Raw genomic sequence first — 43,828 nt, forward strand, 5'->3', positions numbered from 1 at the left:
TGTAATGTTGATGATGTCTATGTAATTCAAAACTACCCAATTCCTGTTATTGATTTCAGCAAGCCGTAGCCCGGAGAAAACCTTCAGTCCTGTCGTAGGGTGTGTGCGGTACGCACGCACGCGGTTTCTATTTTTCAGACGACCTCACTATTTTCTTTGAGGTTGTCTGAAACATTTGTTCTTTAACAATCTCATTAGCAATGGCATTCTATCTAGAGGTCGTTTTTCCTGATGGTTGAGAAGCTAATTGACATAGACAAATACAGGAAAGGATATATATTATGTTGAAAATATTGAATAATTCTTTGGATGGAATTGTATTGGGTCAAAAAAAGGCTGACTTTGATGATGTTATTTTAAATAATCCTAATTATTCATTAGAGTTTGATAGAAAACACAAGATACAATCTGATTCAGAATTGATTACTGTATCTTCCTTGAGGAATTGTGATGAATTTTGCTTAAATGGAAAAGTTATTAACTTTTCAAATTTTGAAAAATTTTTAGAAGAGGAGGATCCTCTAATAGAAGTTTCGGATGAAGAAAATTATTTTTATATTTTTCCAAAATATAATTTAGTTTTATATGTTGATTATAAGGATAATTTGTTTCTGCAGATATTAATTTACGATGAGAGTATAAGAGCTTTATATGATAGTAAAGGTAAAAAGTACTCAGACTTTCAAAAAAGTAAACTTAAAAACCCAACTTTAAATCATGATAAATTAATATTTATTCCTTATAAGAGCATAGGCGATTTTGAATTAAATTGTTCTCTATCAGATGTTATAAGAAAATATGACATATCAAATAATGTTATCCCGAAGGTAAAAAATATTATAGAGATAAACAATTTTGTACTAAGGTTTGATAATGAAAAGTTAACTGAGGTTACAATTTTCAATGATAAGAAAGTAGAGTTTGCAATATACTATAATGAAATGGATATATCATCAAAAAAAGGGCTTACTGAGCTATTAAGTCAATATGATGTTATTGAGAGAACGAAATCTAAATATCTTTTTAAAGAATTAGGTCTAGTTGTAGAAAAAGATCTGTCCGAATTTCGTTTTTTTGAACAATCATTATTAAAATTTTGGGTAAATTTGCATAGACCTATTACTAGCTGGTAATCACAAGTAAGCCATAGCAAACCGTAGCCCACACAAAATCTTTAGTCCTGACGTAGGGTGTGTACAGTACGTACGTGGTTTCGCCTATCAAAACCACATCAACGAAGACGGCGAAAGCGGCCAACAAACCCACTACTTCCACTGCGACCAAATCGACATCCCACGCGAGATTGTCGATAAGGACGGCAATCTGGTTTGGTTTGGGGATTATTATAATTGGGGCAAACTGAAGAGCGAAACCAACGTAACGGGTGTCCAAGAATACCTTTGAAAGATATACAACCAGACCCTATAGATTGGTGGTAATAAAAATGATATCAAATGACATTCAAGAATTACTTAAAAATATTACAAAGTCTCTAATTAAAATCGAAACAAAAGAGTTAGATGCTTTAATTTCTAGACAGTTAACCCATATAGATAATATTGATTTTCACAGATACGAAATATCCCATAGGAAAATTGAAAGTCTCAAATTTTCTTTCTGTTCATTTCGTGGTGCTTTCATAAGCTATAGTTCCTTTACTAATTGTAATTTTATTAATTGTTCTTTTATTACGGCAATAGTTTGTAATACAAAATTTACTAATTGTACATTTATTAATTGTGTATTCAGAACAATGCATATGCAAGATAATTTAATATCTAACTGCTCTTTTCAAAACTGTCATATAGAAGATAATATATTTTCTACAAATAAAACATAATTTATGACAATGTTGAATAAGGCATTCGGGCCGCCTTTTAGGTTGATCCTCTTGGTTTAAGTAAATGCTCAAGCTAAAGGTCGTTATTTATTTGAAACACTCCCTGCTACCAGAAGTAGCCTCGCAGTCAAACCAAAATGGAACCTCATGACTAATATTGCTCAATTTAAAAGCAAAACCAGAAACAACTATTATTGAAGATAAAGCTGCACCTCATGGTTTGGGGGTGCCTGGTGGACAAACAAAAAATATATTAATGTCTTAGAAAGGTTAATAAGACAATGAATCAGGAGCAATTTATAAAAAAGATCAATATAGTTTTAGTCGAAATTGATAAAATGATTAATAATTGTGATGAATATAGTTATACAAATAAACAGCAGTTGATTTCTATAAAAAATGAACTATATGACATGATTAACTATCTAAATTCAGAAAGTATTTTTCAACAAAAAAAAGGAAAAGAATTTTTATTGTCTCGGATAGTAATTGATTCTTGGCCATTTAATAATGAAGTTGGTAAACTCCTTGTAGAATTAGAAGAAGATTTCAATTCTTTGACAAGAAAAAATATAAAAATGTCTAAGTTAAAAATATTGAATGAAACTCCTTTAGACTTTCAAGAAAAAAATTTTTTTGACGAATGGGAAGTCAGTTACCTTGATTTGATGGAAGTAAATCAAGGTTCTCCCTTAGTTGGAAGTCTATCCATTAACGGTCAAGTTATTATTAAAAAACAGGGGTTTGGAGGGCCTTTGTTGTATTTCAATAGAAAAATATATATTCCTATTTTCATTAGACGATTTTGCGTTGTTGGATTTAGACTTGCAACATTAAATTTAGATGATTTATCAATTGAGTATATTGGGGGTATCGAAGACTTGGTTTATCTGAAAGAGATAAAAGATAATAGAATTTATTTCTATACAGATATATATAAAAGCACAGAAAAGAATTTAACTTTATATGAATAAATATAACTCAAGGCTATGCTGTAAACATCATAGCCAAAGGACTTCCTCATTTGGTTATGGATGGCTTATTATAGGGATTAACAACACCCTTTTGGGTAAAAATATTAGTTATTAAAAAAATAGGAAATTAAGTATAACAAAGCTCAAACAGATAGATACATGAGTAAGTAATTAACTAGAATTGGTGGTAAGGTTTTTGGAAAATACGGATCACGTAGTAAATGTGCATAGAAACTGATTGATAATAAAAATTTATAAAAGGAACATTAAAATGAGTGTTTTAAGTAATTATATAATTCAAGATTTAATCCAGAATGTATCTAAAGGAGTTACAGAGACATTTAAATTTGTATTAGAAAAATATAATTCTAATGAAGTTTTTGCCTATACATTATTTATTGATGACTATTGCTCATATCTGGGTTGGGCTGCTAACACTATTTCTCACTACGAAATAGAAAAAGTAAACTACCCAAAAGAAGAACATCCTTTTATTAAATGGTATTACCCTCAATTTGCAATAGGACTTGGAGAGGTTCCTGAGAAAATAGATAGTATATTCAATAATGAGATTCAAAATATTCTTAATGATGGAAATACATTAATATCTGAAGATAATTTTGAGCAATATCAGGCGGAAGTATATGATTCAATTATAGAAGGATTTAAAAAAGCGATAGAAAATATTGATAAGAAAAAAACAAAGAATGTCATATTTTTTGTTTCTATTGTAGATAGTGATAATACTGAAATTATGGAAAATTATTCTGCTGAACAACTAAATTCATATGATAAATTTCTTACGTTCAAAAATAGATTTCAAAGCAAGCCGTAGCCCGTATGAAACCTCCAATCCCGACGTAAAGTGTGCACGGTACGCACGCACGCGGTTCCTGTTTTTCAGACGACCTCACTATCCTCTTTAAGGTCGTCTGACATATTGGTTCTTTAAGAATCTCATTACCAGTCAGTTACAAAATGTAGTTTCTCGGGGTTGTATTACAACTTCTTCATGTATTATGAGCCTGATGCCGGGCGGTTTGTGAATCAGGATCCGATTGGGTTGTTTGGTGATGAGACTACTGCCTGAAGACATACATAACTCTGTGAAACATACAGGCAGTGCGTCCCAACATCAAACACGGAAGAGAAAAAGAAGAGGGAAGTGTTAAATAAATTAACCAAGTTAGTAATAGGAGTGATTTAAAGTGAATATTAAATTTAAAAAATTTGGTTTGAGCCCAGATGACATACAACAGATGAAAAATTATGGAATTTTGCCAGATAAGAGGACTTTACAAAGTCTAAGTAGAGCATATAATTCAATCAACCCTAGTATCGAAGATATTATTGAATTTCAAGATAAATTAGGTTTTAAAGTTGATACAGATTATGTTGATTTTTTACTTAAAAATAATGGAGGGGTTCCATCAAAGGTTAGAATAAAAGGTAATAAGATAGTTATTGATCATTTTTTGTCTTTTAAATCTGATTATAAACTTAACTCGATTATTGATATATATTCCGATTTCCAGCAATATGGATTACCAATTGCAAAAACTCCTTCTGGAGATAGTATTATTTTGTCCTCAGATGGGAAAGTTCGTTTTTTTAATCATAATATTGATTCTATTGATGAAGAAGTTGGTGTGGTTGCAAATAATTTTTTGGAATTGCTTGAGAAATTATATTAGTAAACTTTGGCTTGCTGAAACATTCAATCCTTACATAGAGTGTGTACAGTATGCATGCAGTTTCTGTTTTTCAGACGAGCTCTACCAAATCACCTCCCACTGAAGGCGACATATGGCTGCTGTTTGCCGAGGCTGATTTTGGCTACGGCGATTTGACTGCCGTTTACGGACACGACGGTAAAAAACTGCGCGGTTTTGTCTACCGCGACCAAATCGATATCCCTCGAGAGATGACCGATAAAGATGGATCGACCCTAAAGGCTTGGCAGTTTTTTCAATACCCATTATTGCCCCTGAATTGATTGCATTAAGTAAAGCTGCTCTTGTAACTTTAGGTATAGGTATTATTTATGAAAAAGGGAAAAAGCTCTTGATACAGTAATGATGGCAGCAAATGGTAATCAAGTAGATACTGGGGTTGCTAATCAAGTTTATGAAAAAATAAATGAGTATTTTCAAAGCACGGAAAAAATAATATGGTAAATGATAGAATTTCAAGTTTTGACGCTTTTTTAGAATGTAAAGATCTATCAATCAATGACTTATTAGAAAAACTACTACATTCTAATACTATTATTCAATATGAAGCAGCAAAAAGACTACAATTTTTTCAGTATAAAGAGATTATTGATATAATCAGAAATATTCTCTTAACAAGTCGATATAGTAAACATAGAGAAATTGCAAATTTTATTTTGGGACAAATGCAAGAAAAACTTAGCACTACGGAATTGGAAGAAATTTTCTCTATATTAATTTACTCTATTCAAAATGACAAAAGTATTAAAGTGAAATCATCTGCAATATCTTCTTTAGGACATCTATTCAAAAAATATAATCTAGGAGAAGAAGAGTTTCGCACTATAGAAAATAATATTAGTTTTATTTGGAATATAAATAGATATTCTATAATTATTTCTATTGCATTTAGTTCTGCATATTTCCCAAAAAGAAATTATATAAAAGAATATCTTATAAAAAATTTAAACAGCAAGCATCATAAAATTATCTCATGGGTATTGTATGGATTAAAAGGAAAACATTATAAATCAGAATCAATTGAAAATTTACTAATACATAAACTAAGCCAATTTAATGAAAAATCTTATATTTACAATGAAATTATTGCATTTTTAATTTCAATTAGTTCTAAAAAAGTTATCCCTTATATTGAAAAGACACTATTCACTCAAAGTAAAATCGATGATGAAATTTATACTGAACTTAAAAATAATTTATCGGATGAATTTGCGGAATTAAGAAAAAAATTATTGGAAGAATTTAAATAGTTTCTTGACGTACGCCTCAACCGCAAACCTGCTTCCGCCTGCAAAACCAGTACGCTGACCGTGAGACGGGGTTGCATTACAACCCGATGCGCTATTATGAGCCTGAAGTGGGTCAGTTTGTGAATCAGAATCCGATTGGGTTGGAAGGTGGAGAGAATTGATAAAGCAACAGGACGTCCTAAAGGATATGCTGATCCACAAGGAACAGGACATGGAAAGTACCCGCATATAAATATTAGACGTCCGGATGGGAAACAAATGCGTATTGATATTATAGGAAGATAGATATGTTAAATTTAACTAATTTACAAACAAAAGGATATGATGAACTTATTGAAATTGATGGAGAGATTGTTTATCAAGTATTTGCTATTAAGAAAAATAATGGAACTTATACCACATATTACTATACAGTACCAAAAAATAAATTGGATCAGGCTGAAGATTATGAGATAGAAGAATTTAATGAATTTAATGAACTTGAATTAGCTATAAAACATATTCAATCAAAAGGAGCTAATCTATCAAGATTTAATATATTTAAAGGTAACAAGCCTCTTTAAGACCTTTTTAGACCATAGGTTGGGTCGAGCCCCAACAATACATCAAGGTCGTCTAAAATCAATTCTCAGATGACCTTCCCTATGATTTTTATCCAAAAAATACTGACAAAGGTATGCCTGGGAAAATAGTCGGTCAGCCATCACCAATGAAAATGGTGCGCGCTACCGCTTTGCCTACGAAGGCCTCGACCGATTGATTACCGAAAATGGAGATAAATATGCCCTTCCTGAAAATTCCCTATAGAGATTATCCTAAAGAAGGATTGTTCAAAAAACTTTATCGAGAAAATATCTATAAAATAGAGGAATTTAAAGATGAATTTAAGTATTACGAATATACCCCAATAGAGAAAATTATTATTGATGAACATAATTTAGTACCATTCATCTTTTTTTCACCAGAAGGAATAAATTATTTAATGCCTAAAATTATTGATAGCATCAGCAATGGCATTAGAAATGATGATATTCCAGTAAATATAGAAGAATTTATTATAAATATACCTGCCGCAGAAAACATCACTCACGCTTTAAATCTCTTAAAAAAAGATGAGCTTATAATTCTAAAAAAGTATTTAGAAAAAATATTATTTGGGAACTCATCAAATTTGATACAGCAAATAGGTGAACATTCTTTATTCAGAAGTATTGAATATCTCGAAAAGTTAATAAATAATTCCTAAATCTACTTATTATTTTGTTAATCGAATACATAAGCTAAGGTTTCTAGAAAAACAAGGATTATTTAAACTTAATGGAAAAGGTAACGGAATTATGTTACGTCAGGAAGTATGTCTTTATATAAACCAACAACAAAACAAGATTGGATTAGTTACTTAACATAATAAGGAATAACATTATGAATATAATATTAGAATTTATAAAAAATAATTTATTAGAAGTATCAGGTAATTTTCAAAACAGCCGATGGAAAATTATTCAAGATATTTCAGTAGCACAAAGATATGCATATCAGCAGTATGATTTAGAGACTGTTTGGGCGGATTCGCGTGAATCAAACTCACTAATTTTAAAGCTATCTACAGATGAAGATGACAATTTTTGGGATGAATATGCTGTTCCTGCAATTGAAAAAAAATTAAATTCCTTTCACTTAGAGGAGGGATTAAAAGATAGTTTATTTAGTGATATAGATGCCGATTTATTTAATTGTTATTTAAATAACAAATATAAGAAAAATCATCCTTTTTGGAATATGATAGAAGATGCTTATTTTAAAGGGGGTTGGCCTTGTGGATGGGAAGGTAAATATCCTGAGGGGAAGCTTGTCGTTTTTAAATTAAACTAGCTTAAATAAAAAACATGATAATCGCTATCTAGATAAAGCATTGAATCCAACGCAAGATTTTCAGACGGTCTTTAATAATCAGATTAACAGCAAGCCGTAGCCTACACAAAACCTCCAGTTCTGACTAGGGGGAGCGGAACGCACGCGGTTTTTGCTTTTCAGACAGTTTCAGTCGACCTCGAAAACCATACTCGCTTCGTTTGGGGCGACAGCCATATACAGCAAGAAGCCAGATCGGACGGCAGATATACCTATATCTACACCGATTCCGGCAGCTACGACCCCTTGGCACAGGTATGCAACTGGACCAACGAAGATAGCGAAAGACGCAACAAACCCACTACTTCCACTGCGACCAAATCGGCATCCCAAGAGAAATGACCGATAAGGACAGCAATCTGTTGTGGTACGGCGAATACACCGCCTGAGGGCGTCTGAAAGAGGAAACCAAGGTAACAGATAGCGCATACCAGCCCTTCCGTCTGCAAATCCTCAGGATTTATTGGAAGTTGTGTTGATAAGGATACAGGCGATGAGACTCTGACAGAATGGGGAATAATTCATTAATCTAAAAAAGGAGCCTATATTGTTCCTGCATTGCCTGATATAACATAAATTCTATATTTTATTTGGGGAATTAATTATGAAAAGAAAAGAAATTATTTTAAGTATGCAAACGGCTTTTCTTGGAGCAATTTGTAAGAAAGTCAGACTTATTGCATTTGATATGACTGAAGAATTATTTACTCTTTATGTATATATTGATTCGCCACTGACAGATGATGAGTATGAAGCAATAGATAGTGCTGTTACAGATGTATTGGCTGATTTTCCAAATTTTCTATATGAAAAAATATGTATTATTGAAAATAATGATAATATTCTTTTATTGAATATGTATAAAGGATGTTTTTTTATGCGATTTGAAAATAAATTTGATTAAATAACTCGTTATCCCTACCGTTCAAGATAACCGCCTGAAAATCTACAACGGCACAAGTTACTACTACGACGACCTCGGCAACCTCTTATTGTTCGGCAACTACACTAGCTGGGGTCGTCTGAATGAGGAAATCAAGGTAACGGATAGCGCATACTAGCCCTTCCGCTTGCAAAACCAGTATTGCAATCGTGAAACAGGAAATAAATGTGGCATTGATAATAGAGATGAATTTAATCAATGGAAGCGCGAGTTCTGGTACGACCAAGCTTTAAAAGAATTATCTAGAAGAGGTATTAAATGATTAGCTACGAAACAATGAATTTACTTATTAAATATTTTCAAGATTACCCTGAGCTTAAAGGGATACCCGCTAGTAGTGAGGAAATTAAACATGCTGAAAATATTTTAGGAATAAAATTTCACGATGATTACATTGAATTTATTAAAAAATTCGGCGGCGCAAGCGCTGGTTTGGATATCCATGCTTTCCATAATTCAACATTAATTGGAAAAGAAACAGTTATCGAATTAACTCAGGGATTTCAAAAACTTTTAGGATTACATGAACAACCAATGAATAAACTTTATGCAATATCAGATGATGGTTCAGGTAATCCTATTTTAATGGATCAACAGGGACATATTTTTATTTATTACCATGAATCATCGGAAATGGAAATGTTATATGAATCACTTGATAGCTTATTTAAAGAAACATTGTTGGGTGAATAGCTAGCAGTAGCCCACACAAAACCTTCAGTCCTGACGTAGGGTGTGCGCGGTACGCAAGCGGTTTCTGTTTTTCAGACGACCTCACTATCCTCTTTAAGGTCGTCTGAAATATTGGTTCTTTAAGAATCTCATTACCAGTCATTTACAAAATGTAGTTTCTCGAGGAGCATTATAATATTATGGAAATTAAAAAAGAGTCTAACGACTATATTATTAAACTTAACAACCATGAAGTCTTAGTTTTTTTTGAATGGCTTGTTAAGTTCGTTGAAAATAATCAAATTATTGATGAAGCTGAGCAAAAAATACTATATGACTTAGAATGCTTATTAGAATCCACATTAGAAGAACCTTTTATGGAGAATTATAAAGATCTAATACATATAGCTAAAAAATCTATTATCAATAATTAGCAAGCTGTAGCCTGAACAAAAACTCTCAGTCCTAAGGAGTATTTTATGAAAATCAAAGAATTAATTGAAAAATTAGAACAAAAAAGTAGCCATCAATTTTTGAAAGCAGTATCAAAACCAGAATTTGCTTTTCCTTTGCCAAAAGATTTAGAATTCTTTTATGAAAATTATGAATATGCTATTCTTAATATTAATACTTCTTGTGAGATAAGAATCAGTTCACTTTCAGAATTGCAACCAACAAACCAAATTCTATATCCAGCTGATGATGTTATTTGGGAGGAGTTGGCAGATGATATCAGTAATGATTGGTTCATGATTGCATCTTCACAAGAGCTAAGTCAATATATCAGTATAGACTTAAACAAAAAAAGATTTGGTTTTTGTTATGATAGTTTTATAGAAACTCATGCTACACCTGATGAGTCTCCCATTATTGCGAAGTCATTTACAGAACTACTGGAAAAATTGGTTTCAAATGAAAAAGAATGGTTTTGGTTAGATTCTTCTTTTCAAAGCTATGGTGATGCTTATGAAGATGAATAAGTAAGTTGTAGCCCGCATGAAACTTCCAATCCTGACGTAGGTCATGTGCGGTACGCACAGGTACACCCCTTTAATATCATGTAAACAACATCCGGAAAGAAATTTAAAATGACTAACTTTAAATCAACAGGTAGTACTTATTGGATTTCAGATGAAGAAATTCAAATTCTCGAAAAGAACGCTACTAATGGCGATAAAAACTCAGCATTCAAATTATATCAATACCATATGTTTGTATCTTTAGATCGAGATTTGGAATTTAAATGGCTAGAGATAGCGGCAAAAAATGGACATCCAATTGCCCAATCCAATTTAGCCGATTTATTTTTCACACAAGGCAATAAAGAAAAAGCCATATTTTGGGCTAAAAAGGCATATAGAAATGGTGCCAAACTACCAGACGAATTAAAAATATTGATAAATATCAATTAATTAATAAGATTTAGCGGATTATCATTACAAACCCAAAACTTCTGGAGGAGGATTAAGAAAAGAAGCCAAGAAATTTCTTAGAAAATTGAAAAAAGTAGGTGAGAAATGCCCTTAAATTTTTAGGAGAATTTAAATGGAAAAAAATGGATACGTTAATTTTAACTTTTTAGATAGCAAAGCCAATATAAATAATATATTAGTTGGGCTAGATTTAGACTATTCAAATAAAGTGATAGCGCCAGATGGTCATGAGTTAGCATTAGTTGCTTTTATACCAATTGAAAATCTATTAACTATTGCACCTCAATTTAAAACAGATTTTCAGGATATGGAATATAAAGATAAAGCAATTTACGTTTTTTCTTATTATGATAAAGAAGATTATTTTCTTGACTACATTACTGAAATTGACGATGCTATTCAAGGATACACAAGAGTTATCGTCGGAGATAAAAATCAGTTCAAGTTTAACCTAGATAAATTTTATCCAATTAATCCTATTGAGAATTTAGATGAAATGAGTTTTCTAGGAGGACAACCTGAATATTTACAACAAGAGAGTGATGATTTTCTAGAAAAATATATTTTCATAGGTCAAATCTTAGGAATGAATCTGCCTGAAGAAGTAAATGAAATTTTTTATCTAACTGAGAATATCGGATATATTTTTATAAATCGAGATCTATCTGGTGGATTATTCTTCGTTCAAACAACTTAAACAAAACTAAAAAGGATTTAACCAGACCAAAGAAGACGGAGAAAGCAACTAATGCGAAATAGCTACTATTTCCGCCACGACTTAGAAAGCCCTTTAGGTTATCGCCTAGAGGGTTTTATATATAGCTTTAATCTCGTACTTGTGCTATATTATTCGTATAATATAAATCTTTAAAGACCAGTTGGGCCATTTGTTGCCTGTTGCTCGTTTCTTTTGATTTATTAATATACTTGGTAAGGCAATTGGAGCCCGTTCCTTGTATAATACTAGAGAGAACCCTTTATCGTTTTGGTAACGGGTTCTTTTTTAGTTTGAAAAACTCTTTCTATTTATAGTATGATAGCTTTATATGTTATTTTTCTGTAGAAAGGAGCTCGTATGAATCGACTTAGTTTCTCACGAACTCAGATTTTAATTCTCGTCAGCGTGTGGCTAACATTTTTGATTAGCTTTGTTATGCGTTTATCTTGGGCATCCTTGATGCCTATCGTTAATGAGGCCTTGAGCTTTACGCCTCAAATGGGTACAGCCTATTTATCCGCCTTTTATATGGGCTATGCCATTATGGTTCTACCAGGTGGTATCTTAGCGGATCGCATTGGTTATCGTTACACCATTTTGGTAAGCTTACTTGCTATGGCAGTTATTACGGCATTGATGAGTACTATAGATAATTACACCTATGGATGGGTATTACGATTCTTATTAGGTATTGTATCTGGTCCGGTACAAGCATCTTGTTTAAGTGCTATTGGGGATTACTTTGGGCCTAATCAACGTGGTGCAGCCGTGGGTATCTTCATGTCCTGTACATCCCTTGGATTGACTACTGTAAACCTTTATGCACCATATGTGGCAACTAATTATGGTTGGCAAAATGCATTTCTTTTAACAGCAGTATTACCAATCCTTGTTTTCATTCTTAGCTACTTTACGGTTCGTAAGCCAAGTGCTGAGATTTTAGCTCAACGAGAAGCAGAGGTGAGTGCTACATCTGCTCATATAGGGGAAAAGACTTCTTTAAAGGAAAACTTGTTACATGTTTTGAAGAATCGCAACATTTGTTGTCTTGCCTTTGCAGGCTTCTTTGCTACCGGTGCTACCTGGGCGGTGGCGCAATGGTCAAACTTGTACATGGTTAAACAGCTCGGCGTTAATGCCATCTATGCAGGTCATGTAATGTCTGCCTTTGGTTTAGCCGCGCTTATTGCGAAACCGACTATCGGTATTTTGTCCGATATATTACCGATTAAGAAGAACCATTTGGTGGCGCTTGTTATGTTCTTATTTGCACCAGCATTGATCCTCTTTGCGAGCACCACAAATCCAGATATGCTCTTTATAACAGGTCCAATTCTTGGTATTGGTGCTTTCATGCATAGTGCTTTAACAAATGCTCTCGTAATTCAATCCGCAGCACCTCATTTACGCGGTACAACTGCAGGCTTTGTAAACTTGTTTAATCAGATTGGCGTTATGTTGGCACCTATGATTTTAGGTAGCATGTTAACAGCTACAGGCAGTTATCAATCTGCATTGATGACCCTTGCCATTGCACCAGTTATCGGTGCTATTGCATTGTTCTTTGTACGTCTTAAATAATGTGAAAGCATCATACAATAGGTTCCTCTGATTGTATGGAAACAAACAAAATATGAAACAAAAGAGACTGAATTAGATCTCCTAATGAACTGCACCCCAAAAATTGGACACAATTTTGGAGGTGCAGTTCAAAATAGGGGACAGTTCAGTCTCTTTTTATACGTTACGAGTAACTATATTTTTTGATTATGGTTTTTGCGGTGCATGATAATCAGGTTGAGGTCTCCAATCACTCATAGGTGTATTTGGATCGGGCATGTCCTGATTTTGAATGTCGAGAATCCAATCACTAGGTCGAGGCCCTTGAGGCGGTGGTGGTGGAACGGGTCCATATATACCTAATTTAGAAGGAAATAACCGTGGTTGATTAGATGTATAAGGAGATTCTAATTGGTTTAGCGGTTTATAGATACCTTCTGGTGGCTGAACTCCAAATAATGGCCTACCTTCTGTTGGAGCCGGTGTACTCAATGGTTTATATGGACGAGGTGGTACGTATGGGTTCTTAGATGTATAGGTAATACGCTCTAATTCCAATGCATTATGTAAAATAAATTGACCTATTTCAGCTACAGGAGAACCCTTTGTAGCGACGTGAGCACCTGTAGATAGAACAGAACGCTGATTATTAGCAGTTTCTATAGGTGCGCCATTTACTTGGTAGAATTTCGCCGGTGCTACATGCCAATCCATGAGGTAAATATCTTTAGATGTATTACCACGATGGTATGTATAATTAGTTGAATAATCAGCAATAATATTCTGCTTTTTATAGAGACTAATTGTACGAGCGTGAAGCGTACTATATGTAGGACCTGACTGTGCTAAGCTAAGTGTACTTAAGTCGATATACACAGTCTCCGAAGGGCTATTATAAGCAACTTGGTATTGAGTAGGCTTGTTCTCTAATTCATATTGTGAAATCGCACTAGCTGATTGTAATGTTGCTAATGCTAGTATTAAAAAGGGATATAGTTTTCTCATCTTTGACCTCTCTTATGTGGAATTAGTATACCATAGTCAAACATGTAATTCTATAAAAAATGCATATAAAAATCCATAGTATGTATATTGTATATAATTGTCATTTTGTTATATGATTAATGCATAGTACAGGAGGTCTAGATATGGAAATTATCTGTTTTGGCGATAGCATCACCCGCGGTTATGATGTGCCTTATGGCCAAGGTTGGGTTGAAATTTGTGATGCATCTATAGAGGGTGTACATTTTACAAATTATGGTGAAGACGGCTGCTCCGTTCAGGGCATGATTTATAACATTGAAAAATGGCTACCTACAGCTGTAGCTGATTCAACGCGTCATATCTTCTTAATGTGTGGTACTAATGATATTTTGCAAGGTCGAGATAGCACATATGTGTTCAAGACCTTGGTGAAAGCTATTGAACTAGCGAGCACAAAGGGGAAGGTTATTATTGGTTTAGAAACACAAATCGATAGTGATATGGATGGACTCGACATTGTGGTGCGAGAGGTCAATGAACAACTGAAAGCCTATGCAGCAGAGCATGATATAAAGTTTATAGATTTCTATACAACCTTATACGAAGCGGATCAAATAGGCCAAATTGTCTTTGCCGGTGAAGTACATCCTAATGCAAGAGGCTATCGTTTGATGGCCTATAAAGCGTTAGAAGTATTTACAAGATTATCGTAAAAAAATAAATATAAGAATTCAATTGGTAAGATGCATAAAAAGAATTCAATTGGTAAGATGCATAAAAAAGCCCCGAATGAGATATCTCATTCGGGGCTTTGGTGATTTATATAGTCTTTAGGTGTGAAGGCTTGTAGCTTTCACCATTATAGTTAATTCGTAACGAATTATAGTTAGAATTAGCGAGTACGTGCGTTAGATACGCGAGCGGATTGTGCAATTGCGTATGCAGTACCTTTAACTAAATCGTAAGTATCAGCAGTGTTGCCCGATACTGTTACAGCTGCTACAGTGTCGTCAGTTACTGCGAACAATGCAGTTGCGTAAGGGTGTTGTGCACCATTTGGAACTGTTACAGCACCAGATTTAACAACGATGTAACGGTTGCCGTTGTTGAATACGTCGTAATGAGCAGCTTGTTTTACACCATCATAGCTTTCATTGTAAGCGAACAATGCAGCTACTTCACCGCCTGCTACTTGACCAGTTTGTTGCATGGAACGCAATTTAGCAGCTGCTACAGCTGTTGGTTGAGTCATGTTAACAGTGATACGCAAGGAGTTGTTGTTTACAACTGCTTCAGTGATTACGTTTGTAGAGAATACATTTGCAACGCCGTCGCCAGCACGGTTGTAGGAGCTAGCAGTTTTCACTTGGTAGCCGTTAGTGTATGCAGGCAAGTCGTAAGTGTAAGATTTGCCGTTCAACAACAAGTCGAATGCGTTTAATTGGTTAGTTTTATAACGGGAAACATATGCACTGCCGTTACCATTAGCTGTTACGGAAGTTACAGTTTCTTGGTATACAGGTTGGCTGTTAGTAGCGATAGGGTCCATGATTTGAAGACCTACAGCTGTTGTTTCAGGTGCTACGAAGATTGGATCGCCTAATTCTTTAGATACAGGCATTTGTTGAGCCATGTCACCTGCTGTGTAAGGTACCGCTGGTAATGGTTTGTAACCAGGGCGTGGTGCGCTTGTTACATAACCAGATTGGTACGCTGGTGTAGCTGCTTGAGGTGCAGCGTAAGTATATTGCTCAGCTGCAGCGCGTTCGTAAGCACGTGCATTAGCATCAACAGATGCTGCGAAAGCAGAGAAAGACATAGTTGTAGCTGCAAATACTGCGAAAGCAGCTGCTAAATGTTTTTTGTTCATAATAGTTCACTCCTAAATACATGATTTTTACAAATAACACAAATACTAAAATGTATTATATATGAAATTCTGTTAATTGTAAATAAAATATAAAATATTTTCTTAATTATAAACAAATTTAATCTAATGAGTCAAATATTGTACAATTTGCCTTTAATTACCCCATAATTAGGCACAGAATATCATATTACTATATAATAATACGTAGTATAGTAATATATTATATCGAAAAATTTAGTTTAAATCTATACCTAAGGAAAAGAAATTTAAAAATAAGATGAAGTTTATGATTTCTATAAATTGAGATGGTGAAAGTTTCACTAGGGAGGTCTCATGAGTATTAGCGTCTATTATGGACGAGCAGGATCTGGTAAGACACGTGCCGTATATGAACGGATACGTCAAGTTATGACCGATTGTCCAGGGGAACCTATAATCTTACTCGTTCCTGAATCAGCTACGTATCGCGTAGAACGGGAGCTTGCTGAGTTTATGCCTGAAAAAGGCTTTACCACAGTTCGTGTTGTGGGCTTTGGTCGTTTGGGGTACCAAGTATATCAATCCATAGGCTCTAAGGGGGCCGGTCAATCAAGCTTATCTAGCTTTGGCCGGTCTATGTTGTTGCGCCTTGTTATGAAACGAAAACAAAAGGAACTAGGCCTCTTAGAACAGGCTACAAAACGTCCTGAGTTTTCTTCTGTATTGCAACAACTCTTTTCTGAGTTTCGTGCATTCCGCGTAGGTCCTAATGACCTAGAACGTGGGGCGGATTCAGTAAAAAATAAAGTATTACAAAAGAAATTGCGCGAACTTGCTATCTGTATGGCTGCCTATGAAGAGGAAATCAGCCGTCATGGGGAGCGTGACATCGATCCTATTATGGAAATCGTCGAGGCCTTGCCTCAATCTCCATTGATGGAGAATAGCCATGTCTTTATTGATGGCTTCCATTGGTTTACGCCTACTCACTACGAGTTGATTTATACCTTATTTGATTTGGCGAAGGAAGCAGTTATAACTATCGACTTACCGATGGCTCCGAAGGCGTTAAATCTCGCTCGTCGAGGGGAACATCTCTTTAGTCGTCCTTTGGAGATTTATGATACCCTAGTGGCTCGTTATGGTTCTAGTATTAATTGGGTTGGCTTTGATGGAAAACGAGGCCCTCAGATTGTACAAGAATTAGAATCTAATTACTTTACTAGCCCTAGCAAGCAAAACTCTACAGATACTACGATACCGCTCATTAGAGGCTACAACAGAGAACGGGAAGCTGACGCTGTGGCTCGCCGTATTTTAGCCTATGTAGAGTCCTCTCCAGAGGCTCGTTACCGCGATGTATGCATCATGCTCCGCGAGTCCGAAACGTACGGAGATACCTTAGAAAAGGTCTTTACTCGCTACGGTATTCCGCACTTTATCGACCGTCAACGACCTATGAAAAATCATCCGTTAGGCGAATTATTGACGGCTCTCTTTGATATTGTGCGCCATAGCTATAGCCGAGATAGCATGTTCCTCTTGCTGAAAACGGACTTGATGCCTCTTACTCGTGAGGCCGTAGATGAATTAGAGAACTATGTGCTCGAGTTTGGCATCGACCATTATAAATGGGAACGTGAAAGCTGGCCGTACTTACGAGGCTTCCATGAAGGCCAAAATGAAGAAAACCAGCCTGATGCACCGCGTAGAGCCCGTGTTAATCAAGCAAGACAAACCATTATGGACATATTATCTCCGTGGTTTGACTTTGCTGCCAATACAGATGGACATACAGGGGCAGAATGGGGCGAACAGCTTTATGGTTTATTAGAAACCTTGCAAGTGCCACAGCGCCTCTATGAATGGGCAAAGGACGCAGAAACTGTAGGCGATCAAGAGTCCAAAGCCAGCCATGAACAGATGTACAATGCGGTTATTTCTTTCATAGACGAAATCTCTATGGTCATGAATGATGAAGTATTGACCTTAGATGAGATGATGCTACTCCTCGAAGAAGGCTTGAGCGACGTAAATTATTCCATGATTCCACCGTCCTTGGACCATGTGGTGATTACTACTATCGAACGTGGTTATAGCCAATGGTGGCCTCAGGTTTTCGTCATGGGCCTCAATCAAGGTGTTTTCCCACAAAGCATGGGCGATGAAGGTCTTATTAAGGATAAGGAACGTCAAGAATTGGCCGATGCAGGCATTACCTTGGCTGAAGGGGCTTTGCCGAAGGCTTTCAACGAGAATTTCCTACTATACCTAGCTATGACGCGGGCATCTGATTCGTTGACCTTATCCTATGCAAGTTCTGGTGAAGATGGGACCGGTCTTGAGCCATCCCTAGTAGTGAAGCGATTAGAGTCCCTTGGATACGTAGGTAAGGCTATAGATATTCCCCTATCCATTGAGCCTGATACAGAGGCTGACTATGTGTGGCGTCCGCTTCAAAGTTTGTCCTTATTATCTGAGCGTTGGGGTGCTCTCTTTAGTGGCCATGAGGTCAATCCATTATGGTGGGGCCTCTATAACTGGGCTTGTGAAAGCGATACTTACCGCCCTCGTTTAGGTGAGGTGTCTCGTGGTATTCGAGATAATAACGATGTACCGGTCATTACAAAGGATTTAGTGAATGGATTGTTCTTATCTAAAGGCTACATGTCTGGTTCTGTGACGCGTTTAGAGCGATACCAACAATGTCCGTTCAAGTTCTATGCTCAATATGGTTTGAAGCTAGAGCCACGTCGTGTGCGTTCTTTTGGTGCTCCTGAAATTGGTACATTCTTACATGCTAATTTAGAGCGTTTAGGTAATTATCTACTAGAAAATAATAAACAATGGCGTGATCTCAATGAAGAGGAACAACAAAACTTGTGCCGTACTTTAGCGGAAGAAATTTTACAAGAAAACCACAATGGCGAGGAAACGAGCGATGCCTACCAAAAGGCAATCGAGCAACGTGTACAACGAACATTACATGTGACGGTAGACCGCCTTGTAGAGTGGTCTAAGCGCAGTGATTTTGATACGAAATACTTGGAGCAAGATTTTGGACGTCAAGGCGGCTGGGATCCGATTCGGGTGCCTCTTGGGGAAGACCGTTATTTACGACTTATTGGTCAAATTGACCGCATCGATGAATATACTCGAGATGGTCAAACCTATGGTATGGTTATTGACTACAAATCGGGTGGCGCTCATGTAACAGCCCAAGATGTGTACTATGGTCTTAAATTGCAGCTCATGACATATCTATTGGCCTTAGAATCCGCTTATGGTAACACGCAAGGACAATCTATGGCTCCTGCAGCTGTGGTGTATTCCTATGTGAAGAACCCTAAAATCCCTGCTGGCGCGCCTCTATCCTATGAGGATGCAGTAGCTTTAGCTAAGGAAAGCGACGCATGGCATAATAGCGGCTACTTCTCCGATGATATCGAGTTATTGACGCATATAGACAATAAGTTCTTATCCTACGGTTCTAAACGAGGTCCATATGTACCGATTGCTACGAAAAAGGATCAAACGATTTCTAGCAGAGATTTACATAAGGTTAAGAACACCGGCGAGTTTGATGTAATGTGCCGTTATACCAACCACGTCATGGCTGACATCGGTCGCAACATCGGGGATGGTCAATTCCCAATTCAGCCTTACCAGTTAAATAAGAATAGACCTTGTACATACTGTGATTACAACACTGTATGCCGTTTTGACTCTAGCCGTAATCGATACAATTACTTATCAAGATTGTCCGAAGATGATGCACTAGAACGGATGAAAGAGGTTCTAAACGAAGGAGGTGAAAACCATGGGTGTTAAATGGACGCCAGAGCAGGAGTCTGCCATTATAGCACCTAAGGATTCGTCCTTAGATAATCAAACCTTGCTAGTCGCTGCAGCGGCTGGCTCAGGTAAAACGGCAGTTCTCGTAGAGCGTATCATTACGCGTTTAAAGGATATGGATAATCCTTTGTCCGTACAAGAGCTCATGGTTGTAACCTTTACAAAGGCGGCGGCACAAGAGATGAGTGCTCGTATTGGGCTTGCTTTGGCAAAAGCCATGGAGTCTACCGATGATGCGGTCATGCAAGAGCGTCTTGAACGACAGCTTAATCTCTTACCGTCTGCGCATATTTCTACGTTGCACTCTTTCTGCCAATGGGTGATTCGTTCCTATTTCTATAAGCTTGATATTAATCCAACGGCTCGCATTGGTAACGAAGCAGAAATGGCACTCTTACAACAAGAGGTATTAGCCGATTTATTGACTAAATCCTATGAAGAGGGCCTTTATAATATCTATGAATTGGCGGACTTTTTCAGCGATGATAAATCTGATGCAGGCTTAACGGCAAAGATTATGTCTTTGTATAACTACGCTATGTCCCTTGCTAATCCTGATGGATGGCTACGTAAAGCATTAGCACCTTATAAAGAGGCAATGGAAATAAACCCAAGCGATACGCTATGGGGCCAATATATGTGGGATCAACATATAGCTGTTATAGACCGCATTCGTGAGCGCTTAGAGCGGATGGAACAAATCTTGCTAGATCCAGTGGGGCCTCATAAATGGCAAAACATATATGATAACCAATTGGCTGCACTAGGCATGCTTTCAAATGCTCAAACCTGGGATGATATGGGCGAAGCGTGTAAGCATATAGACACCTTTATTAAAGATCAGTTCCGCATGGGTTCAAAAGAGGCTCAATCCTATGACCCTATATTAGTAGCTGAGTTTAAATCCTTAGGTGCTCAAAATAAGGATGACCTAAAAGCCATGCAAGCTTCTGTATTCACAGTGCCAGAAGCTACCTTGCAAGAGCAGTTCAAAGCTCAATATCCTATCATTGAAGGTCTTGTGGAGCTCACCATTGCGTTCCACCAAGCCTATCGGGACATGAAGCAAGAGCAAGGCATTATGGACTTTAGTGACTTGGAGCATCTATGTTTAGCCCTTCTCGTTGAGCCTGGTACAGAGGATGATCCTCAGCCGTCTGACGTGGCGAAGGAGCTGCAAGATACTTTTAAAGAGATCATGGTCGACGAATACCAAGATACGAACGGTGTGCAAGAGACGATTATCAACTTGATTTCTCGCGTCGACAATCGGTTCTACGTAGGTGACGTGAAGCAGGCCATTTATAGCTTCCGTATGGCGGATAGCTCTCTATTTATGGAGAAATATAACACCTACGGTGGTAATGATGCGGTAGAACGCCGTATCGATTTGGCGAAGAACTTCCGATCTCACGAAAATATCTTGGCTGCCACGAATTTCTTGTTCTATCAAATTATGACAGAAGAGGCGGCGGAGCTCAATTATACTGAGGCTGAATCCCTCATTCCTGGCCGTATCGTAGAGAATGCGCCTGAGGACTGGGTTGGAGGCGATGTGGAATTGCAGCTTTTAGATGTGAGCAAGGATACCCTCGGTGCTAGTGAAAGCGATGAAGACGAAGGGGATGACCCTGAGAACAACGAACGCGAGCTAGATTTCATTATTCAAAAGATTAAGGAAATTCACGCTGCTAAGAAGCAGGTGCAAAATCCAGATGGTACATTCCGTCAAATCGAGTGGCGAGACTTTGCGATTTTGCGCAGATCCTTGGCGGGGTGGGGCACCCGTGCCGTAGAGGCCATGCGCCAAGCAGGTATCCCTGCGGTGGTAAATGAACGGGATGGGTATTTTGAAGCCCAAGAAATTCAGCTTTTACTAGCGTTGCTATCCATCATAGACAATCCTGAACAAGACTTGCCGATGGCAGCGGTATTGCACTCTGGATTAGTTGGGCTTGATGCAAACGAATTAGGTGCTTTGCGTCTCTCTGGTGAGGGTTCATTGTGGTCTCTCATGCCAGCTTATGCAGAAGAGGCTCAAGATGAGCGCTTATTATCCTTTATTGGACATATGGAGCGTTGGCGTACCTTGTCGCGTCGTCACGGTGTGACCGATTTATTGTGGGATATTTACGAATCTCAAGATTACGTAAATTATGTAGGGGCTATGCCGAATGGTCTTGTGCGTCGAGCAAATGTGCTCGCCTTATATGACCGCGCTAAAGGGTATGAAGCCTCTGGCTTCCGTGGACTCTTTAGATTCTTGCGCTTTGTTGAAAGCTTGCGCGATAGCAATCAAGATATGCCACTTGCCAATGTGGTCAGTGAAGCGGACAATGTAGTGCGCGTCATGACCATTCATAAGAGTAAGGGCCTTGAGTTCCCTGTTGTATTCCTGTCTGGGATGCAAAAGAAATTCAATATGATGGACCTTCGCTCTGAGCTTCTTATCGATAAGAACGCAGGCCTTGGCTTAAAGGGATACTTCACAGATATTCGGGTATCCTTCCCGACTATGCCGTGGTTCTATGTGAAAGACGTCAAAGAGGCGGCCCTGAAAGGCGAGGAACAGCGTATTCTTTATGTAGCGTTAACACGAGCACGAGATAAGCTGTTTATGACGGGCTTTGTGAAAGGCTTTAAAAATTCTAAGGGTGGGTTGAGCACATTAGGTGAACTCATTAAAAATGCTGCCTCTGTAGAAGGCCAACAATTGCCAACGGATATTATCACCCAAGCTAATACATACTTAGACTGGCTCATAATGGGCTTTGCTCGTCATTTAGACGGCGGCAATCCATTGCGTGTAGCCATTGAGTACGAAGGGCCAACCTATTTTGACTTACTGGACAAGAAGTGCCGCATAAAGGTTGAAATTCACGATGGCTCTCTTTACGGTGATCTCGATTATAAAGCAGATATTGACGAAACCACTATCAACAAGGTGCGTGAGCTAAAAGCTGTTAACTCTGTAGAATTACCACAGGAAATAGTAGAACGCTTTAACTATACCTATCCGTACAGTGATGCCACACGACGGACTGCTAAAATCTCTGTTAGTGAATTAAAACGACGATTCCAAGAACGAGAACTTGAAGCAGGCACTATTGATACCTTGAACGAACCAATTGTAACGGTCGATACAGGCGCTAAACGAGCTGTTTCAGATGCAATCTTAGGTCAAGCTATTAAGTTAGATGTTCGTAATGCTGATAGCAATGATACAAGTAAAGTTAATAGTGATGTTACAAGTAATGCTGCTGTACCAACTATTACAGTTTCAGCAGATGATTTAGCGAACTCCGTATTTGGTCGTAAGCCGCAAGCACTGCAGTCCGAAGAAGATGTGTTGACGGGGGCTCAATGGGGTACCTTGATGCATGAGGCCATGCAATGGCTACCTCTTGCGCAGTATACCCAAGCTTCTTTAACGAAAGAGCTTGATACACTCGTAACGAAAGGGACTTTCACAGAGGAAGAACGAAATTTATTGAGTGATACAAGTCTATATAAATTCTTTAGTTCTGACCTTGGAAAGCGTCTTATCAATGCGAAGCGTATTGAGCGTGAATTGCCGTTTAGTATGCTTTTTGAAGGGAAACGGGTATACGATACCTTAGAGGACGGAGAAAATCTATTCCTCCAAGGTATTATCGATACTGCCTTTGAAGAAGACGGTGAGTGGGTTCTTGTAGATTACAAGACGGACCGCGTCAAATCTGGGGAAGACCTCATCAAGCGCTATAAAATACAAATGGATCTTTATAAAGAGGCATTACAGCGATTGACAGGGATGCCTGTGAAAGCATGTTATATCTATAGCTTCCGTTTGCATGATGCTATCATTATAGACTAGCCTTGTAAGTATATGCTTAACTTAGTGCTATGCATGAGAAATATGCAGGGGCTAGGTAGGTATTTCCTATAAGGTAATGAACATAAAAAAGCTCTCTATTCTTGAATAGAGAGCTTTTATGTTATAGATTGTTATATAGTTTTGTCCTGTAGATTTCTCTACAATTTATTAAATATGTGGTAGTATAGGCAAATTCAAAGCCTTTTTCTTTTTGTGTTTTGCTGGGGCAAATACTTTTAGAACCCGTGGCAATACTTCGATATCTACTGGCATGGATGGGCCTTGGTCGCCATCCATATTAGTAGGTAAATCACCGATATTAGATAATAACTCAATATGAGCCTTTTTCACAGTTAGTGTTGTTGTATAACGGGAGTTGTAGATGGCACCACTAATGATAAGCGGTAATACGCTTAGGATATCGAGGATGAAGTATTCCTTGAATATTATGATGCGCATATAACCATCATCTACAGATGCTTCCGGCATGAAGCGTTCAAAGCTAGATACTACATTGGTGAGCAATGCAAGAACGAGTGGGGATTTACAGATAAAATCGTCATTCTCTGTTTTGATGCGGTATGTGTAGTCCTTCGTTGTGAACAAAGCTTGCCCTGCGCGTAAGAAGTAGGCTAGAGGGCCCAAAATGCTTTTTTCCTTTGGAGTAACCTCTTCGATTACCTTTGGAATAACACCGGCTGCGATATTATTGCAGAAATATCTGTTGTTACAACGACCGATATCAATGGTACGTGTTTGGTTGATATCAATACGTTTGATCGCCTGTGTTGGATTCTGATGAATACCAAGGGCACGAGACATATCGTTTACAGTACCAACAGGGATGAAACCAAAGGTAGATTTAAAGCCACCTTGGGCAATACCGTTAACGGTTTCATTTACGGTGCCGTCACCGCCCATGCAGAATACAGCATCGAATCCGCGTTCACAAGCATCCTTTGCGAAACGTGTAGCATCGCCTTCACCAGTAGTGAATTTGACCTCAATCGTTTCAAACAAGGTACTCAATTTCCATTGTAAATCGAGGGCATAGCGACGTGCCGCACCGCCACCTGATACAGGATTTATGATAACTAAACAACGGCTCATGGTACAACTTCCTTACTTTCAAAAATGAGATATAGCTATTATCTATCGTTAAATTGACAGTCTTAGATGTGAGCTCTATAATTATACTATATGTACTAAATCACATATAACATATTTATTCAAAATACAAAATATATCGTACAATATATTATACTCATTTTAGCCGTTCTTTGAAAGTACGAATGAGTTGAGGGGATATAAGATTAGGGGATATTAATGGGACGACAAGATTCTAAAGATAAATACAAATTGTCCGCTGTGGACTCCATTGAAAGATTACCACTTAGTGAACAAGTTTATTTAACATTAAAAACAGCTATCTTAACAGGCGAATTGATGCCACAAGAAAAGCTTAACGAAGTAAAAATTGCAGAACAATTGCAAGTGAGTGCTACACCTGTTCGCGAAGCATTCCGTAAATTGGCTAAAGATAATCTCGTAGTTATTGTTCCTTGGAAGGGTGTTACTGTAAAGGCGGATACTCCTGAAGAGATTATTGCACTGTATCAAGTGCGTGAAGTCATGGAAGGCCTTGGTGCGCGACTTTGTGCCCGTCATGCCACTGATGAACAAATTAAAGAGTTGCGTGAAATTTGTAAAGAAATGCATGAAATTGAAGAAGCTACAGAACGCGTTGAAGTAAACAGTCGTTTCCATACTATGATTGCTCATTATTCTGGTAATGAACGCGTTGTAGAATACCTTGCGAGCTTCCGTGAACGCGTTAATCGCGATATGTACATCAGCTCCTTCAATGCAGTGCGTACACATGATTGCGACGATGAACATGATCATATTGTAGATGCTATTGAGCGTCATGATGAAGTGGCAGCAGAAAATGCTATGCGTCAGCACATTAATAATGCATTTATCTTCAAAAAAGCAAATGCTGAGGTACAACATAAAAAACTTAATGAAGTATAATGCCTTTAATTGGGCATACTATATGAAAGGCTCCGCCGTTGGCGGGGCTTTTTCTGTAGGATCGATTTTAGAGTATTTGATTAATTTAACTTAGTTTTGGCTCGGCTTTAGCTGGTGTACTGTTCCTCGTATGATTTAGAAACTCTAATCGTTTGTAGTGTGATGAAAGATGCGCATTACAGCTTTTATAATCTACGATGCGCAGCCTTACGAGTTGCGCTACGTCAATTTGGAATGCTTCAGCGATTTTAAATAGAATCTCTAAGGACATGCCAGATATGCCTGTACCACATTCTAGCTTGCTTAAATAACTGCGGCTAATGCCCACGTGGTGTGCTAGCTCATATTGAGACATGTTTAGAGATATGCGAATATGGGCAATTTTATGGCCTAAACAAACATACTGATGCTGTAAGACCGGATCTTCATAGGTGTTGATTCGTAGCTCAGTTAGAGGTGTCGATGCAGATTTCATAGGGATTCCTTCCTTTTCCCTGCTCTCTAAATATAGTATACTGAGACTATTGGTGATTGACTAATATAGAAAACTAGATAATTATCGGTTATTTCAGATAATTACACGTATTGTGAAAATCGTAGGATAGTACTGTAAGTAGTGGAGGCAATATGGAAAAATACATTGCAGTTGCCCTCGGTGGAGCCGTTGGCGCTTTATGCCGTATGGCTCTCGGTGAATGGGTTATGACAAAGGTGAGCTCCTTTCCGTATGGAACGGTTGTAGTAAACCTCATCGGTTGCCTCATTATTGGCCTTGTATTAGGGCTATATATGCAAAAGCCAGATTTGCCGCAGTGGGCAAGATTTTTCCTCGTTGTAGGTGGACTAGGCGCATTTACAACTTTCTCTACCTTTGCTTTTGAAATGCTACAACTAATGATGTCTGAGTCCTATGTACAAGCTTTATTCTATGGCTTTGTACAAGTTGTAGGGGGCTTAATCCTTTGCTGGATGGGTGTATTACTTGCGCGTATACTCTGTGCGATCTGATCTTAGTCAATAAGGTGACTTGAGTTACAGCATAAATACGTCTATTTTTATATGATTATTTGGTAAGATACATAGAATTGTTAGAATATACATTGTATAGAATTCAGGATTTAAAGTTTGAAGAAAATTTTGGGTCTCATACATTACACAGAATTCTAGATTATAAAGGGAGATATTATGAAATCCATTAGAACACAAGATGCTGTAGGGCATGCATTAATACATGATTTAGTACGCATTGTTATCGGTGAGGTGAAAGATACGCCATTCCGCCGTGGACATATGATTACGGAAGAGGACATTCCAAAATTATTAGACCTTGGTAAAGAGCATATCTTTGTTATGGAGCCTGAGGATGAAGGGTTCTTGCACGAAGAGGATGTGGCGCGTGCCTTGTACAATATGGCAGGTGGCGAAAATATGCACGATGGACCTATGGCGCAAGGCAAAATCGAAGCCATTGCAGACGTAGATGGTCTCTTTAAAGTTGATGTAGATCGCTTACATGCTATTAATAGTATTGGCGAGCTTACTATCGTAACGAGATTTAATAATACACCGGTGAAAGTAGGCGATAAATTAGCGGGCATGCGTTGTATTCCATTGCTATTAGAGGAACAACAAGTGGAGGATGCAAAGAAAATTGCTAATGGCAAGCCTTTACTTAATGTAAAACCATTCGTACGTAAAACAATGGGCATTGTTACTACAGGTTCCGAAGTATTTGAAGGCCGTATTAAAGATGCTTTCACCCCAATCATTGAGGAACGTTGTGCAGAGTTTGGTGTAAATAAAGTAGCCCATGAAATCGTTACGGATAATACAGACGATATTGTGGCGGCTATCGACAAGGTAAAAGCAGCTGGTGCTGATATTATTTTCTGTACCGGCGGCATGAGCGTTGACCCAGATGATTTAACACCAGGGGCTATTAAACGTTATGCAGATCGCGTAGTAACTTATGGTTTGCCTGTATTGCCAGGATCCATGGTTTGTATTGCATACTGCGCAGATGGTACGCCAATCCTCGGCGTTCCAGGCGGCGTATTATTCAGCAAACCGACTGCTTTTGATGAAATCTTGCCACGCCTTGTTGCAGACGATGAAATCACAAAAGAGGATTGTATTCGCATGGGCCATGGTGGCTTCTTGGGATAATCCTTTTATAGAACATCTAAAAACTGTATAAGTCTATACAAAAAGCGGGTAGATATCTACCCGCTTAATTTGTTAGTGCCATTATAGTATTAAAATGATTTTTTCCCTAGTGTAGGATGGCTACAACGTTTTAACGTAAGGGTGTCAATCATGTGGACTGCCTCGTCCAACGTAATGTCCTCACGCTTTGTCGGTGTTTCCAGAACTGCCAATGGATAGTCAGTGCCTACCTCACCAGAGGGCAAGTAAATATATTCTTGGTTAATAGTATCACCAAAAATATAGCCCGCTTGTAAATGTTCTTTATGAATGCGACTCATGGTCTCTCCTTACATAATTTCTTTCAGTCTAAAGTCTAAATAGTCTGCAGATACTAGCTCTAATTTTGTGAAGCCAAACTCCTTTGGAATACGTTTAAAGGATATTTGATCGTGTAAATGTCCAAAGATACACGTATCTACATTGTATGTCTCCATGAGATCCGTAAAGCCGGAAGGCGTGTTGGACTCATTGAATGGAGGATAGTGTAACAATAGGATTTTTGTTACTGGTATCTTATCTATATCTATGGTTGGTGGATTGTTTTTATCAGAGACTGTAGTATCTACATTTATTTCTGATTTGAATGATTTCATTAGTGTTTCTACAGCTTTATCCATTTCTTGCAGCGCTGCTTCTGTGCGCATTAGTTCTCTGTCGTAAATAGATTGGTCTGTTTCAGGTGTGAAATGGGAGTCTCCAGGGCAGAGGTAGGCGCGTGTGCCACCAAAGGCAATGATGCGAGGACCTTCTTCTGTTTGAATGAGTTCTGCTGTACCATGGCCTTGTAAAAAGGTGATAGCATCGCCCATGAGGTTTCGCATCTTGTTGGCAGAGGCCCACCAGTAATCGTGGTTGCCGCGGATCATATATTTCTTGCCCGGCATGGATGCAATTTCTTGTAAATCGCAAGCTGCTTCATCAAGGCGAAGGGCCCAACTCATGTCACCTACGAGAAAAACGATGTCATTATCTGTTACACGGGAGATCCAATCTTCTTTGATACGGCTCCAGTGATTATCCCAGTGAGGGCCAAAAATATCCATCGGCTTCGTTGGAGGGTTGCCAGATAGATGGAGATCGCCGATGGCAAATACTTTCATAAACATCCTTTCAAATATATCATCAAAATTATTTAGATAAAATTTGTATAATCTAACTATTTAGAGGCATGGAAGTACGGCGCAATGTCTTGAATGATTTTGGCAGCGCGTTCCTCGTCACAAGTTTGAGGAATTTTGTAACCTACGTAGAGTGGTGTTGTTACATAACGGGCCACAACCTTGATGTAGTCGTAGCCGTCCTCAAGATTATATACAAAATAGTTATAGGACTGGCTATAATTGGCGATGCTGCGCAATACATAACGCAATATTTGCTGTAATCTTAGCGCTACGGAGCGCACAGGTGCATCTGGTTTAAAGCGAATATTGTACTCAAAGAAGCCAATGATAGGCTGCGTGGACAAGGTGATGCGCACATCTTGATCCTCGTGTAAGAGCCAGCCTTCCATATTTTGAGCTGTAATATCTTCGTGGTAATTGTAATCTTCTAGGCCTATGATTTGGCTGTGAGGATGACGAATGGAACCACCGGACATATAGCCATGGTTTTTAAAGAATAATACGGATTTGAACTCTTTACGTTGTCGTGTTTCGCGCCATTTATCAAGGCCGAATTGGAGAATACGAGCTGCTTCGTCAGCCGGCAAGGTGGAAAATTCACCTTCATCCGTTTCTGTTTCGATAATAACCGTGGGCCATGTTTTATCTAGTACAGGATATTTGTTCATGAGCCAAATAATATGACCCGATGTATCTAGGATATCCGTTAATTTTGAACGATCACAGAAGGGGCAGCGCACTTCTTCGTTCCGAATATTAACAGGCTTAGTGCGCCCTAGTGCGATGTTAAATCGTAGTGGTTTATTCATCATGTGCCTCCTTCCTCGTAAGAAAATCTATACTCTTAATCATACCATAATTAGCCCATTCGTACATGAAATAATGGTATAATAATAGGGTATTATATAAATGATTAAGGAGGCTCTATGAAACCGACGACGCTTGTATTTCCTATTGATGAACAAAATCGTATATTGCTAGGTCGTAAAAAACGCGGTTTCGGGGCTGATAAATATAATGGATTCGGTGGTAAACTCGAGGCTGGTGAAAGCTTCCGAGATTGTGCCATCCGTGAGTTGTTTGAGGAATCTGGCCTTCGTGGTCGCCCAGAAGATTTAGAATGTGTAGCGGCTTTTGACTTTCAATTTCCTTTTGATGAAAGCTTAACACATGTAGGTTATGTGTATTTTTTGCGTACTTTCACAGGCAATGTAGAAGAAACCGACGAAATGGAGCCCCATTGGCTGACAGTAGACGAAATTCCCTACGAGCACATGTGGGATGGTGACCGCCAATGGTTGCCGATGCTGCTAGAAGGCAAGAAATTAAAAGGGCCTATCGTATTTGGCCGAGACAATAGCTCTGTAGATAAAATGGATTTAACCATCGTCGATACCGTTCTTGAAAGCGAACACTTGGCGCGCATTGATCTGTATATTAATGGATAACCTGTACCTTATTGGCTGCAACATATATGCAATATGCTTGTAATATGCCTATAGGCATGAAAGTGGTACTAGAGTCCTAAGTTTATAATATTTTGAGGTAATATGACTGATAAAAAGAACCCTAAGTGGGTGCCACAGCTGTTGGCGTGGTATGATGTGCATAAACGGGAATTGCCGTGGCGCGATTGCGGAGACCCTTATAAGATTTGGGTATCTGAGGTGATGAGCCAGCAGACGCGCATTGAGGCGATGAAGCCCTATTATGATAACTGGATACGACTATTTCCAACCTTAGAGGATTTGGCAAAGGCCAGTGAAGATGAGGTTGTTCACGCTTGGCAAGGTCTTGGCTATTATAGCCGGGCTCGTAATTTGCGCCTTGGCGTGAAGGACGTCGTGGAAAACTACGGTGGTATCGTGCCTCATGACCGCAAGACTATGGAGTCCTTGAAGGGCGTAGGTTCCTATACGGCTGGGGCTGTACTATCTATGGCGTACAACGAACCAGAGGTGGCTGTAGATGGCAATGTACTGCGCATTTATGCTCGTTTATATCGCATCTTTGATGATATTTTGAGTTCGAAAGGTAAGAAGGCCATAACTGCTATTGTAGAGGAAACATTGCCTCACGATCGACCTGGTGACTTTAACCAAGCCTTAATGGACTTTGGGTCTGCCGTGTGCATTCCAAAAACTCCACGCTGTGGAGAATGTCCTATTGTAAACATGTGCGAAGCGTATCAACATAAGGATACTGACAAACTACCTGTACGCATAAAGAAAACGAAGGTAGTAGAGGTGCCTCTATTTGTGGGAATTTTGCAATACGAAGGCCATTATCTATTGCACAAACGTCCTAACCGTGGACTATTACGGTCCATGTGGGAATTCCCATCTGTGGAAATGGTATCTGCCTTTGACGAAGGGGAACAAGGTCTTGAGGCGTTAGTAAAGGGCCTAGGTTTTGAATTATCCTTGCAACCAGTATTAGTAAAAGAGATAACACATATTTTCTCTCATAGAAAATGGTTCATGAAAGCATTTCGCGGCGATTTAACGTACGTAGGAGATGCTAATAATATAACGATCGGAGATATCCAAAAGCAATTGCCAAAGGACTGGATGCTCATCAAGCGCGATGAGTTCGCCGATTATGCTTGGGCAGGTCCTCATGGCAAATTGACGGAGATTGCAAAATAATTTGTAGGAGCAATGAATGAGAATTCTATTTAATATCATTTTTTCTGCTATCCTCGTAATAGGATTGGTAGGATTTTGGGCTCTATTCCTCAACTTGTGGAAGCCTAAAAAGAAGTGGCCTGCCTGGGTGGGCTATATAATCATTATCGGTGCGTGGTTCGCTGCTATCCGATACTATATACTCAATCAAGTGGATCTATATGGAACGATGTATTATCCGTTGATGAATATGTTCCGTACTGAAAGCTATGGTTTTCTCTTTGGCTTATTCTTGGCTATTCCTGTATTCATCGTTCTCAGCTTGTTATACTGGGCGGTTAATAAGATTTGTAGCAAAACGCCAGAGGAAAATAGAACAGGCCGTCGTGCTTTCTTTAGAACGGCAGCAACAGTGGTGCCGTTAGCAACAATCGGTGGTTCTAGCTATGCAGCCTATGTAGGTCAACATGAGATTGAAGTCACTCATGAAAGCTTTGGCTATACGAATTTACCACCTGGCTTAAAGGACTATAAAATCGTTCAACTCAGCGATATCCACGTTGGGCCAAGCATCGATCTAGATGATCTTGATGAAATTTTAAAGCTAGCCCTTGTAGAGAAGCCTAATCGCGTTGTCATCACTGGTGATTTAATCGATAAAATCGCTTGGTTACCACAAGTCTGTGAAAGACTGACAACCTTTGCAAAACAAATCCCAGACGGTGTCGATTTCATCTTGGGCAATCATGAGTACCATCACGATGTGAATAAGGTACTAGACGAATTGAAACACAATACACCGATGAACATCCTTGTGAATAGCAATATTCAAATTATGGGTGGTAAGCAACCTGTATACATTGCTGGTGTTGCGTATGACAATGATCGGGAAAAAGAAAAACGTGAAGCTATGATCGATAAGGCTTTATCTGGTATTCCGGACTATGCCTTTGTTATCTTACTAGCACATCACCCTGAATTCTTTGAAGAAGCCATAGAACGTAAAATTCCGTTGACCCTCTCTGGTCATACTCACGGTGGTCAAATCGTATTTATGGGCATGCCGTTGGTACCAACAGGTACACCATATACAAAAGGTCGCTATGTAGAAGAACAAAGCGTGTGCTACGTCAATAATGGCTCAGGACATTGGTTCCCAATCCGTATCAACTGCCCACGAGAAATTACAGTCATTACATTCTTTGACGGAGTAGCTTAGAAATAAAGGTGAGCTCCTTAGAATAAAAGTGAGCTCATTATAGGGATACAATCATGTATAATACATCCTTTATCCATAAAATCTTTATATGTATTATTGTGCTTATGCTATTTGATATCTCTCTCATCTACGATATGACAGCGGACATATATAAGGGATATCTTAAAATAGCAATACTAGTGGCAATTGGATGCCATTTAGATATATATCTGGAACTTAGCAAACAAGAAGAACTGATAATACAGGCATTCAAGAATAATACATTTAACGAGACCTATGAACTGCTAAGTACGAAACAGATGGTTTTTATCATATCTTTGGTCTTGGTAATGACTATAAAACTTGTGAGATATTAGAAAATCATAGGTTACAAACAAAAAGAGGTATTGTATATGAAAATACAATACCTCTTTTTATTATATGAACTTATATAATAATTGTGATATATTAGAGTTAAAATTTTTAGTTGTGTTGATTAATAGAGTAGAGTTAATTTGTAGGTGTAGATTAATGTATAGTAAATTTTTTATCTACAGAGTTATTATATGTACCATTCCAATTATTCTTATGGACATAGCTCTTATTAGCGCAATGATAACTGGTGGATACGAAGGAAATCTAAAAGCAACAATACTAGCGGTGATAGTATTCCATATAATTTTGTATATATTAAGTCGTAAACAAGTAAAGCTATTAATACAAGCATTTAAGAAAAATGGAGTTAAGGAGATTAATAATCTATTCAATATGAAATATGTTTTTCTGATCGTATTTTTTATGATATTAATAGCTTTAAAACTTATGAGGTAAGATATCATGAATAACATAAGGATTCCAATATATAAAATATTAGCCATATGTTTTTTAGTGGGACTTAGTATAATTTATTTAAATTTTTATGGGATACATACCGAACTAGTAGATTCTTATAGTTTAGGTCGTTATCGAATTGTGTTTGGTGGAATGCTAGAGGATAGCACATATAAAACTAGATTGGAATTTTCTAAAATTTCTCATAAGGTTGTATTTCCATATTTATATGTAAAAGGGGAATCGGGTTATACTAGGGTTTTATTAACACCAATAGGTACAGATATTTTAAAGATACCCAATTACTCATTTTATGATACTGATAGTATAATAGAGGATACTGATAGCATTAATAATTTAAAGCGTATTTATGGTAAATCTATATCTATAAAAGATGATCTGAACCAAATTAGTGAAGAGGATAGAAATATATTCAAATCATTATAATGAATGCGGGTAGTATAAGGTGTCTTTTTTATTAGAATATATTTTATGCTTAAAATGATGCTTTTAAAGGTGCATTATTATAGAATTTCATTAGTTTAAATTAAATATTGCTATAAGATATATAAAACAAAAAGGACGTAATAGTCTATTCTTCAGTAATAAGTATTATTGAAGATTTCAAGACTATTACGTCCTTTTATTTTCCGTTCATTTGAGGTATGAGAGGATGTTATAGATATATCATAGAGATGAGAGAGAGTTTATTTCATGCGAACTGCTTCACCGAATTCGTCTTCAGTCATGAGTTTTTCTTCCAAGATGATTTCTTTAATAGAGCAACCGCGTTTGTACGCTTCTTTTACAACCTTAGCACTCTTGTCGTAGCCGATGTATGGTGTTAAGGATGTAGCGATCATAAGGGATTGTTCTACAAAGAAGTTGAGTTTTTCAGGTACGAATTCGACACCGTCGATGCAGTGTGTTGTGAAAGAATTCATTGCATCTGCGAGGAGGCGACAGCTTTCAACAAAGTCATAGATCATGATAGGCATGTACACGTTCAATTGGAATGCACCGCTGCCTGCACAGATGGTCATAGTCGTATTGTGACCGAATACTTGGGCGCATACCATGGTCAAGGCTTCGCATTGAGTAGGATTTACCTTGCCTGGCATGATGGAGGAGCCCGGTTCGTTTTCAGGTAGATGCCATTCGCCGTAACCGCAACGAGGGCCAGAGCCTAAGAAGCGAACGTCGTTAGCGATTTTGAATAGTGTTGTAGCCAATGTGTTAAGTGCACCGTGAGCCATCATGAACGCATCTTTAAGAGCGAGCCCTTGGAATTTGTTGTTCTTCACGCGGAATGGAGCACCTGTTACCTCTGGCAATACAGTTTCCATAACGTCTAGATAGCCTTTAGGCGTGTTTACGCCTGTGCCGACCGCAGTGCCGCCAAGGGCTACGTCGAGCAGGTAGTCAGCGTTTTGAAGGAGCATAGTTTTTGCAGTTTTTAAGCCGTCCACAAAGGCGCTAATTTCTTGGTCTACCATGATGAAAGTAGCATCTTGTAAATGCGTACGACCAACTTTTTGCAAGCCTTTACCTTTTTCTTGCAATTTTTCAAAGGATTGGATAAGGCCGTCCAATGCAGGGATTACGCGTTTTGTAATTTCAAAGTACGCACAGATATGCATTGCTGTAGGGAATGTATCGTTTGTACTTTGGCCGCGGTTTACATCGTCGTTAGGATGAAGCGGGTTGCTTTCATCTAACTGTTTAGCCCGGTGAGCGATTACCTCGTTCACATTCATGTTAGTTTGTGTGCCAGAACCTGTTTGGAATACAGTTAATGGGAATTCATCATCCCATTTGCCGTCTACGATCTCATCTACTACTTGAGAGATGAGTTTCGCTTTTTCCTCAGTTACTGCGCCACATTTTGCATTGGTTAAAGCACATGCTTTTTTTACAAGCGCAAGCGCTTTGATTTGTTCAATAGGGATGCGGTGGTCACCAATCTTAAAGTTATTGAACGAGCGTTGCGTTTGAGGTCCGTAAATTCGTCTAGCGTCGACTTCGACTGGTCCCATTGAATCATATTCAATTCTTGTTTCCATAATGTTTACAACCTCCTTAAAAGACATGCCGACCTTATCGCCGGTAATTTAATTATATAAAATCCTGTATATTTGTACAGAATAAAAGATAATGATTTCTATTTTCATATAAAAGAGAGGTGTATATGCGATTTGTGCATATACATCTTTTCCCTTCTCCCAATATATATGCGATGATTTATATTTAATCTGTATACATGTTTCATAGAAGATTGATTTGAGAGGGAAAAGGCGACAGTCCAAAAACGACTTAGCGGCCCCGCGTAGCGGGGTAGGTGGCTTTGGAGGCTTTTGGACTGTTGCCTTTTTCTACATAGTTAATGGTCTAATGAAACATGTATACATTATAAATATCGCATATATATTGAAATCAGCGCTTTAACACGATAAAATGGAAGTAGCTTATTATATGTTGTAAGCTCTAGTTTCACAGAGGAGGTAAGTACTTATGAAACATGACTTTATGAGCCATGACCTTCATCTGCCGGAACTGACACTACGTGGGATGCTACTTGGTGCATTGATTACTGTAATTTTTACAGCATCTAACGTATATCTCGGTTTGAAGGTTGGTTTGACATTCTCGTCATCCATTCCGGCAGCCATTATTTCAATGGCAATTTTACGTTTCTTCAAGGATTCTAACGTTCTTGAAAACAACATGGTACAAACACAGGCTTCTGCAGCCGGTACTTTGTCCGCAATTATCTTTATCTTGCCAGGTCTATTAATGCTTGGTTATTGGAATGGCTTCCCATTCTGGCAAACATTCTTGCTCTGCGCATGCGGTGGTTCCCTTGGTGTGTTATTCACTATCCCATTGCGTCGTGCCATGGTAGTAAATAGTGATCTACCATATCCAGAAGGCCGTGCAGCAGCAGAAATCTTGAAGGTTGGTTCCCATAATGGTGGCCAAGGTCCTCAATCTAGCTCCGGTATGGGAGATATCGTATCCGGTGGTCTTGTAGCTGGTATTATCAGTCTTTGTGCCAATGGCTTCAAAGTGCTTGGCGACAGCATGAGCTTCTGGCTTCCTGTAGGTAGCAAAGGTATTACTCAAATTCCATTAGGCTTCTCTACAGCATTGTTAGGTGCTGGTTATCTTATCGGTATCGCTTCTGGTATCGCTATCCTAGTTGGTGTACTCATCGCTTGGGCTGGCTTCGTACCTTACTTGACTAACATGCTTGCTCCAGATGGTGGTGCTACAGCTAAATTTGCAATGGCTGTTTGGAAATCTAAAGTTCGTTTCATCGGTGCAGGTGCTATCGGTATCGCAGCGATTTGGACTTTGATTACATTGATCAAACCTATCATCGAAGGTATGAAAATTTCTGTTAAATCCATGAACAGCAGTTCCTCTGAACGTGCGTTGCATCGTATGGATACAGATATGAGCACAAAATCTGTTATCATCGTGTTCGGTATCATTCTTTTAGGCTTAGTTCTTACATTCTGGGACTTCGTATCTGCAGTACCTATTAGCGCAGGCTTAATGTGGACACTTGTTATCGTAGGTGTTCTTGTAGCATTGCTAATCGGCTTCTTCGTAGCTGCTGCATGTGGTTACATGGCAGGCCTTATCGGTACATCTGCATCTCCAATCTCTGGTATTGGTATCTTAGCGACTATTATTTCTTCCTTAGTGGTGTACTTCATCGCTTCTGAAAATAACTTGTTCGCTACAGAAGCAGGCGTACAATTCGCTACAGCTATGGCTATCTTCATGACATCCGTAGTTATTGCTATTGCATCTATTTCTAATGATAACTTGCAAGACTTGAAAACAGGTCAACTCGTTGGTGCTACACCTTGGCGTCAACAAATTGCGTTGTTACTTGGCTCTGTAGCTGGTGCAGTTGCAATTGCTCCTGTTCTTAACTTGCTTTACCAAGCATATGGCTTTACAGGTGCGTTACCACGTGCTGAAATGGATCCTAATGCTGCATTATCCGCACCACAAGCAACTTTGATGACTACAATTGCTCAAGGTATCTTCAGCTCCAGCATGGATTGGAACTACATCTTGATCGGCGTTGGTGTTGGCGTAGTAGCAATCATCGTTAACTTGATTCTTAAGAGCACAACAGCTTCTTTAACATTGCCTCCATTGGCAGTTGGTATGGGTATTTACTTACCTCCAACATTGGAAGTACCTCTTATCTTAGGTTCTTTCATTAGCTACTTTGTAGGCCGTTACCTAGTAGCTCGTGCTAAAATGCGTGCTGGCGAACTCGCTGAGTACGATGTTGAACAATCTAACCGCCGTGGCGTTCTCTTCGCTTCTGGTTTGATTGTTGGTGAAAGCTTGATTGGTGTAATCATAGCTGTTATTATTGTATTGTCCGTTACAACTGGTGGTGGTGAATCTCCACTTGAATTAGTAGGCCCTGATTTTGAAAGCACAGCACAATGGTTAGGATTGCTTGCATTCATCTTCTCTGGTTTATACCTTGTTCGTCGTGTTGTAACTCACAAATTCAATAAAGAAGAAGCTTTAGCAATGAAAGCTGAGCAAGAACAACAATAAGAGGTTAAACAATGAAATTAAAACAGTCTGTACTCATCATGATGGCTGCTGCATTGCCAGTAGTATCTTTCGCAGCAAGCGAAATTCCTGTAACTAAAGACACTGCAACAGTGCAAACAGTTCAAGCTGATACGAATAAAGTAAATCGCAACGATTTAACATACCGTATCTCTAGTACTGCTACACCGGAGCAAAACCGTGCGTTGCGCTCTGTAGCATCTAAGGTTGATCGCAATGCAGTTGAAGTAGTAGCACCTAATGCGGACCGCTATATGGACCGCAAAGAGGTGGCTGTATCTCCAGTGGAATCCACAACAGATCATCTTGATCTAGTGTTCCCAACAGTTAAATCTGTTAGCCCAATTGTAGAAAAAGCAATCAATAATACTATCAAAAAATACGTTGCTAAAGTACAAAATGACGTAGAAAAAATGAATGCCAAAGAATCTGATAAAACAAATGTAGTTATGTACTACGATGTTAAAACAGACAAAAATGGTATTTTCAGTGTATTGATCCATACGTACACAATGCGTGATCGTGATGCTAATGGCGTCAACTATGTAAAAGGCTTCACATTCAACACTACAACAGGTCGTCAATTATCCTTGTACGATCTTGGTGGTCTTAACAAAAAAGAATTAGTGAATGCTATCGACAATAATCAAGATGTGAAAAATCAATTGGGCGGCGAAGTAAATATCGACAAAATGCCTACTGAATTCTACACAACTGATGATTATTCCGTTGTAATGGTTTTACAACAAGACGTGGATACAATCCACAGTGCAGGTACCGTATATGTACCAGTTGGTAACTTACGTGACCGCCAAAATGATGTAACAAAAAAATAATCGAACTGTGTGAATTCGATTATGTGTGTATAGTAACAGCTGTTTAATTGTGAGAAGAACCGCTCCTTCGGGGGCGGTTCTTCTTTTGTATTATAGCAATTAAAATATAAAGGGAGATTACTATTTAGCTTTGAATGAGGGTAAAACAAAAAGCCGTGTAGTTACACGGCTTTTTATCGTTGAGATTATTTAATTATTTATTTGTTGTGTCGTAGTAGTTTACGCGTGGAGGTAATGGGAATTGAATTGCTGCATCCGGTTTTACTGTCTCAGGTTGTGGTAATTCTACGACTACATTATTTTTGAATTTCTTTTTGAAAGCTTTCACAGTGTCCTTTTGAACGGAGTCAGCTGTAATGATAAGAGCGCTTGTGTCATCGTTAGGACGGATGGAGATGATGTTACCTTTTGGCTCTTTTGCTTTGTATAAATCAATAGCGTCAGATTGGTAATCTTCAAGTTGTGCTTGATTTAACTTGCCTTGAGATACAACAAGGGCGCTTTCAAGTTGAGGATCTTGCGCTTCAGAGATTGCATGAGCAACAGCCTCTGCTTTTTTCTTATCTGTTAAAGTCGCATGTAACTTGCCACCATCCCAGAAGAGGGCACCGTCTTGACGGAATTTTGTGAAGTCGTTGCCATAGCCTAATGTTTTGTCGATAATAGTAGCTGTTTTATTTTCTACTTGTTGTTTGAACAATGTGTTGTGGAATGCAAGAGCTTGTTCTGTTTGCGTCATGCGATACGCAATCTCAGCAGCTTCAGCACGTGTTACATATTTTTCAGGGTTAAATAATGTGCCAGGAGCGTAGTTTGTGAAGCCCAGGTATGCAAGTTCACGAACTGCATCTTGAGCCCATGGAGCGACGAATTTTTGGTCTCCATAAGCAATATTATCAAGGGCTGTTGGATCTTCTGTTGTGTATCCTAAGTAGTGAATGTAGTTGTCTGCTACTACAGCAAACTCTTGGCGAGACATATATTTTTCTGGTTTGTATGTGTTATCGCCATAGCCGCTGATGATATTTTTACGCGCTACAGATTCGATAGCGAGGGCAGACCAACGATCGGATGTAATATCTTTAAATTTGCTAGATAAGAATGCTGCTGTACCATCATCAGTGATGTTGTTGAAGAGAGCAGCTACTTCTTCACGAGTCATAGGTTGATTAGGTCGGAATGTACCGTCAGAATAACCTTTCATTAGATTTGCTTTTGTTACAGTACTAATAGAATTGGCAGCCCAGAAATCGCTAGGCACATCGGAGAATATGTGGGCACGGATTTTTTGAATGTCTTGTGGCGTACCAATAGATGTATTCACAACTACAGGTGTAGCAGCTTTAGCGGCATCAAATTTATGAGCCTCTGCTTTAGTTGTTGCTACATTAGGAGCATCTGTGTTTATAGTAACTGCTTGCGTAGAGGCCACTGTAGGCGCTTCAACCTTTGTAGATGCTACTGCAGTGGCAGGAGCATGAGTTGTAGTATTTGCAGAAGCAAAACCGAAACTTGTTGCGGCTAATAATGTGCCAAGAACAAGGGCACGTAATGGGTAAGGGGTATTCTTGTACATAAAAATCCTTCCTAATTATGGTAAAGGCTAAGGCTCGATAGCCTAGAATATAAACTTTCATCAACAATAAAATCTATATTCATTATATAGCGAATAATAAGGCATGCATAGTGATATAAACAAAGCAGCGTAATACTAAGCGTATACGCTGCCTTGGCTAGTTGAGTGAACGCCGATTAGCGTTTTACTGTCATTTTTACTTTGGAACCGAATAATTTTGAGATTCCTTGTTGAGTTGCTTTAGATGCAGTTGTTACAACAGCGTAAAGTTGGTTGTTTTCTACATCTGGGAATGTAGCTAGAATTGTACCAGCTTTTTCGTTTTTGTTGTAATAGTTGCGGAAGTTCGCATCGATTGCATCGTATTCAGTTTGGCTGTATTGGGATGGTTCAACTACAACGTAGTTATTTACAGTGGAATCACCACGTGCTGCAAGGTTTGCTTTAACTGTGGAAATATCGCTATCTGTTTTCAAAGCTACGTGCAATTGATTGTCACGCCAGTACATTACACCGTAATCTTGGAAAGCATCTTCTGTTTTGTATGTTTTATTCAATTCAGCGAATACTTTATCTTCCAAAGCAGCTTGTTGTTTTTGATCAAGTGCTTTTAACGTGCTGCGACGAACAGGACGAACTGTGCGAGTAGGTTCAGTTTTTTGAGCTACTGCGGCATTTTTATTGCCCTTTACGTCTTTTTCAACTTTTTTTGCATCAGCTTTTACGGCTTTGTCAGCTTTAGCTACATCTTTTTTAGCATCTTTGCTTACTTTGGACGCATCTTTTTCTGCTGCTGTATCAGCTTTTTTTACATCTTCTTTTACAGCTGTTTCAGCTTTTGCTTCAGTTGTAGTATGTTTTGGTGTTGCAAGGCCAGCACCATTAAGCATGCGGTTCAAGATTGTTGCCGCTTGTGCTCTTGTTACAGGTTGTTTAGGGTTGAAGTTTTCAGTCGCTCCAGATGCTACAATGCCACGTTGTGCCATGTATTGGATATCTGCTAAGTAAGCAGAGGAGATGCTAGCCTCATCTTTAAATGTTACTTTTTCTGTTTTTACAGGTGTAGAAAGATTCAATTTTTTTGCTAGGCTAGCAGCAGAAGCAACGAATTGTTCGCGGTCCATAGTTTTGCTAGGTGTGAAAGCTGTTTTAGATGTGCCTTCCATTACGCCTGCAGCACTTACTAATTTGATAGCAGAGCTAGACCAACGATCTGCTTCTACGTCAGAGTAAGAAGTAGAAGCTTCTTTAGTTACAATATCAGCTAATTCTTGTTCGTTTAAGTTATGTTGTAATACTTTACCGTAAATAGCCGCAGCTTGTTCACGAGTGATTTGTGCACTTGGTTTGAATGTATTATCAGCGTAACCAGAAAGATAACCAGCTTGTGTCATTGCTTGGATAGCATCGCGAGCCCAGTTGTCTTTTGTGTCAGGATATACGCCAGCAGGTAAGTTTTCTTTAGCTTTTACAGCTTTTTTACCTTCTACCTTAGCAGCATCTTCTTTTACATCATTTTTAACAGATGTATCAACGCGTTTAGCGTCATTTTTTACAGAAGTGTCAACACGTTTTGCATCGTTTTTCACAGATGTATCTATACGCTTAGCATCGGCTTTAGCGGATGTATTAGCATGTTTTGCATCATGTTTTACAACTGTAGTGCCATGTTTAGCATCATTTTTTACAGATGTATCAACGCGTTTAGCGTCGTTTTTTACAGATGTGTCTACACGGTGTTCATCAGCTTTAGCTGCTACTTCAGCTTTATTAGCTGTAGCAGATACTTCAGATTTTACATGAGCCGCAGTTGTTTCAGCGTGAGCCATGCCGAATGTGGAACCGAGGGCTAATGTAATAGCTAAGGATAAGGATAATTTATTTAGTTTCATTGAAAAGGCTCCTTTCAAACTATACTTATATAAAATAAATTATAACACTTTTTAAATTTATACACTACTATAAGAAAATGTAATATATGAGGATAAAAATTACATGAATTTGGTGTTTCTCTGTCATTTATATAAATATTCAATGAATTATAGGTAAATTACGACATACATTACTCTAAAATACATGAAATGATAAACATTCCCAAAATCTAGATTTTATGTGGCTTTCACAAGAAAAAATTATAAATAGAATGGCATTTGTGATAAAATGCAATGTTTGCTATTACAAAAACTCATAACGATATGAGAAATAAAAGGGTACATACGAATATAGCAATCCTTTGGACAATTTATATTGGATTAATTTATAATTATATCGATGAGCTTTTGAATATTTATTTGAAAGCATAAGTAATGTTCAAGGCGGAAATTTAGTTGAAAAATTCACTATTAATCTTGCCATAACACATACATATCAAAATTTTTTATTAGGTTAAGTACTAGAAAAGACGAGGACGATAATATGAAAATTCATCTTTTCCAACAGTGTTTGATTGACATGTTCTACCCACATGTAGGTATGGCTGGTGTAGAAGTACTTGAAAGATTAGGTTGCGAGCTCGTAGTTCCTAAGAAACAAGTATGTTGTGGCCAAATGTTCACTAACTCTGGTTACAATGACGCAGCTATGGATGCAATTAAGAATACAATCGAATGCTTCGAGAACGCTGAATATGTAGTCAGCATGTCCGGCTCTTGTGCATTTGCTATTCGTGACGAATACCAACATTTCTTGGAAGGTCAACCTGAATGGCAAAAACGCGCAGAAAAATTGAGCGGTAAAATTTATGAATTCACTGAATTCATTACTGATGTATTAGGTGTTGAAGATGTAGGGGCTCGTTTCAACGAATCCGTTACATACCATACATCTTGCCACGTTACTCGTTTGATGGGTGTTAAAGAACCTCCATTCAAACTCCTTAGAAATGTTAAAGATATTAACTTGATTGAATTACCACGTGCAGACCGTTGCTGTGGTTTCGGCGGTACATTCTCCGTTAAGAACCCTGAAATTAGTGAAGTTATGACACGCGAAAAAGCATTGGAAATTGCTGGCACAGGTGCTAACGTAATTTCTGGTTCTGACCAAGCGTGCTTGATGAACATCGCTGGTATGCTTGACCGTCTTCATAAAGAAGGCGAAATCGATCGCCGTATCAAAGTAATGCATATTGCTGAAATCTTAAACTGCCGTTAAGGAGGAGACGACATGGCACTTATATATGACAATCGCCCCTATAAAACACGTA

The 43,828-nt window shown here is 38.3% G+C and carries 41 protein-coding genes and 3 pseudogenes; 34 read left to right on the top strand and 10 right to left on the bottom strand.

The genetic code is table 11. The features are described from left to right. Positions 1–281 precede the first annotated feature (281 nt). From QZ055_RS00710 to QZ055_RS00790, 21 genes and pseudogenes are all read left to right on the top strand, one after another. Positions 282–1,133, top strand: a complete 852-nt coding sequence (locus QZ055_RS00710) for a hypothetical protein (RefSeq protein ID WP_295823990.1) — start codon at positions 282–284, stop codon at positions 1,131–1,133. A gap of 97 nt (positions 1,134–1,230) precedes the next feature. Beyond that, positions 1,231–1,404 carry an RHS domain-containing protein gene (locus QZ055_RS09395; protein WP_363178531.1) on the top strand — a complete coding sequence of 58 codons (174 nt, stop codon included), beginning with the start codon at positions 1,231–1,233 and terminating at the stop codon, positions 1,402–1,404. Positions 1,405–1,444: 40 nt separating this feature from the next. Next, on the top strand, positions 1,445–1,840 hold the full coding sequence (locus QZ055_RS09400; RefSeq protein ID WP_363178519.1) for a pentapeptide repeat-containing protein: 396 nt from the start codon (positions 1,445–1,447) through the stop codon (positions 1,838–1,840). Between the two features lie 281 nt (positions 1,841–2,121). Beyond that, on the top strand, positions 2,122–2,814 hold the full coding sequence (locus QZ055_RS00715) for a hypothetical protein (protein ID WP_295823992.1): 693 nt from the start codon (positions 2,122–2,124) through the stop codon (positions 2,812–2,814). 271 nt (positions 2,815–3,085) lie between these two features. Next, positions 3,086–3,649 (top strand): DUF4303 domain-containing protein, encoded by a 564-nt coding sequence (locus QZ055_RS00720; protein ID WP_295823994.1) that lies wholly within the window; start codon positions 3,086–3,088, stop codon positions 3,647–3,649. Positions 3,650–4,022: 373 nt separating this feature from the next. Continuing rightward, the gene (locus QZ055_RS00725) at positions 4,023–4,508 is read left to right on the top strand and encodes an SMI1/KNR4 family protein (RefSeq protein ID WP_295823996.1); all 486 of its coding nucleotides are present in this window, start codon (positions 4,023–4,025) and stop codon (positions 4,506–4,508) included. A 50-nt stretch (positions 4,509–4,558) separates the two neighbouring features. Next, a complete protein-coding gene (locus QZ055_RS00730; RefSeq protein ID WP_295823997.1) occupies positions 4,559–4,810 on the top strand; it encodes a hypothetical protein in 252 nt (83 codons plus the stop codon). Between the two features lie 76 nt (positions 4,811–4,886). After that, positions 4,887–4,991 (top strand): annotated as a pseudogene (locus QZ055_RS00735) (polymorphic toxin type 34 domain-containing protein); the annotation flags it as partial. Further along, positions 4,985–5,797, top strand: a complete 813-nt coding sequence (locus QZ055_RS00740) for a hypothetical protein (RefSeq protein ID WP_295823999.1) — start codon at positions 4,985–4,987, stop codon at positions 5,795–5,797. The pseudogene QZ055_RS00735 and the gene QZ055_RS00740, both read left to right, overlap by 7 nt. Positions 5,798–5,832: 35 nt before the next feature. Next, positions 5,833–5,958 (top strand): annotated as a pseudogene (locus QZ055_RS09405) (RHS repeat-associated core domain-containing protein); the annotation flags it as partial. A gap of 126 nt (positions 5,959–6,084) precedes the next feature. Continuing rightward, positions 6,085–6,360: a hypothetical protein gene (locus QZ055_RS00745; protein ID WP_295824000.1), complete on the top strand. Its 276-nt coding sequence runs from the start codon at positions 6,085–6,087 to the stop codon at positions 6,358–6,360. Between the two features lie 218 nt (positions 6,361–6,578). Further along, entirely contained in the window at positions 6,579–7,043 is a 465-nt protein-coding gene (locus QZ055_RS00750) for a hypothetical protein (protein WP_295824002.1), read from the top strand. Positions 7,044–7,219: 176 nt separating this feature from the next. After that, positions 7,220–7,669, top strand: a complete 450-nt coding sequence (locus QZ055_RS00755; protein ID WP_295824003.1) for a hypothetical protein — start codon at positions 7,220–7,222, stop codon at positions 7,667–7,669. 350 nt (positions 7,670–8,019) lie between these two features. Next, a pseudogene (locus tag QZ055_RS09410) lies at positions 8,020–8,097 on the top strand (RHS domain-containing protein); the annotation flags it as partial. A gap of 215 nt (positions 8,098–8,312) precedes the next feature. Next, a complete protein-coding gene (locus QZ055_RS00760) occupies positions 8,313–8,612 on the top strand; it encodes a hypothetical protein (protein WP_295824005.1) in 300 nt (99 codons plus the stop codon). A 297-nt stretch (positions 8,613–8,909) separates the two neighbouring features. Then, on the top strand, positions 8,910–9,344 hold the full coding sequence (locus tag QZ055_RS00765; RefSeq protein ID WP_295824007.1) for an SMI1/KNR4 family protein: 435 nt from the start codon (positions 8,910–8,912) through the stop codon (positions 9,342–9,344). Between the two features lie 179 nt (positions 9,345–9,523). After that, positions 9,524–9,757 (top strand): hypothetical protein, encoded by a 234-nt coding sequence (locus QZ055_RS00770; RefSeq protein WP_295824009.1) that lies wholly within the window; start codon positions 9,524–9,526, stop codon positions 9,755–9,757. 45 nt (positions 9,758–9,802) lie between these two features. Then, complete coding sequence (locus QZ055_RS00775) at positions 9,803–10,303, top strand: SMI1/KNR4 family protein (protein ID WP_295824011.1); 501 nt, start codon at positions 9,803–9,805, stop codon at positions 10,301–10,303. Positions 10,304–10,411: 108 nt separating this feature from the next. Further along, positions 10,412–10,735 (top strand): sel1 repeat family protein, encoded by a 324-nt coding sequence (locus QZ055_RS00780; RefSeq protein ID WP_295824013.1) that lies wholly within the window; start codon positions 10,412–10,414, stop codon positions 10,733–10,735. A gap of 133 nt (positions 10,736–10,868) precedes the next feature. Beyond that, entirely contained in the window at positions 10,869–11,453 is a 585-nt protein-coding gene (locus QZ055_RS00785) for a hypothetical protein (RefSeq protein WP_295824015.1), read from the top strand. A 378-nt stretch (positions 11,454–11,831) separates the two neighbouring features. After that, a complete protein-coding gene (locus tag QZ055_RS00790; protein ID WP_287533556.1) occupies positions 11,832–13,055 on the top strand; it encodes an MFS transporter in 1,224 nt (407 codons plus the stop codon). Positions 13,056–13,241: 186 nt separating this feature from the next. Here the strand turns inward: QZ055_RS00790 and QZ055_RS00795 are convergent, their stop codons facing one another. Further along, complete coding sequence (locus QZ055_RS00795; protein WP_295824017.1) at positions 13,242–14,039, bottom strand: hypothetical protein; 798 nt, start codon at positions 14,037–14,039, stop codon at positions 13,242–13,244. Positions 14,040–14,182: 143 nt separating this feature from the next. On the opposite strand from QZ055_RS00795, the gene QZ055_RS00800 reads away from it, so the two are divergent. Beyond that, positions 14,183–14,734, top strand: a complete 552-nt coding sequence (locus QZ055_RS00800) for a GDSL-type esterase/lipase family protein (protein ID WP_295824019.1) — start codon at positions 14,183–14,185, stop codon at positions 14,732–14,734. A gap of 179 nt (positions 14,735–14,913) precedes the next feature. Here QZ055_RS00800 and QZ055_RS00805 read toward each other — a convergent pair whose 3' ends face one another. Next, positions 14,914–15,891 carry a hypothetical protein gene (locus QZ055_RS00805; protein ID WP_105093665.1) on the bottom strand — a complete coding sequence of 326 codons (978 nt, stop codon included), beginning with the start codon at positions 15,889–15,891 and terminating at the stop codon, positions 14,914–14,916. 333 nt (positions 15,892–16,224) lie between these two features. Here QZ055_RS00805 and QZ055_RS00810 point away from each other — a divergent pair, with 333 nt between their 5' ends. Next, positions 16,225–19,701 (top strand): PD-(D/E)XK nuclease family protein, encoded by a 3,477-nt coding sequence (locus QZ055_RS00810; RefSeq protein ID WP_295824021.1) that lies wholly within the window; start codon positions 16,225–16,227, stop codon positions 19,699–19,701. Next, complete coding sequence (gene addA, locus QZ055_RS00815) at positions 19,691–23,581, top strand: helicase-exonuclease AddAB subunit AddA (protein ID WP_295824024.1); 3,891 nt, start codon at positions 19,691–19,693, stop codon at positions 23,579–23,581. Before QZ055_RS00810 ends, addA begins: the two co-directional genes overlap by 11 nt. Positions 23,582–23,749: 168 nt before the next feature. Here addA and QZ055_RS00820 read toward each other — a convergent pair whose 3' ends face one another. Beyond that, complete coding sequence (locus QZ055_RS00820) at positions 23,750–24,691, bottom strand: diacylglycerol kinase family protein (RefSeq protein ID WP_295824026.1); 942 nt, start codon at positions 24,689–24,691, stop codon at positions 23,750–23,752. Positions 24,692–24,907: 216 nt separating this feature from the next. On the opposite strand from QZ055_RS00820, the gene QZ055_RS00825 reads away from it, so the two are divergent. After that, entirely contained in the window at positions 24,908–25,615 is a 708-nt protein-coding gene (locus QZ055_RS00825; protein ID WP_295824027.1) for a GntR family transcriptional regulator, read from the top strand. An 85-nt stretch (positions 25,616–25,700) separates the two neighbouring features. Here QZ055_RS00825 and QZ055_RS00830 read toward each other — a convergent pair whose 3' ends face one another. Then, on the bottom strand, positions 25,701–26,090 hold the full coding sequence (locus QZ055_RS00830; protein ID WP_005385158.1) for a helix-turn-helix domain-containing protein: 390 nt from the start codon (positions 26,088–26,090) through the stop codon (positions 25,701–25,703). 152 nt (positions 26,091–26,242) lie between these two features. Between QZ055_RS00830 and crcB the strand changes: the two genes are divergently transcribed. Together crcB and QZ055_RS00840 are read left to right on the top strand one after the other, a co-directional pair. Then, positions 26,243–26,623 carry a fluoride efflux transporter CrcB gene (gene crcB / locus QZ055_RS00835; protein ID WP_295824030.1) on the top strand — a complete coding sequence of 127 codons (381 nt, stop codon included), beginning with the start codon at positions 26,243–26,245 and terminating at the stop codon, positions 26,621–26,623. Between the two features lie 177 nt (positions 26,624–26,800). Beyond that, on the top strand, positions 26,801–27,781 hold the full coding sequence (locus QZ055_RS00840; RefSeq protein WP_295824032.1) for a molybdopterin-binding protein: 981 nt from the start codon (positions 26,801–26,803) through the stop codon (positions 27,779–27,781). A gap of 89 nt (positions 27,782–27,870) precedes the next feature. Here the strand turns inward: QZ055_RS00840 and QZ055_RS00845 are convergent, their stop codons facing one another. From QZ055_RS00845 to QZ055_RS00855, 3 genes are read right to left on the bottom strand one after another with little or no spacing between them, the layout of a single operon-like run. Beyond that, the gene (locus tag QZ055_RS00845) at positions 27,871–28,101 is read right to left on the bottom strand and encodes a hypothetical protein (RefSeq protein WP_295824033.1); all 231 of its coding nucleotides are present in this window, start codon (positions 28,099–28,101) and stop codon (positions 27,871–27,873) included. Positions 28,102–28,110: 9 nt separating this feature from the next. Next, positions 28,111–28,923 (bottom strand): metallophosphoesterase, encoded by an 813-nt coding sequence (locus QZ055_RS00850; RefSeq protein WP_295824035.1) that lies wholly within the window; start codon positions 28,921–28,923, stop codon positions 28,111–28,113. Between the two features lie 56 nt (positions 28,924–28,979). Beyond that, complete coding sequence (locus QZ055_RS00855; protein WP_295824036.1) at positions 28,980–29,753, bottom strand: DUF4931 domain-containing protein; 774 nt, start codon at positions 29,751–29,753, stop codon at positions 28,980–28,982. 117 nt (positions 29,754–29,870) lie between these two features. On the opposite strand from QZ055_RS00855, the gene QZ055_RS00860 reads away from it, so the two are divergent. The 4 genes from QZ055_RS00860 (at position 29,871) to QZ055_RS00875 (ending at position 34,047) form a co-directional block, all read left to right on the top strand. Further along, complete coding sequence (locus tag QZ055_RS00860; protein WP_295824037.1) at positions 29,871–30,392, top strand: 8-oxo-dGTP diphosphatase; 522 nt, start codon at positions 29,871–29,873, stop codon at positions 30,390–30,392. 102 nt (positions 30,393–30,494) lie between these two features. After that, positions 30,495–31,592 carry an A/G-specific adenine glycosylase gene (gene mutY / locus QZ055_RS00865; RefSeq protein WP_295824038.1) on the top strand — a complete coding sequence of 366 codons (1,098 nt, stop codon included), beginning with the start codon at positions 30,495–30,497 and terminating at the stop codon, positions 31,590–31,592. Between the two features lie 16 nt (positions 31,593–31,608). Then, positions 31,609–32,790, top strand: coding sequence for a metallophosphoesterase (locus tag QZ055_RS00870; protein ID WP_295824040.1), 1,182 nt, complete (start codon positions 31,609–31,611; stop codon positions 32,788–32,790). A gap of 816 nt (positions 32,791–33,606) precedes the next feature. Further along, complete coding sequence (locus tag QZ055_RS00875) at positions 33,607–34,047, top strand: hypothetical protein (protein ID WP_295824042.1); 441 nt, start codon at positions 33,607–33,609, stop codon at positions 34,045–34,047. Between the two features lie 260 nt (positions 34,048–34,307). Here the strand turns inward: QZ055_RS00875 and QZ055_RS00880 are convergent, their stop codons facing one another. After that, positions 34,308–35,663, bottom strand: coding sequence for a lyase family protein (locus QZ055_RS00880; protein ID WP_295824044.1), 1,356 nt, complete (start codon positions 35,661–35,663; stop codon positions 34,308–34,310). 448 nt (positions 35,664–36,111) lie between these two features. Between QZ055_RS00880 and QZ055_RS00885 the strand changes: the two genes are divergently transcribed. After that, positions 36,112–38,193 carry an OPT family oligopeptide transporter gene (locus QZ055_RS00885; RefSeq protein WP_295824046.1) on the top strand — a complete coding sequence of 694 codons (2,082 nt, stop codon included), beginning with the start codon at positions 36,112–36,114 and terminating at the stop codon, positions 38,191–38,193. 11 nt (positions 38,194–38,204) lie between these two features. Further along, positions 38,205–39,047, top strand: a complete 843-nt coding sequence (locus QZ055_RS00890) for a hypothetical protein (protein WP_295824048.1) — start codon at positions 38,205–38,207, stop codon at positions 39,045–39,047. A 193-nt stretch (positions 39,048–39,240) separates the two neighbouring features. Here QZ055_RS00890 and QZ055_RS00895 read toward each other — a convergent pair whose 3' ends face one another. Continuing rightward, positions 39,241–40,623, bottom strand: coding sequence for an S-layer homology domain-containing protein (locus QZ055_RS00895; RefSeq protein ID WP_295824049.1), 1,383 nt, complete (start codon positions 40,621–40,623; stop codon positions 39,241–39,243). Between the two features lie 176 nt (positions 40,624–40,799). Then, positions 40,800–42,515, bottom strand: coding sequence for an S-layer homology domain-containing protein (locus QZ055_RS00900; RefSeq protein ID WP_295824051.1), 1,716 nt, complete (start codon positions 42,513–42,515; stop codon positions 40,800–40,802). Positions 42,516–43,038: 523 nt separating this feature from the next. On the opposite strand from QZ055_RS00900, the gene QZ055_RS00905 reads away from it, so the two are divergent. Continuing rightward, entirely contained in the window at positions 43,039–43,776 is a 738-nt protein-coding gene (locus QZ055_RS00905; protein ID WP_119207368.1) for a (Fe-S)-binding protein, read from the top strand. Positions 43,777–43,828: the final 52 nt, after the last annotated feature.

The organism is uncultured Veillonella sp., from assembly GCF_905209685.1.
Lineage (GTDB): Bacteria > Bacillota > Negativicutes > Veillonellales > Veillonellaceae > Veillonella.

Bases quoted from the DNA above. Each gene is read 5' to 3' on its own strand.
- QZ055_RS00740 (WP_295823999.1), top strand. From the start codon at position 4,985: ATGGTAAATGATAGAATTTCAAGTTTTGACGCTTTTTTAGAATGTAAA.
- QZ055_RS00810 (WP_295824021.1), top strand. From the start codon at position 16,225: ATGAGTATTAGCGTCTATTATGGACGAGCAGGATCTGGTAAGACACGT.
- addA (WP_295824024.1), top strand. From the start codon at position 19,691: ATGGGTGTTAAATGGACGCCAGAGCAGGAGTCTGCCATTATAGCACCT.
- QZ055_RS00795 (WP_295824017.1), bottom strand. From the start codon at position 14,039: ATGAGAAAACTATATCCCTTTTTAATACTAGCATTAGCAACATTACAA.
- QZ055_RS00805 (WP_105093665.1), bottom strand. From the start codon at position 15,891: ATGAACAAAAAACATTTAGCAGCTGCTTTCGCAGTATTTGCAGCTACA.
- QZ055_RS00890 (WP_295824048.1), top strand. From the start codon at position 38,205: ATGAAATTAAAACAGTCTGTACTCATCATGATGGCTGCTGCATTGCCA.
- QZ055_RS00905 (WP_119207368.1), top strand. From the start codon at position 43,039: ATGAAAATTCATCTTTTCCAACAGTGTTTGATTGACATGTTCTACCCA.
- QZ055_RS00775 (WP_295824011.1), top strand. From the start codon at position 9,803: ATGAAAATCAAAGAATTAATTGAAAAATTAGAACAAAAAAGTAGCCAT.
- QZ055_RS00830 (WP_005385158.1), bottom strand. From the start codon at position 26,090: ATGAAATCTGCATCGACACCTCTAACTGAGCTACGAATCAACACCTAT.
- QZ055_RS00745 (WP_295824000.1), top strand. From the start codon at position 6,085: ATGTTAAATTTAACTAATTTACAAACAAAAGGATATGATGAACTTATT.
- QZ055_RS00730 (WP_295823997.1), top strand. From the start codon at position 4,559: ATGCATGCAGTTTCTGTTTTTCAGACGAGCTCTACCAAATCACCTCCC.
- crcB (WP_295824030.1), top strand. From the start codon at position 26,243: ATGGAAAAATACATTGCAGTTGCCCTCGGTGGAGCCGTTGGCGCTTTA.
- QZ055_RS00880 (WP_295824044.1), bottom strand. From the start codon at position 35,663: ATGGAAACAAGAATTGAATATGATTCAATGGGACCAGTCGAAGTCGAC.
- QZ055_RS00785 (WP_295824015.1), top strand. From the start codon at position 10,869: ATGGAAAAAAATGGATACGTTAATTTTAACTTTTTAGATAGCAAAGCC.
- QZ055_RS00715 (WP_295823992.1), top strand. From the start codon at position 2,122: ATGAATCAGGAGCAATTTATAAAAAAGATCAATATAGTTTTAGTCGAA.
- QZ055_RS00790 (WP_287533556.1), top strand. From the start codon at position 11,832: ATGAATCGACTTAGTTTCTCACGAACTCAGATTTTAATTCTCGTCAGC.
- QZ055_RS00800 (WP_295824019.1), top strand. From the start codon at position 14,183: ATGGAAATTATCTGTTTTGGCGATAGCATCACCCGCGGTTATGATGTG.
- QZ055_RS00840 (WP_295824032.1), top strand. From the start codon at position 26,801: ATGAAATCCATTAGAACACAAGATGCTGTAGGGCATGCATTAATACAT.
- QZ055_RS00755 (WP_295824003.1), top strand. From the start codon at position 7,220: ATGAATATAATATTAGAATTTATAAAAAATAATTTATTAGAAGTATCA.
- QZ055_RS00710 (WP_295823990.1), top strand. From the start codon at position 282: ATGTTGAAAATATTGAATAATTCTTTGGATGGAATTGTATTGGGTCAA.
- QZ055_RS00765 (WP_295824007.1), top strand. From the start codon at position 8,910: ATGATTAGCTACGAAACAATGAATTTACTTATTAAATATTTTCAAGAT.
- QZ055_RS00900 (WP_295824051.1), bottom strand. From the start codon at position 42,515: ATGAAACTAAATAAATTATCCTTATCCTTAGCTATTACATTAGCCCTC.
- QZ055_RS00720 (WP_295823994.1), top strand. From the start codon at position 3,086: ATGAGTGTTTTAAGTAATTATATAATTCAAGATTTAATCCAGAATGTA.
- QZ055_RS00870 (WP_295824040.1), top strand. From the start codon at position 31,609: ATGAGAATTCTATTTAATATCATTTTTTCTGCTATCCTCGTAATAGGA.
- mutY (WP_295824038.1), top strand. From the start codon at position 30,495: ATGACTGATAAAAAGAACCCTAAGTGGGTGCCACAGCTGTTGGCGTGG.
- QZ055_RS00825 (WP_295824027.1), top strand. From the start codon at position 24,908: ATGGGACGACAAGATTCTAAAGATAAATACAAATTGTCCGCTGTGGAC.
- QZ055_RS00850 (WP_295824035.1), bottom strand. From the start codon at position 28,923: ATGAAAGTATTTGCCATCGGCGATCTCCATCTATCTGGCAACCCTCCA.
- QZ055_RS00885 (WP_295824046.1), top strand. From the start codon at position 36,112: ATGAAACATGACTTTATGAGCCATGACCTTCATCTGCCGGAACTGACA.
- QZ055_RS00845 (WP_295824033.1), bottom strand. From the start codon at position 28,101: ATGAGTCGCATTCATAAAGAACATTTACAAGCGGGCTATATTTTTGGT.
- QZ055_RS00860 (WP_295824037.1), top strand. From the start codon at position 29,871: ATGAAACCGACGACGCTTGTATTTCCTATTGATGAACAAAATCGTATA.
- QZ055_RS00875 (WP_295824042.1), top strand. From the start codon at position 33,607: ATGAATAACATAAGGATTCCAATATATAAAATATTAGCCATATGTTTT.
- QZ055_RS09400 (WP_363178519.1), top strand. From the start codon at position 1,445: ATGATATCAAATGACATTCAAGAATTACTTAAAAATATTACAAAGTCT.
- QZ055_RS00780 (WP_295824013.1), top strand. From the start codon at position 10,412: ATGACTAACTTTAAATCAACAGGTAGTACTTATTGGATTTCAGATGAA.
- QZ055_RS00895 (WP_295824049.1), bottom strand. From the start codon at position 40,623: ATGTACAAGAATACCCCTTACCCATTACGTGCCCTTGTTCTTGGCACA.
- QZ055_RS00770 (WP_295824009.1), top strand. From the start codon at position 9,524: ATGGAAATTAAAAAAGAGTCTAACGACTATATTATTAAACTTAACAAC.
- QZ055_RS00855 (WP_295824036.1), bottom strand. From the start codon at position 29,753: ATGAATAAACCACTACGATTTAACATCGCACTAGGGCGCACTAAGCCT.
- QZ055_RS00760 (WP_295824005.1), top strand. From the start codon at position 8,313: ATGAAAAGAAAAGAAATTATTTTAAGTATGCAAACGGCTTTTCTTGGA.
- QZ055_RS00820 (WP_295824026.1), bottom strand. From the start codon at position 24,691: ATGAGCCGTTGTTTAGTTATCATAAATCCTGTATCAGGTGGCGGTGCG.
- QZ055_RS00750 (WP_295824002.1), top strand. From the start codon at position 6,579: ATGCCCTTCCTGAAAATTCCCTATAGAGATTATCCTAAAGAAGGATTG.